Annotated in this window: 50 protein-coding genes, 1 pseudogene and 1 other annotated feature (1 of these 52 running past the window's edge); of the genes and pseudogenes, 3 read left to right on the top strand and 48 right to left on the bottom strand. The window is 50.1% G+C overall.

Going from position 1 to position 57,671, the window contains the following annotated elements:
• From M3650_RS00255 to lspA, 12 genes are all read right to left on the bottom strand, one after another.
• Nucleotides 1-753, bottom strand: the 5' portion of a protein-coding gene (locus M3650_RS00255) for an efflux RND transporter periplasmic adaptor subunit (protein ID WP_251571483.1). 351 nt of this gene lie to the left of the window's left edge; only the first 753 of its 1,104 coding nucleotides appear in the window; its start codon is at nt 751-753; the stop codon falls past the left edge of the window.
• Nucleotides 716-1,552 carry an ABC transporter ATP-binding protein gene (locus M3650_RS00250; protein WP_251571481.1) on the bottom strand — a complete coding sequence of 279 codons (837 nt, stop codon included), beginning with the start codon at nt 1,550-1,552 and terminating at the stop codon, nt 716-718. The genes M3650_RS00255 and M3650_RS00250 overlap by 38 nt, the downstream gene beginning before the upstream one ends.
• Before the next feature lie 397 nt (nt 1,553-1,949).
• Nucleotides 1,950-2,588, bottom strand: coding sequence for an orotate phosphoribosyltransferase (gene pyrE, locus M3650_RS00245; protein WP_285848208.1), 639 nt, complete (start codon nt 2,586-2,588; stop codon nt 1,950-1,952).
• A complete protein-coding gene (pyrF, locus tag M3650_RS00240) occupies nt 2,585-3,328 on the bottom strand; it encodes an orotidine-5'-phosphate decarboxylase (protein ID WP_251571479.1) in 744 nt (247 codons plus the stop codon). Before pyrF ends, pyrE begins: the two co-directional genes overlap by 4 nt.
• A 325-nt stretch (nt 3,329-3,653) precedes the next feature.
• Entirely contained in the window at nt 3,654-6,878 is a 3,225-nt protein-coding gene (gene carB, locus M3650_RS00235) for a carbamoyl-phosphate synthase large subunit (RefSeq protein ID WP_251571478.1), read from the bottom strand.
• Between the two features lies 1 nt (nt 6,879).
• Complete coding sequence (carA, locus tag M3650_RS00230) at nt 6,880-8,010, bottom strand: glutamine-hydrolyzing carbamoyl-phosphate synthase small subunit (protein WP_251571476.1); 1,131 nt, start codon at nt 8,008-8,010, stop codon at nt 6,880-6,882.
• 92 nt (nt 8,011-8,102) lie between these two features.
• Nucleotides 8,103-9,377 (bottom strand): dihydroorotase, encoded by a 1,275-nt coding sequence (locus tag M3650_RS00225; RefSeq protein WP_251571474.1) that lies wholly within the window; start codon nt 9,375-9,377, stop codon nt 8,103-8,105.
• Between the two features lie 101 nt (nt 9,378-9,478).
• Nucleotides 9,479-10,390, bottom strand: a complete 912-nt coding sequence (locus tag M3650_RS00220) for an aspartate carbamoyltransferase catalytic subunit (protein ID WP_251571472.1) — start codon at nt 10,388-10,390, stop codon at nt 9,479-9,481.
• A 5-nt stretch (nt 10,391-10,395) separates the two neighbouring features.
• Entirely contained in the window at nt 10,396-10,941 is a 546-nt protein-coding gene (gene pyrR / locus M3650_RS00215) for a bifunctional pyr operon transcriptional regulator/uracil phosphoribosyltransferase PyrR (protein ID WP_251571470.1), read from the bottom strand.
• 422 nt (nt 10,942-11,363) lie between these two features.
• Nucleotides 11,364-12,617, bottom strand: a complete 1,254-nt coding sequence (locus M3650_RS00210) for an LL-diaminopimelate aminotransferase (RefSeq protein ID WP_251571978.1) — start codon at nt 12,615-12,617, stop codon at nt 11,364-11,366.
• A 177-nt stretch (nt 12,618-12,794) separates the two neighbouring features.
• Nucleotides 12,795-13,757, bottom strand: coding sequence for an RluA family pseudouridine synthase (locus M3650_RS00205; protein ID WP_251571468.1), 963 nt, complete (start codon nt 13,755-13,757; stop codon nt 12,795-12,797).
• A 66-nt stretch (nt 13,758-13,823) separates the two neighbouring features.
• Complete coding sequence (gene lspA / locus M3650_RS00200; protein WP_251571466.1) at nt 13,824-14,330, bottom strand: signal peptidase II; 507 nt, start codon at nt 14,328-14,330, stop codon at nt 13,824-13,826.
• A gap of 182 nt (nt 14,331-14,512) precedes the next feature.
• Here lspA and M3650_RS00195 point away from each other — a divergent pair, with 182 nt between their 5' ends.
• Nucleotides 14,513-15,271 (top strand): TraR/DksA C4-type zinc finger protein, encoded by a 759-nt coding sequence (locus M3650_RS00195; RefSeq protein WP_251571464.1) that lies wholly within the window; start codon nt 14,513-14,515, stop codon nt 15,269-15,271.
• Here the strand turns inward: M3650_RS00195 and M3650_RS00190 are convergent.
• The 33 genes from M3650_RS00190 to M3650_RS00030 form a co-directional block, all read right to left on the bottom strand.
• Nucleotides 15,268-15,675: a DUF5665 domain-containing protein gene (locus M3650_RS00190; protein ID WP_251571462.1), complete on the bottom strand. Its 408-nt coding sequence runs from the start codon at nt 15,673-15,675 to the stop codon at nt 15,268-15,270. The genes M3650_RS00195 and M3650_RS00190 overlap by 4 nt on opposite strands.
• Before the next feature lie 312 nt (nt 15,676-15,987).
• Nucleotides 15,988-19,080 (bottom strand): isoleucine--tRNA ligase, encoded by a 3,093-nt coding sequence (gene ileS / locus M3650_RS00185; protein WP_251571459.1) that lies wholly within the window; start codon nt 19,078-19,080, stop codon nt 15,988-15,990.
• Between the two features lie 59 nt (nt 19,081-19,139).
• Nucleotides 19,140-19,428 (bottom strand) — a binding site (T-box leader).
• 130 nt (nt 19,429-19,558) lie between these two features.
• Nucleotides 19,559-20,041 (bottom strand): DivIVA domain-containing protein, encoded by a 483-nt coding sequence (locus tag M3650_RS00180; protein ID WP_251571457.1) that lies wholly within the window; start codon nt 20,039-20,041, stop codon nt 19,559-19,561.
• A gap of 95 nt (nt 20,042-20,136) precedes the next feature.
• The gene (locus M3650_RS00175) at nt 20,137-20,928 is read right to left on the bottom strand and encodes a YlmH family RNA-binding protein (RefSeq protein WP_251571455.1); all 792 of its coding nucleotides are present in this window, start codon (nt 20,926-20,928) and stop codon (nt 20,137-20,139) included.
• A 126-nt stretch (nt 20,929-21,054) separates the two neighbouring features.
• Nucleotides 21,055-21,324: a YggT family protein gene (locus tag M3650_RS00170; protein WP_019420628.1), complete on the bottom strand. Its 270-nt coding sequence runs from the start codon at nt 21,322-21,324 to the stop codon at nt 21,055-21,057.
• A gap of 7 nt (nt 21,325-21,331) precedes the next feature.
• Nucleotides 21,332-21,784: a cell division protein SepF gene (locus M3650_RS00165; protein ID WP_019420629.1), complete on the bottom strand. Its 453-nt coding sequence runs from the start codon at nt 21,782-21,784 to the stop codon at nt 21,332-21,334.
• Nucleotides 21,784-22,470 (bottom strand): YggS family pyridoxal phosphate-dependent enzyme, encoded by a 687-nt coding sequence (locus M3650_RS00160; RefSeq protein ID WP_019420630.1) that lies wholly within the window; start codon nt 22,468-22,470, stop codon nt 21,784-21,786. The genes M3650_RS00165 and M3650_RS00160 overlap by 1 nt, the downstream gene beginning before the upstream one ends.
• Nucleotides 22,470-23,327: a peptidoglycan editing factor PgeF gene (gene pgeF, locus M3650_RS00155; RefSeq protein ID WP_251571453.1), complete on the bottom strand. Its 858-nt coding sequence runs from the start codon at nt 23,325-23,327 to the stop codon at nt 22,470-22,472. The genes M3650_RS00160 and pgeF overlap by 1 nt, the downstream gene beginning before the upstream one ends.
• 47 nt (nt 23,328-23,374) lie before the next feature.
• Nucleotides 23,375-23,662 carry a YlmC/YmxH family sporulation protein gene (locus tag M3650_RS00150; RefSeq protein WP_019420632.1) on the bottom strand — a complete coding sequence of 96 codons (288 nt, stop codon included), beginning with the start codon at nt 23,660-23,662 and terminating at the stop codon, nt 23,375-23,377.
• A gap of 259 nt (nt 23,663-23,921) precedes the next feature.
• Nucleotides 23,922-24,704: an RNA polymerase sporulation sigma factor SigG gene (gene sigG / locus M3650_RS00145; RefSeq protein WP_251571451.1), complete on the bottom strand. Its 783-nt coding sequence runs from the start codon at nt 24,702-24,704 to the stop codon at nt 23,922-23,924.
• A gap of 128 nt (nt 24,705-24,832) precedes the next feature.
• Nucleotides 24,833-25,555, bottom strand: a complete 723-nt coding sequence (sigE, locus tag M3650_RS00140) for an RNA polymerase sporulation sigma factor SigE (RefSeq protein WP_251571450.1) — start codon at nt 25,553-25,555, stop codon at nt 24,833-24,835.
• Nucleotides 25,556-25,665: 110 nt separating this feature from the next.
• Nucleotides 25,666-26,658, bottom strand: coding sequence for a sigma-E processing peptidase SpoIIGA (gene spoIIGA, locus M3650_RS00135; protein WP_251571448.1), 993 nt, complete (start codon nt 26,656-26,658; stop codon nt 25,666-25,668).
• 205 nt (nt 26,659-26,863) lie between these two features.
• Nucleotides 26,864-27,988 (bottom strand): cell division protein FtsZ, encoded by a 1,125-nt coding sequence (gene ftsZ, locus M3650_RS00130; RefSeq protein WP_019420636.1) that lies wholly within the window; start codon nt 27,986-27,988, stop codon nt 26,864-26,866.
• A 94-nt stretch (nt 27,989-28,082) separates the two neighbouring features.
• Entirely contained in the window at nt 28,083-29,327 is a 1,245-nt protein-coding gene (ftsA, locus tag M3650_RS00125) for a cell division protein FtsA (RefSeq protein WP_233695340.1), read from the bottom strand.
• Nucleotides 29,328-29,594: 267 nt separating this feature from the next.
• Complete coding sequence (locus M3650_RS00120; protein WP_251571446.1) at nt 29,595-30,485, bottom strand: cell division protein FtsQ/DivIB; 891 nt, start codon at nt 30,483-30,485, stop codon at nt 29,595-29,597.
• A gap of 278 nt (nt 30,486-30,763) precedes the next feature.
• Nucleotides 30,764-32,047, bottom strand: a complete 1,284-nt coding sequence (murA, locus tag M3650_RS00115; RefSeq protein ID WP_251571444.1) for a UDP-N-acetylglucosamine 1-carboxyvinyltransferase — start codon at nt 32,045-32,047, stop codon at nt 30,764-30,766.
• A gap of 16 nt (nt 32,048-32,063) precedes the next feature.
• Nucleotides 32,064-32,972 (bottom strand): UDP-N-acetylmuramate dehydrogenase, encoded by a 909-nt coding sequence (gene murB, locus M3650_RS00110; protein WP_233695339.1) that lies wholly within the window; start codon nt 32,970-32,972, stop codon nt 32,064-32,066.
• A 216-nt stretch (nt 32,973-33,188) separates the two neighbouring features.
• Complete coding sequence (murG, locus tag M3650_RS00105) at nt 33,189-34,295, bottom strand: undecaprenyldiphospho-muramoylpentapeptide beta-N-acetylglucosaminyltransferase (RefSeq protein ID WP_251571976.1); 1,107 nt, start codon at nt 34,293-34,295, stop codon at nt 33,189-33,191.
• 5 nt (nt 34,296-34,300) lie between these two features.
• The gene (gene spoVE, locus M3650_RS00100) at nt 34,301-35,398 is read right to left on the bottom strand and encodes a stage V sporulation protein E (RefSeq protein WP_251571442.1); all 1,098 of its coding nucleotides are present in this window, start codon (nt 35,396-35,398) and stop codon (nt 34,301-34,303) included.
• A gap of 45 nt (nt 35,399-35,443) precedes the next feature.
• Nucleotides 35,444-36,865, bottom strand: a complete 1,422-nt coding sequence (gene murD, locus M3650_RS00095) for a UDP-N-acetylmuramoyl-L-alanine--D-glutamate ligase (RefSeq protein WP_251571439.1) — start codon at nt 36,863-36,865, stop codon at nt 35,444-35,446.
• 3 nt (nt 36,866-36,868) lie between these two features.
• Nucleotides 36,869-37,831, bottom strand: coding sequence for a phospho-N-acetylmuramoyl-pentapeptide-transferase (mraY, locus tag M3650_RS00090; protein ID WP_019420644.1), 963 nt, complete (start codon nt 37,829-37,831; stop codon nt 36,869-36,871).
• Nucleotides 37,832-37,858: 27 nt separating this feature from the next.
• Complete coding sequence (locus tag M3650_RS00085; protein ID WP_251571437.1) at nt 37,859-39,259, bottom strand: UDP-N-acetylmuramoyl-tripeptide--D-alanyl-D-alanine ligase; 1,401 nt, start codon at nt 39,257-39,259, stop codon at nt 37,859-37,861.
• Nucleotides 39,256-40,752, bottom strand: coding sequence for a UDP-N-acetylmuramoyl-L-alanyl-D-glutamate--2,6-diaminopimelate ligase (locus tag M3650_RS00080; protein WP_251571435.1), 1,497 nt, complete (start codon nt 40,750-40,752; stop codon nt 39,256-39,258). Before M3650_RS00080 ends, M3650_RS00085 begins: the two co-directional genes overlap by 4 nt.
• Nucleotides 40,753-40,754: 2 nt before the next feature.
• On the bottom strand, nt 40,755-42,683 hold the full coding sequence (locus tag M3650_RS00075; protein WP_251571974.1) for a stage V sporulation protein D: 1,929 nt from the start codon (nt 42,681-42,683) through the stop codon (nt 40,755-40,757).
• A gap of 69 nt (nt 42,684-42,752) precedes the next feature.
• On the bottom strand, nt 42,753-44,930 hold the full coding sequence (locus tag M3650_RS00070; RefSeq protein WP_251571433.1) for a penicillin-binding transpeptidase domain-containing protein: 2,178 nt from the start codon (nt 44,928-44,930) through the stop codon (nt 42,753-42,755).
• 13 nt (nt 44,931-44,943) lie between these two features.
• Complete coding sequence (gene ftsL, locus M3650_RS00065) at nt 44,944-45,330, bottom strand: cell division protein FtsL (protein WP_233695335.1); 387 nt, start codon at nt 45,328-45,330, stop codon at nt 44,944-44,946.
• A 15-nt stretch (nt 45,331-45,345) separates the two neighbouring features.
• The gene (gene rsmH / locus M3650_RS00060; protein ID WP_251571431.1) at nt 45,346-46,299 is read right to left on the bottom strand and encodes a 16S rRNA (cytosine(1402)-N(4))-methyltransferase RsmH; all 954 of its coding nucleotides are present in this window, start codon (nt 46,297-46,299) and stop codon (nt 45,346-45,348) included.
• 69 nt (nt 46,300-46,368) lie between these two features.
• Complete coding sequence (gene mraZ / locus M3650_RS00055) at nt 46,369-46,800, bottom strand: division/cell wall cluster transcriptional repressor MraZ (RefSeq protein WP_019420651.1); 432 nt, start codon at nt 46,798-46,800, stop codon at nt 46,369-46,371.
• 598 nt (nt 46,801-47,398) lie between these two features.
• A complete protein-coding gene (locus M3650_RS00050) occupies nt 47,399-48,670 on the bottom strand; it encodes an adenosylhomocysteinase (RefSeq protein WP_251571429.1) in 1,272 nt (423 codons plus the stop codon).
• 59 nt (nt 48,671-48,729) lie between these two features.
• On the bottom strand, nt 48,730-50,355 hold the full coding sequence (gene bshC / locus M3650_RS00045) for a bacillithiol biosynthesis cysteine-adding enzyme BshC (protein ID WP_251571427.1): 1,626 nt from the start codon (nt 50,353-50,355) through the stop codon (nt 48,730-48,732).
• Nucleotides 50,356-50,460: 105 nt separating this feature from the next.
• Nucleotides 50,461-50,847: a DUF3397 domain-containing protein gene (locus M3650_RS00040; protein ID WP_251571424.1), complete on the bottom strand. Its 387-nt coding sequence runs from the start codon at nt 50,845-50,847 to the stop codon at nt 50,461-50,463.
• A gap of 97 nt (nt 50,848-50,944) precedes the next feature.
• Complete coding sequence (locus M3650_RS00035) at nt 50,945-51,937, bottom strand: 2-dehydropantoate 2-reductase (protein WP_251571422.1); 993 nt, start codon at nt 51,935-51,937, stop codon at nt 50,945-50,947.
• Nucleotides 51,938-52,123: 186 nt separating this feature from the next.
• Entirely contained in the window at nt 52,124-52,768 is a 645-nt protein-coding gene (locus M3650_RS00030; protein ID WP_233695330.1) for an RsfA family transcriptional regulator, read from the bottom strand.
• Nucleotides 52,769-53,112: 344 nt separating this feature from the next.
• Here M3650_RS00030 and M3650_RS00025 point away from each other — a divergent pair, with 344 nt between their 5' ends.
• Complete coding sequence (locus M3650_RS00025; protein WP_019420658.1) at nt 53,113-53,349, top strand: DUF2626 domain-containing protein; 237 nt, start codon at nt 53,113-53,115, stop codon at nt 53,347-53,349.
• Between the two features lie 164 nt (nt 53,350-53,513).
• Here the strand turns inward: M3650_RS00025 and M3650_RS00020 are convergent, their stop codons facing one another.
• The gene (locus M3650_RS00020) at nt 53,514-54,494 is read right to left on the bottom strand and encodes an SAM-dependent methyltransferase (protein ID WP_019420659.1); all 981 of its coding nucleotides are present in this window, start codon (nt 54,492-54,494) and stop codon (nt 53,514-53,516) included.
• 344 nt (nt 54,495-54,838) lie between these two features.
• On the opposite strand from M3650_RS00020, the gene M3650_RS00015 reads away from it, so the two are divergent.
• Nucleotides 54,839-55,951 (top strand): hypothetical protein, encoded by a 1,113-nt coding sequence (locus M3650_RS00015; protein ID WP_251571420.1) that lies wholly within the window; start codon nt 54,839-54,841, stop codon nt 55,949-55,951.
• Between the two features lie 52 nt (nt 55,952-56,003).
• Here M3650_RS00015 and M3650_RS00010 read toward each other — a convergent pair whose 3' ends face one another.
• Nucleotides 56,004-57,398 (bottom strand): extracellular solute-binding protein, encoded by a 1,395-nt coding sequence (locus tag M3650_RS00010; RefSeq protein ID WP_251571418.1) that lies wholly within the window; start codon nt 57,396-57,398, stop codon nt 56,004-56,006.
• Between the two features lie 109 nt (nt 57,399-57,507).
• Nucleotides 57,508-57,671, bottom strand: a pseudogene (locus M3650_RS00005) (IS30 family transposase); the annotation flags it as partial.

Here is a 57,671-nt window from a genome sequence, read left to right as displayed (position 1 = left end):
TCCCTTCAATAAATTATCAACTGTATTGACGCTGACCTCTACTTCCATGCCCGGCGCTACTTTCTTCAAGTCGTCTTTCGACATCTGTGCCGCTACCGTTAGTAGAGACGTATTCGCAATCGTTGCTACTGGGTCATATTTCTTCGATGTCGCCCCCTTCTTCACGTTAAGGGACACAATGACTCCTGCAAACGGAGATGTAACCGTGCCTTTTGCAATATCGGTCTCCAAATCGGCAATCGCTTGGCGTTTCTCTTCATACAAAATTTGCGCCTCTTCGAATTGAACCGGGTCCATTTCATCCTTTTGGCGGAGCGTGCCCTTCAGTTCGACTTCATCCTTGCGCAGCGCTAACCGCTTCTGTCGCAAATCCTTCTGCATATCATCCACATCGAGCACAGCGATTGTTTGACCGGCTTTCACCGTATCGCCGTTCTTGACAAGAACGTCCTTGATCGGCTTGTTGTCCAAAGTAAAGAATACGGTCTCTTCCTGTTCGGACATAATCTTGCCTGATCCGCTAGCTGACGAAACCCAAGCTTTCTTAGTGACCTCATACTCCGGCTTCTTCGAAATCGTTGGCTCTGTAATGCTCGGGAGCACTTCCTCTTCTGCCTCGTCCGGCAGCAGCGAGCATGCTGAGGTGAGCAGCAGCGTGCCGCACATGAACGCCAGCATAGCGCGGCGCCAGTTCCGTTTCTGTAATACTCCTGTGTCAGGAGATGAATTTTCCGTCGACCATTTCATAAACATGATCAGCAACCTCCAAAATTGTAGGATCGTGGGTTGTCATGCAAATTGCAATGTTTTCAGTGTGTAAAATTTGTCGGAATACCCCCATGACCTGAGCACCCATCTGTGAGTCTAGTTCCGCCGTCGGCTCATCGGCCAACAGCAATAACGGCTTATGAGCAATAGCCTTCGCGATCGCAACACGCTGTTGTTCCCCTCCGGACATCTCGTACGGACGGTGTTTCATCCGTTTGCCAAGACCGACCAGTTCCAAGCAATGCTGAACGCGCGCTTTCCATAAATGGCGGGGAATGTTGGCCATGCGGAGCGATAGCTCTACATTTTCGTATGCAGATAAGAGCGGCATTAAGGCAAAAGCCTGAAAAATAAAGCCGATGTCGTTGCGCCGGGTAACGGTGCGCTTGTTGTCGCTCCAAGACGATAATGAATCTCCCCGGAAGAAAATTTCGCCTTTTGTAGGCAGATCAAGTCCGCCCAGCATGTTCAAGAGCGTCGTCTTCCCTGAACCTGAGCGGCCTTTTAACATAACCAATTGACCCGGACGAACTACCATGTCGATTCCCTTTAGCACATGTACCTTCTCGCTTCCGGCTTGAAAGGTTCGTTCCACGCCGCGAACGTCCAGTAGAAGCTCATCTGTCACGACAGGAACTGCGCGTGCGGGCCAAGCTGCAGATTGTCCATCTTCTTCTATGTATTCCGCCTCGTCTTGCGCATCTTTCTTCTTCTGCTTGTTCGCCGCGAGAACCGGGGTCGTCTCACCAGGATCTGTTTGTTTCCGTTTGCGAAGCCACTTCATTATCGTTTCCTTGCCCCTTTCTCTCGGACATGACGTCAAACTCTCCTAAAGTATAAACGATTGAATGGGGTGAAAAGTTACAAAGTTTGTAACGCTTTTTCCATATTTACAACAATATTTTTACCAATTTTCAGAAATCGAGCTTGTTTCACAATGTAAATAAATTCGACAGATGTCTGATATAGCAGTGTTTCTATACTCGGCCCGAGAGCAGATTTTCTATACGGGACAGCCTTTATCGGGGCCCTTCTAAAATGAGCGGCCGCGTGATGAGGTTGGTTCGATCGGAATAAGGAATGCATATTATGCTTTTTTTCGACAGAAAGCTTAAATTTCCCTTAATAGCGACAAAAAGACCTGATCGCGCAGTGCGATCAGATCTTTACATGGCGACAAGCTAGTTATTCCAGCTGGCAGGATCATGGCGCCAAGCCTTCAAGATATCCAAATCGGAGGCTTGGATGACGCCCAACTCAAGCGCCGTGTCGATCAGCGCCGAATAATTGGACAAGGTGCGCAGTAGAATGCCTGCTTCGGCAAAAGCCGACACGGCTTTGTCCAACTGATAGCTAAAGATGGCAAAGACTGCGAGCGGTTCGGCCCCGGCTTCCCTGACCGCAAGCGCAGCCTTCAGCGAGCTCCCGCCCGTTGAAATCAAATCTTCGATGACGACAACTTTTTGTCCGGGACGGATAATGCCTTCAATCTGATTTTGCTTCCCATGCCCCTTCGCTTTGTCCCGAATGTACGCCATTGGCAGTCCAAGCTTGTCTGCCACCCATGCAGCATGCGGTATACCGGCCGTAGCCGTCCCAGCAATGATCTCCGCATCCGGCGCGTATTCCTTAACCAAGGCTGCGAAGCCTTCCGCAATCGCAGCGCGAATGTCCGGATAGGACATCGTCAAGCGGTTGTCGCAATATATCGGCGATTTGATGCCGGAAGTCCAAGTGAACGGATCTTGCGGACGCAGCGCCACCGCTTGAATGTTCAATAAATGGCTTGCAATCGTTCGTTCCATGTTTGTCGTTGTCATAAGTTCACCAGCTCCTTTAAGATTGATTCCAATGCTGCACGCGGGTTCGGTGCCGCCGTAATGGGACGCCCGACGACAATGTAATCCGTGCCGCGGGCAAATGCTTCACCCGGTGTCATGACACGGGATTGGTCGCCCTTCTCGCTGCCTGCGGGCCGGATTCCCGGCGTAACCGTCTTGAAGTCGGCGCCGCAAGCCGCTTTAATGCGCGTCACTTCCTGTGGTGAAGCGACTACTCCGTCAAGCCCCGCTTCCCGCGTCAGCTTGGCATAGCGCACGACGGCTTCCTCTACTGACCCAGGGATGCCGATGTCATCGTTCATCACCTGCTGATTCGTACTCGTCAGCTGGGTAACGGCGATGACGACGGGACGCTGAAGCGATGCATCTTCCGCCAATGCAGCTTGTACGCCATCCATTGCTGCTCTCATCATGCTCGCACCACCGGCGGCATGGACGTTGAACATGTCGACGCCAAGCTTCGTCACGCTGTTCGCTCCACCTGTGACTGTGTTCGGAATATCGTGCATTTTGACGTCGAGGAACACTTTATATCCGTATTCCTTCAATTCACGGACGAATGCCGGACCAGCCGCGTAAAAAAGCTGCATTCCCACTTTCATGTAGCATGGAATGCCTTCGAGCTGCGTAATTAGCTGTCGAGCCGCGTCCGCATGCGGATAGTCGAGCGCTACCATTATACGACCAGCTGCGTCAGCAGCATTTATAGGTTGATTCATCGTAGATATCACTCTGCCTTCCCATTGTTACCTATATAAGAGGTTGTTCAAAAAGTTCGCTTTTGATCACGAAGTCACTCAGAAAGTAACTCGGCATCGAATCTTGCATTCACTCTCGAAGTCCTGCAACCTTCTCGTTGCTGAAAACCGACCTTTTTGAACACGCACTATAAAGGGTTTTTCAAGAAATCCCTCTTTCTGAACACGCATTTTAAGAGAGGAAGCTGTTCGATGTGACGGATGAGATGCATATTCACAATCCGAGGAGGCCTTCCGGCCTCCCCGTTCAACCTCTATGCAATTGTGCACTCTTCTCTAGCTCCGCTTAACTATGGTTATGGAAAGCTGGCATCGGGCGGGAGGAGAAATTAATCTGCTCCAGCATGCCGAGGAGCGCGCGCACGGTATCGAGCGAAGTCATGCAGACGACGCCGTTCTCTACCGCTTCTCGGCGGATGCGGAAGCCGTCGCGTTCCGGTGTCTTGCCCTTCGTGAGCGTATTGACGACAAAGTGAGCTTCGCCGTTGCGAATCAGGTCCAATATATTCGGCGAACCTTCGGTCAGCTTTTTCACCCGCGTGACGATAAGGCCTGCGTCTTCAAGCGCCGTTGCCGTACCGCCCGTCGCAATGATTTTGTAGCCCAAGCTGACGAAGCCGCGCATAAGCTCAACCGCTTCTTCCTTGTCCTTATCCGCTACTGTACAAATAATGGCGCCCGTTGCCGGAATCTTCATGCCAGACCCGATCAGGCCTTTGTACAAAGCCTTCGCATATTGAACGTCACGGCCCATGACTTCGCCGGTCGACTTCATTTCCGGTCCGAGCGTCGGCTCGACACGGCGCAGCTTCGCGAAGGAGAATACCGGCACTTTTACCGACACATGGTCATCTTCCGGCCACAGGCCTTCTTGATAACCCAGCTCAGACAGCTTAGCTCCCATAATAAGCTTCGTTGCCACGTTCGCCATCGGAATGTTCGTTACTTTGCTCAAGAATGGCACTGTACGGGACGAACGCGGGTTCACTTCAATAACGTACACTTGCTCTTTATAGATGACGAACTGGATGTTAATCAGCCCGACCGTTTTCAATTCTTTCGCAATCCGAATTGTAATATCGACGACCTGCTGCTTCAATTCAGCTGATAGGTGCTGCGGCGGATAGACCGCAATCGAGTCGCCGGAGTGAACACCAGCGCGTTCCACGTGCTCCATAATGCCTGGGATAAGCACGGTTTCGCCGTCGCAAATTGCATCGACTTCCACTTCTTTTCCTAGCATGTAGCGGTCGATTAGAACCGGATGATCCGGATTTATTTTCACTGCTTGCTCCATATAATTCAAGAGTTCGTTATCCGAGTAGACGATTTCCATAGCGCGTCCGCCGAGAACGTAGGATGGGCGGACGAGCACTGGATAACCAAGGCCCTGCGCCGTTCCTACCGCTTGGTCAACTGAAGTCACCGTGCTGCCCTTCGGTTGCGCGATGTGCAGGCGAGACAGCAGCGCTTCGAACTTCTTGCGGTCTTCCGCCTCATCGATGCTTTCCAGACTGGAGCCCAGAATGCGCACACCCTCTTTGGCAAGCGGCGCCGCCAAGTTAATTGCCGTCTGTCCACCGAATTGAACGATGACGCCAATCGGCTTCTCCTGCTCGATGACATTCATGACGTCTTCGAAGAAGAGCGGCTCGAAGTACAAGCGGTCGGATGTGTTGAAGTCGGTCGATACCGTTTCCGGGTTGTTGTTAATGATGACCGCTTCGTAACCAGCGTCTTGAATCGCCCATACCGCATGTACGGTCGAGTAGTCGAATTCGATACCTTGACCGATGCGGATTGGGCCGGAACCAAGCACGATAACTTTTTCTTTAGTGGATTCAATCACTTCATTTTCGGTCTCGTAGGTCGAATAGTAGTATGGCGTCGTCGCTTCGAATTCCGCCGCACATGTATCAACCATTTTATATACCGGCTCAAAGCCTTGCTGCTTGCGGAATTGACGCACTTCTTCTTCCTTCGTGTACGCCCCGCCCGGATGCACTTCACTGCGCAGCTCTGCAATGGCGCGGTCGGTGAAGCCCATGCGCTTCGCTTCATAGAGCGTCTCTGTCGACAGCGTCTCGTCAGCGCGGATAGCGTCTTCGAATTTGACCATAACCTCAATCTTGTCGAGGAACCACCAATCGATCTTCGTCAATTCCTGCAGCTGCTGCAGTGAATAGCCGCGGCGGTACGCTTCGGCGAGCAAGAACAAGCGCTCGTCATCCGGCGCCTTCAAGCGCGCTTGCAGCGTTGCTTCGTCAAGCTGTTCCGCATCTTTCAAGTACAGGCGGTGCGTACCGATTTCGAGCGAACGAATCGCTTTGTGCATCGACTCTTCGAACGTGCGGCCGATAGCCATCACTTCGCCCGTCGCTTTCATTTGTGTGCCGAGCTTACGGTTCGCTTGCATAAATTTATCGAACGGCCAACGTGGAATCTTCGATACGATGTAGTCGAGCGTCGGCTCAAAGCAGGCATACGTTTGTCCTGTTACCGGGTTCACAAGTTCGTCCAGTGTGTAACCAATCGCAATTTTGGCCGCCATCTTCGCAATTGGATAGCCTGTCGCTTTCGATGCGAGGGCCGATGACCGGCTCACACGCGGATTCACTTCGATGACATAGTATTGATAGCTGAACGGGTCGAGCGCGAACTGTACGTTACATCCGCCTTCAATATTCAAGGCGCGAATAATTTTGAGCGACGCGGAGCGCAGCATTTGGTACTCGCGGTCAGACAGCGTTTGGCTTGGAGCGACGACAATGCTGTCACCCGTATGAACGCCGACCGGGTCAAAATTCTCCATGTTGCATACGACAATACAGTTGTCATTTGCATCGCGCATCACTTCGTATTCCACTTCTTTCATACCAGCAATGCTCTTCTCAATCAAGCATTGTCCAATTGGGCTGTAGCGAATACCGGACGCTACCGTCTCAAGCAGTTCCTCTTCATTGTCGCAAATACCGCCGCCTGTACCGCCAAGCGTATAAGCCGGACGAACAATAATCGGATAGCCAATCTCATTCGCGAAATCAACGGCCTCCTGCACCGAGTTCACAATCGTGCTCTGCGGTACCGGCTGCTCCAGTTCACGCATAAGCTCACGGAACAAGTCGCGGTCTTCCGCACGTTCAATCGCATCAAGCTGCGTTCCTAGCAAGCGCACATTTTCCTGCTCCAGCACACCAGCGCGTGCTAATTCGACCGCCATGTTCAACCCTGTCTGACCGCCTAGTGTCGGCAACAAGCCATCTGGACGCTCTTGACGTATAATTTGCGTGACGAATTCGAGCGTAATCGGTTCGATGTACACCTTATCCGCCATGTTCGTATCTGTCATAATCGTAGCCGGGTTGCTGTTAATGAGAACAACTTCCATGCCTTCTTCTTTCAATGCTTGGCAGGCTTGCGTTCCCGCATAGTCGAATTCCGCTGCCTGACCGATGACAATCGGACCCGAACCGATGACAAGAATTTTCTTGAGGTCTTTATTTTTAGGCATATTATAGTTCCCCTTTCAGCTGTGCTACGAGCTCCGCTTGGCGCGAAACTTGTGGTTGGTTATGTTTGTGCTCACGAATCATTTCTATAAAATCATCGAACAAATAGCTGCTGTCATACGGCCCCGGAGCAGCCTCCGGATGGTATTGCACCGAAAACGCAGGCATATTCGCATGCTTCAAGCCTTCGATTGTCTTGTCGTTGTTGTTGATGTGCGTCACGACCAAGTCTGTACCTTGAACCGACTCTTCTACTACCGTGTAGCCATGGTTCTGAGATGTAATATAGCAACGGTTCGTCGTCAATTCTTTAACCGGGTGGTTGCCGCCGCGATGACCGAACTTCAGCTTGCCCGTATCCGCGCCGCAAGCAAGCGCGAAGAGCTGATGTCCCAAACAGATGCCGAAGATAGGAATCTCTCCGAGCAGCTCCTGAATCATGTTCACAGCGTGAGGCACATCCTTCGGGTCCCCAGGCCCGTTCGACAATTGGATGCCGTCTGGACGGAGGCGGCGAATTTCTTCTGCCGTCGTATCGTGTGGCACGACGACGACATCGCAGCCGCGCTTCGTTAATTCGCGCAAAATACCGCTCTTCGCTCCGAAGTCAACCAGCACAATCCGTTCTTTATCGCCAGGACTGGAGAACAATTGCTTCGTCGAGGTGCGAGCCACTTGGTCACGCATTAATTCAGTGACGCCAAGCATTTCCTTCAGCTCATCTACCGGCTGGCTGCCTGTGGTCAGAATCCCCTTCATCGTTCCGAAGTGGCGCAGCTTGCGCGTCAGCATGCGTGTGTCAATACCGCTAATGCCGACGATGCCGTACTCTTTCAGCAGGCGGTCCACCGTATATTCCGCACGCCAATTGCTAGGCGTAACTTCGTGACGGCGCACGACAAAGCCATGCACGTAAGGGCGAATCGCCTCGAAGTCATCACGCGTAATGCCGTAATTCCCGATAAGCGGGTATGTCATAGTCACGATTTGTCCGCAGTAAGACGGGTCGGACAGCACCTCTTGATAACCTGTAATCCCAGTATTGAATACGACCTCTCCGGCAGATTCACCATCCGCCCCGAACGCAGCGCCTGTAAATAGGGTACCGTCTTCCAACAACAATCTTGCTTGCATGTTCGTCACTCCTCGCTCTCTCTGTCTCTTGTCCTTACAGGACGATTCTATCAGCTATCCGAAATCATCTATGTTTGTTTCCGTTCTATCGGTTATTTGCTCCAGACAACCCGTCCATCTACCAGCGTCATCACCGGCCAGCCTTTCAGCTTCCAGCCGGTAAACGGCGTGTTGCGGCCCTTCGTTAAAAAGGTGCTCGGGTCCACTTCATATTCGGTCTCCAAGTCTATGACCGTTAAGTCTGCCGGCGCGCCTTCCTCCAAGCGGCCTGTCGGTAAACCGAAGACTTTGGCTGGATCGGCCGTCATCCGCTTCACCAGCAAGTCTAGCGGCCACTTGCCCGTGGCGACGAATTTCGTGTACAGCAGCGGGAACGCCGTTTCCAATCCGACGATGCCGAATGGAGCCAAGTCCATTCCTTTTGCCTTCTCTTCTTCACTATGCGGCGCATGGTCGGTTACGAGTATATCGATAGTTCCGTCTTCGAGCGCTTCGATGCATGCTGCAACGTCTCGCGGGGTACGAAGCGGCGGATTCATCTTCCAATTTGCATCCATCCCCGGAATATCTTCATCAGACAGCAGCAGGTGATGCGGGCATACCTCGGCAGTTACCCGAATGCCGAACTGCTTCGCTTGACGGATAAGGCGAATCGACTGCTCCGTACTGACGTGACACACATGGTAGTGCACGCCTGTCGCTTCCGAGAGCAAAATATCGCGACCGACATGAATCGCTTCCGATTCGTTCGGAATTCCCTTCAGTCCGTGCTTGCGGGCGAACTCACCGTCTGTCACCGCAGCTCCTGTGACTAGCGAATCATCTTCGCAGTGTGCAATAACCGGCATGTCGAGCTCTTTGGCCCATTTCATCGCGTCCTTCATCATCTGAGCGTTTTGCACGCCGACACCATCATCCGTGAACCCAATTACACCAGCTTGCTTCAGAGCTACGAAATCCGTCAGCTCACGTCCGAGCTCGTTCTTCGTAATGGAACCGTAAGGCAGTACCTTTACTGTGCCTTCCTGTTCCGCCTTTTCTAATATAAGCTGCACCGTTTCCGGAGTATCGATGACCGGACGCGTATTCGGCATACAGGCGATTGTGGTGAATCCACCCTTCGCCGCCGAGCGTGTTCCTGTCGCTATCGTTTCTTTATGTTCAAACCCAGGTTCACGCAGATGAACGTGCATGTCGATAAAACCAGGCGATACGAACTTTCCAGCAGCATCTTGAACTTCGGCATGTGCAGGAATTGGCTCCTCCGTATCCGTCAACCTGCAGATGACCCCGTCCTCAATCCAAATGTGTGCGGATTTCAATTTTCCTTCATTAGTAAGCACCGTTGCGTTTGTAATAACTAGCATCGATTATTGTCTCCTCTCATCATGCGTGCTGTTCCGTTCTCTATCGGATATTGACTTCCCTCTACATGAAGAAGTTTGGTTGTTCAGAACTCTCACTATAATTAAGTCATGGCCCGTTCTAGAACCGCCATTCGTATAGGCACACCATTTGCCATTTGGTCGAAAATACGCGACTGTTCACATTCGACGACACTGTCGTCAATTTCGACGTTGCGGTTAACCGGGGCAGGATGCATGATAATGGCATGTGGTTTCATCTGTGCAACGCGTTCAAGTGTTAGCCCGTAACCGGACCGGTATTGCTCCGCCGAGTTCAACATATTCGATTCGTGCCGTTCCAATTGAACTCGCAGCATCATGACGACATCGGCTTGCAGCGCCTCATTCATGGTGACATATGGCACATCCAAATCATGTGTGCGCATATTGTCTGGAGCGCAGAAGCTGACCTGTGCCCCGAACTTGCGCAGCGCCCATAGATTGGAGCGTGCAACACGACTGTGCTCGACGTCTCCGACTATCGCTACGTTAAGGCCGCTCAACTGTCCGAAATGCTTTCTTATTGTATATATATCGAGCAGAGCCTGAGTCGGATGCTCGTTGATACCGTCCCCTGCATTGACTAGCGGCATTTTGACGCGCTCCGCAATTTGTTCCAAGAGACCTACCGGCTTTAGGCGAATCACTCCTGCATCCATCCCCATTGATTCCAACGTGCGAACCGTGTCATAGATGGATTCGCCTTTCTCTACGCTGGAAGCCGCAGCCGTGAAGTTAATCACTTCTGCACCAAGCCGCTTCTCGGCCACTTCGAACGAACAGCGGGTGCGGGTGCTGTTCTCGAAGAACATGTTTGCAACAAATTTATGTCGGAGAACATCGTTCACCTTAATGGGCTGCTGCTCCCAGTAAGCGGCGCGATCCAGAATCGATTCAATCTCTTGCTTGCTAAGATCCTTGAGTCCGAGCAAGCTGCGTTCCTTCACCGTACGGTCCATTTGTACCATTGTCATTGCTGCTACCCCCTGTGGTGTACGATTTTCACTTCATCGATACCATCGATTTCTGCAAGTGCCACTTCAATTTCTTCTATTCGCGAGGTCGGTACGTTCTTGCCGACGTAGTCCGGTCGTATCGGCAGTTCACGATGTCCTCGGTCTGCCAGTACCGCCAGCTGTATCATTTGCGGCCGGCCTTGGTCCATCAGGGCATCCATCGCCGCTCGAATCGTGCGGCCGGTATACAGCACGTCATCGCATAAAATCACTTTTGTATCTTGTATCGGGAAAGGTTCGCTTATGGCTGCCATTTCCCGCTCTTCTTTTTTCTTGTCATCCCGATACGGCGTAATGTCCAGTTCGACGACCTGGATGCTCGTATTCTCGATGAGCTGTATTCGTTCCGCGATTCGCCGTGCAATGTATATGCCCCTTGTTCGAATTCCGACCAGCACACAATTCTCAATCCCTTTGTTGCGTTCCAGAATTTCGTGGGCAATTCGGGTAAGCGCTCGCCGAATCCCCGCTTCATCCATAATAATGTTGAAGTCTGCCGTACTACTCATTTGGGTGATTACTCCTTCCGTTATAAGTCCCATATTGCAAAGGCCGTTTTCTTATGTGCAACCTCAAGATTCGATATCGAATCTTGAAATGCTTCGTGATCAAAAGTGGACTTTTTGAACAACCTCTTTAAGTGTTTGCGGTTAATCGCACAAAAAAACTCCTTGCCCGCAGGCAAGGAGTTGTATGCTTCATAAGTGAGCATGAAAGGATACGGCGTGACCAGGGCGTGAGAAGACCTTCCGCAGCTTCAATCACTTCCCACTCTCTGGTAGTTAGTGATTGCACTTGAAGACCTTCACCCTTCACGAGTCCTTTCTCGCAATGAGCGTTACCTTGCCAGCCTCTCGGGACTGATTTAAAGGTTCAATATTCATTTAACAGGATTATCCCACTTCCCCTGCATCCTGTCAAGCAGAGTAAATTAAAAAATATATTCCACATCTGTCAGTCTACGCTTCAACTCCGCAATGACACGGCGTTCATCCGCTTCACCATCAGCTTGGAACGTAACCGAGAACCGAATAAAGCAGCCCGCCTCATCCCAAGGAACCGTGGAAATCAACTTCTCCCGGATCAGATATTGGGAAAAATCTTCTGCCGTTGCAAACTGGGGTCCGTTCTGTATCGATTTTGGCGCCTCCACATATAGGAAGAAAGATCCTTTCGGCTTCTCGGCACGGAATCCCGCCTCATTCAAAGCCGATACGAGCAGGTCGTGACGGCGTGAATATTTGTTCGCAATCTTTTCTGTAATTTCCGGATGCGAAAGCCCATATGCCGCTGCCTTCTGAATGGCGATAAACTGTCCCGAATCGTTGTTGTCCTTCACATCGCCAAATGCTTTGATGATAAGCGGATTACCCGCAATAAAGCCAATGCGCCAGCCCGTCATATTATAAGACTTCGACAGGGAGTGAAGCTCAACGCCCACCTCTTTTGCACCAGGTACGCTCATGAAACTGAATGGCTTGGCCCCATCGAACGTCAATGCGGCATAGGGTGCATCGTGAACGATAATGACTTCATGACGCTTCGCCCACGCGATCGCTTTCTCGAAAAATTCGATCGTGGCCGCCGCACCTGTCGGATTGTTCGGATAGTTCAAATAAAGCAGCTTGGCTCGGCGGCAGATGTCCAGCGGAATCCGATCCAAATCGGGCAGAAATCGCTGTTCCTTCGTCAACGGAATGTTATATACTTCTCCACCCAAATACTTCGTATGCGTGCCCATCACTGGATATCCCGGAACCGTCATAATGGTTACGTCTCCCGGATTGATGAAGCAGGACGGAAGCATAGCCAGCGCTGGCTTCGTGCCGATGGAATGAAGCACTTCCGTCTCGGGATCAATGTCCTGCACCCCGAACACAGTGCGCAAATATTCAACCGCCGCCATTTTAAATTCAGAAATTCCATTATCGGCATAGCCGCGGTTCTCCGGCTTTCCTGCTTCTTCAGCCAGCATCGCCACAATGCCAGCATCGGCCATCTCGTCCGGCTCGCCTACTCCCATATCAATCAATTCAATTTCGGGATACGCTTGTTTAGCGGCTGCTTTCGCACGTTTTATTTTTTCGAATTTGTAAATGTTCGTGTCTTTGCCGTAATTTGCTCCACCAATGCGCTCTGCAAAGGTGTGTTGAATATATGTGTTCTGATAACGCTGTATTGTCATCGTCATTGCAGCTCCTTCTCTCAATGATTCGATCATCCTTGTTGCTATAACTATGCTGGAATTCGTCATTGAAAGGAATGGAGCATTCATTTAACAATTTGCATTAATTACACGACTACTAAACATACAATTCCAATATATAACGAATGGAGATGAGGGTTCTTTGCATGATTATGCCTATCTATTTCGAATCGATTGCAGCAGCATTTCCATATCCTCAGGCAGAGGAGCTGTAAATTCAAGCGTCTCACCGGAAGTCGGATGAACGAATCCGAGCGTGGCCGCATGCAATGCCTGGCCATCCATCGACAATCCCCGCGTACCGCGGCTGTACATCGGATCACCTACGAGCGGATGACCGATAAACTTCATATGGACGCGTATTTGATGCGTTCGTCCCGTCTCGAGCTGCAGCTCAACAAACGTCGCATCCCCGAATCTCTCCAGCACTTTAAAGTGCGTCACCGCATGCTTGCTGTTGCGTTCCGTGACCGTGTACATTTTGCGATCATAGGAATCACGTCCGATTGGCGCGTCGACTGTGCCTTGATCATGCGGAACGTTGCCATGCACCAATGCCATATATTTGCGCGTGACCGAATGCTCTTTCAATTGAGCCGCAAGATGAACATGCGCGCGGTCATTCTTTGCCGCCATCAATAATCCTGAAGTGTCTTTATCGATCCGATGCACGATGCCTGGCCGCAGTTCTCCGTTAATGCCGGACAAGTCTTTGCAGTGGTACATGAGCGCATTGACTACCGTGCCGGAAGTATGTCCCGGCGCTGGATGCACAACCATGCCGCGCGGTTTGTTAATAACGATGACATCGGCATCCTCATAATAAATATCAAGCGGAATCGGTTCCGAGATAATATCGACGGGAGCCGGGTCCGGCATCTTCAGCTCGATCGTATCGCCTTCAACTACTTTATAATTTGGCTTTACCGCCTGTCCATTCACTTGAATCGCATGATCACGAATCCACAACTGCACTTGGGAACGCGATATTTCTTCTTCTATGGAGTCGGTAATATATTTATCGATCCGTTCTTTAGCATGCTCAGCTTCCACTGTCCATATGAAGACCTCCCGATCCTCATTGTCGGCGTGACCAGCATCATGTTGTATATTACTCATTGCATTTATCCTTCCATATGTTGTTGCTGAAAAGGGCATTTCGAACACGCATCTTATGTGTCTGCTCTAGCGATTGTTGGCCGTGGGATCATCTTGTCCATGTGCCTTTTCAAGCTCCTTCTCATGCTTTACCGTTAGTAAAGCATCAAGTAGAACGAAGCCAACTCCGACACAAATCCCCGTATCCGCAATATTAAAGATGGGGAAGGTGTAGGAACCGAAGTTGAACTGCAGAAAATCGACAACCTCTCCCGTCAGAAGGCGGTCAAGGAAATTTCCAACGGCTCCCCCTAAGATGAGACTTAGTCCCAGCGGTAAAATGACGCCCTTTTGATGTTTAATCTTCTGCATGTACCAAATAATCCCTGCCACAACGATTATCGTCACGATAACAAAAAACCAGCGCTTATTTTCCAGAATGCTGAACGCGGCGCCTGTGTTGCGATGCGACGTAATGAGAAAGAAATTTCCGATAACCGAAATTTGTTCATATAATTCTAGCTTTGTAGCAATTATCCACTTTGTGCCCTGATCAATCAAAAAAACGATTAGAGCAATGATATAGTACCACACGGCCCTACTGTCACCTCATTTTCGTATGTATTTCTTTCCTAAGACCACGCTCATTGTATCATAGGTTGAAAAATGCCGTCCAATCCAACCCAACCTCTGTGGCATTTACCATGAAGTTTTTTGCCTAAAACGCACATTCTATACGTAAGCGTTACGTCAACCCGAAAGGAGTCTTGCGAACGATGCCTCAACTGACCGCAGACCAATTAGCAAGCTTACGGCAAAGCTTAATCGATACGAAGGCCAACCTTGAGCAGCGCATGAAGCAGGGAGAGCATTATGGTTTGTCCCATTCATTGCGTGAAAATACAGGCGAGCTGTCGACTATCGACAACCATCCCGCCGATGTGGCGACAGAAATGTATGAACGCGGCAAAGATATCGCGCTGAATGAACATCATGAAATATTGCTTGAACGGATTGAGACCGCATTGGGTATGATGACAAAAGGCACGTACGGCATTTGTGTCGTATGCGAAGAACATATTCCTTACGAGCGACTTGAAGCAGTACCTTCGACAATGTATTGCGTAGAACATTGCCCAGAGACATTCGTATCGGATCGGCGTCCAGTAGAAGAGCAATTTTTGACTCCTCCCTTTGGCCGTACCAGCCTTGATGAGCTTGATACACAGAACGGCTTCGACGGTGAAGATGCTTGGCAAATCGTTGAAGCATGGGGCACTTCGGATTCACCAGCGATGCATGAAGAACGCAATGCAGACGACTATGATCACCTGACGATCGAAGCTTCCGAAGAATTGGACGGCAGCGTCGAAGCGTTCGAAAGCTTCGTTGCCACTGATATTACTGGGCGTCATGTATCAATCGTCCGCAATCACCAATACCGTCAGTATATGGAAAGTGGTGAAGGCATCCCTTTACTTGAAGAGGATGAGCATATCGATTTAACCGACCATGCGGAACCGGATTTGCACTAATAAAACTTCGTGTCCAGCTGTCGTTGAACGATACGTACAATATCTGCAATGAAATCGCCGATGATTGGCAGGTTAAGCGCCCCGAGATATTGCAATATATATACAATGATTGCGGTAACTATCGTGAAGCCGATAGCGATCCCGACCCCCCGTGCGGTGCCTCCCATAAGATTGACCCATATTAAGCGGCGAGGATTCAATTGAAGTTCCGTATATTCATAAATACGGGACTTCTCCATTTGCTGCGCCATAAGAACGGTATAGTCGTGTATCGTCTTCATCATCTTGCGTTCTTCTTCATCATTGTCCGGAATTGCAGCTGGGAACTCGGTCGTGATGGGCTCTCGTTTTTCTTGCTCCTGTTCCTTCTTATCTTTATTTTTTCTTTGCCTTGACATTGACATGCCTCCTCACTAAGGCCAAACGGTGAAAAAAGAAAACCCTCTATCGAGGCCATTCCAAGATAAGCGACCACGTATAGGTTTTATCACCATAAGGATGGTTGATTGTGTTTCATAGAACTTAAACTTTCCTTAATGGTAAAAAGAGCGCGACCTGATGCTGGATAAATTCCCTGCAAGGTCAACGCTCTCCTCTCATATTTCCACGCTACAAGCGGTATTCATCTTAGTGTTCCCTTGGAAGTGATGCTCATTCCCGTGCCCGCCAATCGATATAAGAAATTGTTTAAAAAGTCCCCTTTTTAAACGTGTTCTTTAAGAAATATGCACGCGGATTGTCTTCTGTCCCAAATCGATCGTTTCCATCATATCGTCCGTACCAAAGGATAAGGAAGCGACAAGAACATTGTCACGCAGCGTCGATTCGAACGCTTGAATAGCCGCTTTCAATTCATCATCCACATCCAATACGATGTCAACGCGTTTCTCAATTGGCAAATCAAGCTTTTTACGCGTATCTTGAATACCGCGGACGACTTCACGCACCCAGCCTTCTTGTTCGAGCTCTGGCGTGATGTCTGTGTTGAGCGCGACCGTCATTTGATAGCCAGATGCGGATGCGAAGCCCGACTTCGCCTGCTTCTCAATGAGCAGCTCATCGCGAGTAATGATTAATGTCTCGCCATCGGCACTAGTGAAGCTCCATTCACCTTGTTCGACGATTTGACGCGTGTCTTCCGCTGTCATTGCTTTCAAGCTGGCTTGCAGCGGCCCGACGTTCTTCCCGTACTTTTTCCCCGCTACTTTCAAGTTCAGCTTCAAGGCGAAATCAACAAAGCCATTGTCGCTTGTCTCAATGCGAATATCTTTCACATTGATTTCGTCCTTAATAACCTCGTCATAGCCAGCCAGATCGAACTGTCGATCCATAGAAATAATGAGCTCAGACAGCGGTTGGCGTGTCTTAATGCTCGTTTCGTTGCGGACGTTGCGGGCAAGCTCAACGATTTGACGCGCTGTCTCCATGTCACGCTCAAGCTCCGCATCTACCATAGCTTCATTTGCTTGCGGATATTCGGCTAAATGGACGCTTTGGCATTCGCCGCCCAGATTCGTGTACATATCTTCAGCCACCATCGGAGCGTATGGCGCAATCAGCTTCGCAAGAGTTACCAGCACCGTGCGAAGCGTCTGGTATGCCGACAGTTTGTCTTCCGTCATCTCGCTGCCCCAGAAGCGGTCGCGGGAGCGACGGATGTACCAGTTGCTCAGCTCATCTACGTATACTTCGATCGCCTTCGCCGGATTTAAGAAATCGTTCGCTTGCAATCCCTTGATTACCGTTGCCATTAACGTATGCAAGCGGGACAGAATCCACCGATCCAGCTTGTTAGCGGACGGACGATCCTCATACGCTTTCGGATCATACTGATCGATGGTCGCATACAACGCATAAAAAGCATGTGTATTTACGAGCGTATCGATTACTTTAGACTTCGCCTCGGCTACAATCTGCTTGGAGAAGCGCTTCGAGTTCCATGGCGCGCTGTCAGATAACAACGCCCAGCGGAAGGCATCGGTTCCATATTCGTTGATGATTTCCCAAGGATCGATAACGTTGCCTTTGGATTTAGACATTTTTTGCCCGTTCTCATCCAAAATATGCCCGGTAGCAATGACTGCTTTATACGGCGCTTTGCCATTGTACAATGTCGAGACAGCCAGCAAGCTGAAGAACCAGCCGCGAGTTTGGTCGATTCCTTCACAAATCATATCTGCCGGATATAGCTCATTGAAGCTCTTCTCGTCGCCGAATGGATAATGATGCTGCGCAAACGGCATCGAGCCGCTGTCGAACCAGACATCAATGACTTCCGAAGTGCGTTCCATCTCGCCGTGGTCGCAATGCGGACAGTTGAGCTTCACTTCGTCTACATAAGGCTTATGGAGCTCCAAGTCTGGCGCAATCGGCACAGTCGCACGTTCACGCAAATCTTGGTGGCTGTGCGGCGCATACTCGCCTTTACAGGAGTTGCACACCCACACGTTAAGCGGCGTTCCCCAATAGCGATTGCGGCTGATGTTCCAATCGACGAGGTCTTCCAGGAAGTTGCCGAAGCGTCCTTCGCGAATATGGGACGGATACCAGTCCACCTTATTGTTATTTTCAATTAATTGATCTTTAACCGCTGTCGTCTTGATGAACCATGATTCGGTCGCATAATAGAGAAGCGGTGTCTTGCAGCGCCAGCAGAATGGATAGCTGTGCTCGTATTTTTCTTTGCTGTACAACGTTCCTCGCTCGGACAACGTCTTCACGATGTCGATATCACAATCTTTTACGAACCGGCCCGCGAAGTCGCTCACTTCGTCCATGTAGCGGCCTTGTGTGTCGACTACGCTGACGAAGCTAATCCCGTTCTCGCGGCAGCTCTTATAGTCATCTTCCCCGTGAGCAGGAGCCATATGAACGATCCCCGTACCGCTTGAATCCGTTACGAAGCCTGCGGATACGATGAGATGGCCTTTTTCCGGTTTGATGAATGTAAACGGCGCGTCATATGTTCTGCCGATGAATTCGGAACCTTTATGCTCCGACAGAACGGTGTATGATCCATTCATCACGTCCTCGGCCAAGTTCTTCGCAACAATATAGACAGCATCGTCTTGCTGAACGCGCACATAGTCCATATCCGGGTTCATCGCCAGCGCTGCGTGCGCAGGCAGTGTCCAAGGCGTAGTCGTCCATGCCAACACATATTCACCGGTATCATGCAATTTGAACTTTACGGTCGCGGACAGATCCTTGACCGTTTCATACCCTTGCGCCACTTCGTGCGAGCTCAGAGTCGTCTGGCAGCATGGGCAGTACGGGCTGACACGATGGCCGCGGTACAAAAGCCCTTTGTTATGAATCGTGGACAAAATGTGCCATACGCTCTCAATGTACTTGTTATCAAGCGTAATATATGGATCGTCAAGATTCGTCCAGTAGCCGATCGCTTCAGTTAGCTCGCGCCACTGCTTTTCATATTCGAAGACGCTGTTCTTACATTTCTTGACGAACGCTTCCACGCCATAGTTCTCGATTTCCTGCTTGCCAGAGATACCCAATTGCTTCTCCACGCCAAGCTCGACAGGCAGACCGTGCGTATCCCAGCCAGCCTTGCGCACGACGCGGTAGCCCGCCATCGTCTTATAGCGGCAAATGAAGTCTTTCATTACGCGTCCAAGCACATGACCGATATGAGGCGCACCATTCGCCGTTGGCGGTCCTTCATAGAATACGAAGTTCGGTTTACCTTCCCGCTGTTCAATTGATTTTTCAAACGTATGCTCTTGGTTCCATTTTGCTAATACGCGAAGTTCCCGCTCGCGGGCGCGTTCTTTGACATCTACTTTTCTCATGATATCTCTTCCTTTCTCCATACCGTAATCAGTTTGCAATAAAAAAAACCCCATCCCAATAAAGGGACGAGGTTATCTCGCGTTACCACCCTTGTTCCGCCCATCGAAGTGAGTTGTCCCTCACTTTATTGCACGGCACTCTGATCGTGTATTGTATATACACGCCCTCGATAACGGTAGGGTTCCGGTTAAGCTTCAGGTTAGAACGTATGCATACGCAACGGCTTCTAAGGTTCAGCCTAACTTCTCCGGGATGATGTCCACTCACGGCTTGTTCATCGGTTCACAGCATCTCCGACTCTCTGGAGAACAAGGTGCGTGACGGCGCGTTCCCGTCATTGAATTGCTGTTATGTTGCGGTCAGACTGAATCATCGACATTGTGGCGCTGATTCAGAACTTGCCCGAAAGGTTACTTATCGAATAATACATAGTTATAGCGCGTTTTGGCACAAATGTCAAACACGACTTGAGGAGGATTAATACAATTCTTTTACTTCGGCACGTTCAAGCGCTTCCCAACCATCTTGACTGAGAAGCTCCAGTTGCGCTTCCACCAGCGTACGGAAACGGGCGCGGTAAATGGAAGCTTGCTTCTTCAGCTCTTCCACTTCCATTGCAATTTTACGGGATTTCGTCAGCGCATCGTTAACGATGCGGTCCGCATTTTTCTCCGCTTCTTTAATGATGAGCTGCGCTTCTTTCTTTGCATTGCTCTTCACTTCGTCAGCCGCTTCTTGGGCCACAATGATCGTCTTGCTCAACGTTTCTTCCAAGTTCGCAAAGTGATTGAGCTTATCCTGCAAGCCTGCGGCATGGCTCTGCATTTCCTTGTTCTCGCGGATAGCCGCCTCATAATCTTTAATGATTTGGTCTAGAAATTCGTTAACCTCGTCCTCATCGTAACCGCGCAGCTTACGGCCAAATTCTTTGTTATGTATGTCCAGTGGTGTCAATGGCATGATGTGCACCTCCTCAAAATTACGAACCCTAGAGCGTATCCTTTTTTTCGACAAATTCATGCAGAAATCCTGCATACTCCCGTTCCCAAATGTTCCTAACGGGCATACGTTCCCACCGTAATCCGCATGCGGCCTTTCTTCGTCATCCCTTCCATGTCGATGACCTTAAAGCGTCCAAAGCCCTGCAGCGACACAACATCGCCTACTCCAAGTTGAGCGGACGGATTCTCTTCTACTTTCCAATTAACCTTGCAGCGCCCCGCTTTAATGGGAGCAACAATTTTCGTGCGGCTCAGTCTGAATACATCGCTTGCGATGCCATCCAGACGAAGCGACGCGACACTGAGCTGCATCACATTCAGTTCCACATTAGTGGTCCGCAAGTCGGAAAGCGGCAGCACTTCCGTAAACACATTGACCCGATGCACTTGACGAAGGTGCGTATCGAGAAAAGACGCTATCTCCTCGGTTATTAGCACATGGCAACGGTCCTCACTGATGTGAATGTCACCTATTTTGTCCCGCTTTATTCCTAAACCAAGCACTGCACCCAAAAAATCGCCATGTTCGAGCTCGTCCCATTTCCGATCAGAGGATGTGATCTCCATGACGGATATCCCCATCTCTTCTCCATCGACATAGACATAATCGGGGGCGATTAGCGCCCGCTTGCGCTCGGCCTGTTCATACCCGCCGTCAAGCCGAAGCTGTACGTCTGGTTGACGATTGACAAGCGTGGCTACGATGAAGGCTTGCCGCGGATCCATAAAATCAGTGCGCCGTACTTCATGTTCTTGCGCAGCGCGCGTCGCCCACTCCCATGCACGATCGACAAACGCGCGTTCATCGGGATGGAAGTGAGCGTATACACTTTCGTTGGCTGTCATTGCTATTCGCCGCCCTTTACAAGCTCTGCTCCAGCTTAGCTGACACGCCCTCCCTGTCCAAGGACATGCCGTAGCTGTCAGAGAAATAAGGCAAGAATACATCTGCAATATATTCTTCCTTATTCATTAGAAAATATATTGAACGACCGCAAATAAGCCCATGTAAACGAAGTGGAGCGTAAACAAAGCTACGATCGGGGAGATGTCAAGCATACCGCCAATCGGCGGAATAATGCGCCGGAACGGGGCTAAATAAGGTTCGACGATCTTACCTATTATTTCACCCACGAAGCTTTCGCGTACGTTAGGCACCCAAGACATCAAAATATAAATAATAATGAGCCATCTGTATATCTGATATAAATAGCCCAAGTACGTTAACACCTGGATTTCCAAATTCAGGTCACCTCATTTGATTGTAGTCAAACTCTTCTGCGAACATCTCAGTGATCGAACCTTGAATTTCAATATGCTCCGGCGTACAAATAAATATATTTCCGCCAATCTTCGATATATTTCCGCTCAAGGCGTATACGGTTCCGCTTAAGAAGTCGATAATGCGCAAGGCTTGGTCGTTGCGCACACGCTGCAAATTAACAACGACCGAGCGCCGTGAACGCAGATGATCAGCGATCTCTTGCGCTTCATCGTAAGACCGGGGTTCATAGAGCACCACTTTAGCCGCTTTTTGTGAATGGATGCTCACAATGTTGGCTCCCTTCGATGAAGACTTGCGTTGGTCGAATACCGGTGCTTCCAGCTCGTGCTCTTCGGCGTCCGCCACCTTTTCACGTTCGATGATCTCTTCTTCTTCTTGCAGTCCGAGAAAATTCATAAAACGGTTCATTACACCCATTATGCTTCCCCTTCCTTCCCTACCAGGATGGAACCAAGCCGAACCCATGTTGCTCCTTCTTCGATGGCAATCTCGAAATCATTGGACATTCCCATAGATAAATGCGGTAACGATTCGGGCATTGTCGCCTCCAGTTCATCACGCAGCAGCCTTAAGCCACGAAAGACGGGTCTCGTCTCTTCCGGTTGCAGTTCGTAAGGGGCCATTGTCATTAATCCAACCGGCTCGAGATGAGGAAACGCACGCAATTGTTCCAGGAACGATGACACCTGCTCTGGAGGCAATCCTTGCTTCGTATCTTCACCAGAGATATTTACCTGTATTAAGCAGCGCACGCGTTCTTCCAGTGAAGCAGCGCGCTTCTCGATGGCCTGTGCCAGAGAAAAGCGGTCCAAGGAATGGACGTAGGTGAACTTTCCCACAACGTCCTTCGCTTTGTTGCTTTGCAATGATCCGATAAAATGCCACGTTGCTTCCGCGCCGAAAGCTTTCCATTTCGCTTCCGCATCCTGCCAACGATTCTCGCCGATATGTGGCAAGCCAGCGTGAATCGCCTCTCCTGTAGCTTCAAGCGAGACATACTTCGTTACAGCTATCACTTGAACTTCGTCTCGCTCACGGCCACTGCGATCGCATGCGGCTTGTATGCGTTGTTCTACAGCTTGTATTCGCTGCTGCAGCGTCATCATGTCATCCTCCAACCAATCCAACTCATCATACGTCCGGTTGCTCCCCCTTCCATGCGATGGGAGAAGAACATATCAGTATGGCAACCGGTACACAAACTAGTACATTCGATATTTGTTGTCAAAATTCCTGCTTGGTTCAACAATTGTCGATTCAGTTCTCGCAAATCCAGCATGGCATGTCCTGGCGTCGTGGGACGAATGATCGTGTCCGCATGCGCCATCGCCTCCGGACAAGCCGTTAACACGCTATTTACCTCTGACAGCACGCGCTCGTCCACCTCATAACAGCAAGGTCCGATGGATGGACCTATCGCTACACGAATGTGTTCAAGTTGACATTGGTAATTCGCCATCATCGTATGTATCGTCGCCGGTCCGATTTTGCTTACCGTCCCTTTCCACCCTGCGTGAGCAAGTCCGACAACATGCTGCACTGGATCAAGGAACAAGAGCGGGACACAATCGGCATAGAACGATGTCAGCATAACCCCTGTTACATCAGTAACCAGGGCATCCGCATTTTGAATCGCATCATCCCGATTCAATCTCCCTCTGCCGCGTTCGTCCGACGTTACGATATGCACGCGGTTGCCATGCACCTGTTCCGCGCATGTCCACGCATCGAACGGCATACCGCTGGCCTCAGCGACACGCAGACGATTCATTATTACATGTTTTTCATCGTCTTGAACATGGAGCGCGCAGTTTAATGTACCGCAGTCACCTTCGCTGACCCCTCCACTTCGTGTCGTGAAGCCGGCAGTCAATGCCGGATATGCATCCGTCCAGCCTTTTAGTTCAAGCAGCACAGGCCCGTCATCATGTTTCTTTCGCTGAAGCACAAAAGGTTCCATCAATGTTCACCTCAACGTACAGTGTACCATAAACAGCCCTTGTAAGCCTATGCTTTGTGCTGAAACGACGTGTCCTCATACTCCTCGGTTCGTATCGTCTTTGTCTCTTCCATTTTGACAAGCACAACGTCGGCCCCAATTTTGACGATATTGCGCCATGGGATAACCAGCTCCGTGCCTCCACCGAACATGCCAAGGAACTTGCTGTAATTGGGCACGACAATGGAATCGATGCGGCCCTGCTTCAAATCGAGTTCTACATCGCTAACTTGCCCTAGCTTTTTCCCGTCTACAATATTGATGACATCCTTCGTTTGGAAATCGGATATTTTCATAAGTATTCACCACGACACATTGGATTTGACCTTTCTTTACAGAGGTTGTTCATAAAGTCCTCTTTTGAATGCGCACCTATATACCTTAAGTATATGTATCCTTCGGGCAAAATGTCCTTTTCCCGCGATTAACATTTCCGAGGAGTGAATTGGATGCGACACATTTGTCTCGCTCCCCCTACGCCCAAGGATGTCCTTAAACGTTAAAAAAGCCGACGCTTCTAAGCGGTCGGCTGTAAGCATAACTTAACATGAAGGGTTAAGTTTGAACATGCTTCTGCATTTGATTAATAGCGGATTTTTCAAGTCGTGATACTTGAGCTTGGGATATTCCAATCTCATCCGCAACCTCCATCTGAGTCTTTCCTTCAAAAAAACGCATTGATAAAATCATCTTCTCGCGCTCATTCAATTTACGCATCGCCTCTCGAAGCACAATCTCTTCGATCCAAGACACGTCTTTGTTCTTATCGTCGCTTATTTGATCCATCACATAGATTGGATCGCCGCCATCGTGATAAATCGGTTCAAACAGCGAGACGGGGTCTTGAATGGCGTCAAGCGCAAATACGACGTCTTCCTTGGGAACGTTTAAAGCCTCTGAGATTTCATTGATCGTCGGCTCCCGAGAATTCTGATTCGTCAAGGAATCACGAACTTGCAACGCCTTGTACGCGATATCCCGTAAGCTGCGAGACACCCGGATCGGATTGTTGTCCCGCAAATACCGGCGAATTTCACCTATAATCATCGGGACCGCGTAGGTTGAGAATTTGACGTTCTGCCCTAGGTCAAAGTTGTCGATGGCTTTCATCAATCCGATGCAGCCGACTTGAAATAAATCATCAACAAACTCTCCGCGATTATTAAAGCGTTGGATGACGCTAAGGACAAGGCGCAAGTTACCGTTGACTAACTTTTCTCGAGCCGAACGGTCGTTTCGTTCCTGCAGAGACACGAACAATTCTCTCATTTCGGCGTTAGTGAGCACGGGTAACTTCGATGTATCGACACCGCAAATTTCGACTTTGTTTCGGGTCATTCGTGACTACCTCCCAGGGAGAAACATTAATGTACATTATCTCCCCGGGGATCATTTTTATTCCTGCATCCTATTCGCATTCCGACATAGAATGGCAAAAAACAGCGGTGCTCATGGAGATTTTCAGGCTACACCATTTTATTAAATTCCTTGCGTAAACGCTTAATAATCCGCTTCTCCAGCCGGGAGATGTAAGACTGGGAAATACCCAACAAATCAGCAACGTCCTTCTGCGTCTTCTCTTCCCCATCCGCCAGACCGAATCGCAGCTCCATGATCATGCGTTCTCTTTCACTCAGCTTATCGAGCGCTTTGTGGAGCAGCTTGCGATCCACCTGCTCTTCAATATTTTTGTAAATCGTATCATTTTCTGTGCCCAGCACGTCGGACAACAACAGCTCGTTCCCGTCCCAGTCGATATTGAGCGGTTCATCAAAGGATACTTCCGTTCTCGTCTTGTTGTTGCGGCGCAAATACATTAAAATCTCGTTCTCGATACAGCGTGATGCATACGTGGCCAGCTTAATTTTTTTCTCCGGATCGAACGTATTGACCGCCTTAATCAACCCGATAGCGCCGATAGATACCAAGTCTTCGATATGAATGCCCGTGTTCTCGAACTTTCTTGCAATGTACACGACGAGCCGCAAGTTGCGCTCGATAAGCATCGCCCGTATCGCCGTCTCTCCCGAAGATAGCTTGGAAAGTAAATATTCTTCCTCTTCTCGCGTCAGAGGCGGCGGAAGTGCCTCGCTTCCGCCGATATAATAGATTTCGTCGCGCTTTAGTCCGACCCAGAACAACAGCCTATAATAATAGAGTTGCATCATTAGTTTCCATTTCAACCGCATCGCCAATCCTCCTATAAACGTTGTGATGAAAGGGCAATATAGACTGCAGCACGTCCTATGTAACGATGATGATAAAACATTCGAAGCAATGTCAGGCTCGATTCGATATGTTAGGAAGCGCGCGTAGCCGCTTCTGGAGTCTCCGAATGTAGCGAATAGGATGCTGCTGCTGCGGATTCCATCACACCGGGATGGATAATCGCCTGAAACGCACCTTCGTGGGATAACGTTCCTCCGTCCAGCCCAATAATCACTTTCGTACAGACGTACTTTTCGGTATCGGAAGTTACTTGAATGAAGTCCGGCTTTAATCCAATCATCCACTGCATCCCTTGGTTTACTCCACGATAAGGGATGATGCGCAGCCTGGACTCATCAAACGGCCATTTCCCATCCGAATGGCCTATTGATTGCAGCATATCGAGCGGCTGCTCCTGCTTCAGCCGTGCGAGCCATTCTCCGGGCAAGGCTCCCTCCCATAGGCATGACTCCGTAATAATGACTGGCGCACCGCTCAATGGATCATTCAGATGATTTCCCGTATCCACCAGACCTGTGCAGCTGCGCTTAATTTCACCAATTTGAATATCCACCTGAACCAACTGTCTTGCCACTTGCTGCTGACGTTTGCCTTGCTTCCACACCGTACGAAATAAAGCGTAGGAAGCCAGCAACGCCACGACTAAGAAGCCTGCACCCATTTGCAGATCTGCACCGCCGCTCTTCCACATTTCGCGGGCCTCGCGAAAGAGCGACCATCCTCTAGCATCTTGAAATAAATATTGCAAGCCGATGGCACCGCCGGCCAATACAAATGCTGAGAAATAAAAAGTCGCGAACGTTTTAACAAAAAAACCGATGTTGCGAAATCCAAATGCGATGAGCAGCATAACTATAGAAAAAAGTATTTTTCCCACATACGTATAAAGAATCGGGTACGACGGTATGAATAACACAGCAGCATAAGCCGTCCCCACACCCGTCGCCGCAGCAACCTTCCATTTTGAGAAGGAGAACCCTCGCATCCAAGCTGTCGTGCGGAGCAAGGTCCAATCCAAAATGATGTTCAGACCAAATATAAGATCAGCATAGATGACGGTCAATGTGCTTCCCCCCTTCATAAGCCGCCAACTATTGGGAAGTTATTAATTAGTATAAAGAGACCCTTATCCGAAGTCTGTCTAAAGGTGGGCGAGGAAAGACACTTTTTTTGTCGAGGGTTACCAGATGATAGCTTTCATGGATGAGGAACGACAAAAGCGTTTGCCTGTAGTAGGCAAACGCTTTATCAATCGCTTGATCGTTACATTAATCGTTGTTGGTATTACGAGGCCGATTGCGCAAAAATGTTGGAATATCCAACTGATCTCCTGCCGGCTGATTTCCGAATGGACGAAGAGCAGAGTCAGAACGTGAATCATTGCCTTCGTTGCCGCTCGCAGCAGACGGCGGACGACGCCCTGGAATGGCAGGCGCAGGCTTATGCTCAAATCCAGTTGCGATGACCGTAACCTTAATATCATCCTTCATATTCTCATCAATGATTGCACCGAAAATCATATTCACTTCTGGATCAGAAGCTGCTGTTACAATCTCGGCTGCTTCATTGACTTCATACAAAGAAAGATTCGAACCGCCCGTAATGTTCATAATAACACCGCGCGCCCCATCGATAGACGTCTCGAGAAGCGGGCTCATAATTGCCTTGCGTGCCGCTTCCGCTGCGCGACTCTCGCCATTGGCAACACCGATACCCATCAGCGCAGATCCGCGTTCAGTCATAATCGTCTTCACGTCGGCAAAGTCCAAGTTAATAAGACCTGGTACCGCAATTAAATCGGAAATGCCCTGCACAGCCTGATGAAGCACGTTATCCGCCGCACGGAAAGCTTCTAGCATCGGTGTCTTCTTGTCTACAATCTCTAGCAAACGGTCATTGGGAATGACGATAAGCGTGTCGACTTTCTCTTTCAGAGATTCAATCCCCATCTCTGATTGTGTAAAGCGTTTACGACCTTCGAATGTAAACGGACGAGTGACAACGCCGACAGTTAAAGCGCCGCATTCTTTGGCGATTTCGGCAATAACCGGTGCTGCGCCGGTACCTGTTCCGCCGCCCATTCCGGCTGTAACGAATACCATATCGGCGCCTTTCAACGTATTGCTTATTAACTCGCGTGATTCCTCAGCAGCTTTCTTCCCTACATCCGGATTCGCTCCAGCGCCCAAGCCTCGAGTCAGCTTATCCCCAATCTGCAGCTTATGCTCGGACTTTGCAAAATGCAGCGCCTGCGCATCTGTATTTACCGTAATAAATTCAACGCCCTGGACACCGTTATCTATCATGCGGTTAACCGCGTTACTGCCGCCGCCGCCGACGCCGATAACTTTAATTTGGGCTAATTGTTCCATCTCAAATTCAAATTCCAACATCAGTTCTCCATCTCCCCTTCATTGTGCATGGATGGCATGAAGTCAACTTTTTATTAAAGATCCGTGTTCAAAAAGAACGCTTTTTGAACAACCTCTAGATGAATTCACTAAACATATTTTTCAACCGTTCAATTAAGCCCGGCTTGTTCGATGATTCAACTGGAGTTGGCTTCCGTGCTGTCGCTTTCTTAGTGCCACCCGCACTGCGTGGACGAACGGAGCGCAACACATGATGCAATACCCCAACACCACTGACAAATCCCGGATCGCGCACTCCGATAAAGTCAGGCACGGCAATGCGTACGGACGTTTGCAACTCGGCTTGCGCCGCATGCAATACCCCTGGCATCGATACAGTGCCGCCGGATAGAATGTACCCACCAGGCAATTCCGTGAAACCTAGACGCTTCACTTCATTTTTGACAAGATGGAATATTTCCTGTACGCGCGGTTCAATGATGTTGGCCAAAAATACTTGATTAAACTCTTTTTCTACGTTACTGCCGATACGGGTTACTTTGAAGACTTGGTCTTCCACTGCATCGTCAATCCAAGCGCAGCCGAATTTCAGCTTCACTTTCTCCGCATGGTCTGACATCGTGCGCAAACCGTAAGCAATATCGTTCGTGACGAAGTCACCGCCGATAGGCAAAGTTGTTGTGGCTGTAAGCGTCCCGTCGCGGAAGATCGCAATCGTCGTCGCTCCGGCGCCTACATCTACAAGCACCGATCCCATCGTTTTTTCGTCTTTGGATAAAGCCAGCTGTCCGCCGGCCAGTGACATCAGCACTAAATCTTTGACATGCAAGCCCGCTTTCTCCACACATCTTAGTAAATTATGTATTGCGGTCTTCGCACCCGTGATAATCGTTGCATCGACTTCCAGACGTACTCCAATCATGCCGCGCGGATCGTGAATATCTTCCAATCCGTCAACAACGTATTGCTTTGCGACCACGTCGATAATCTCGCGTTCTGGAGGCAAAGCGATAACTTCTGCCGCTTTGAGCACACGCTCAATATCCTCTTCGCCGATTTCACGGTCTTCGTTCGAGACCGCGACAACTCCATGGCTCGATTGCAAGCCGATATGATTGCCCGATATGCCTACGTATACTTCCGTAATTTCAATGCCGACCATTCGCTCCGCATGCTCAATAGCATTGCGAATTGATTGGACGGTCTGATCAATATCTACAATCGCACCTTTGCGAATACCTTCTGAGTCAGCAGATCCAACGCCGATGATTTGCAGCGTTCCGTTGTTAATTTCTCCGATGATAGCACGCACTTTGGATGTACCGATGTCCAAACTCACAATGATGTCATTGCTGCTCAACCCGTGGCACCTCCCACTTCCAAGTCAATTGGTATGTTTGTATCCCCGGACACTTTGTATGTATTCAACAAAGTTTAGTCATTCCCTCTTTTTTCTACAAATTTTTTAGTGATAAGTCCTTCCATATGTAAAGTACGCTATAAATGAAGTGGGCTTTTCTTTACATAAAAACTTAAAGAAAAAAGAAGGAGATCGCGGGAAATACCATAAGCTTTATTCTAGCATTTTTTCCGTTTATTGAGTAGAGTTTTTTTCTTTCTCCAGATTTTACTCATCTTGACTGTCTTTATCGGCATCAGACTCTGTTAGCCTCTCAGTCTCGATATCATTTGCTTCTTGACTATCTCTATCTTTGCCTATACCAGTTGCATCTTCGCCCTCTGAATCTAACTCGACATCTTCTTCGGAAGCAGGCAGGCTGGAATATGGGATGTACGAATCGGCCTTCAACATCGTAATGCGGCCTGGTTCCTGCGTCTCCACGACTCCGCTCAAGTAGGCAATCTTATCATGCAAAAAAGTGACGCTCGTTACAACCTCAAATCCTGAACGGGTATACAGCTTAATGCGATCCGGGTAAGAGGACGACGGAAAGAAGCGAATCTCGGAAATATCGGCCAGAAGCCCTTTCGGTATGTTAGCCAACTCTTTGCTCAGCTTGGACTTCATCTCTTGTTGTCCATCCCACTGTGTAAGCATTGGCTTCTCGAGTACCGTCTTCAGCTGTTCGTCAAGCTTGACGACCGAACCGTTCTCAAGACATGCTTGCATCATTCCGTCAGCAGTCAATTCATAGGCAACTGCAGCATATTCATGAACATGCACTTCAACTAAACCAGGAAATTGCTTGTCGACCTGCACTGATTTCACAAACGGATACTTGGCTTGAATGCGTTCGGCAACGGTCGAGCTGCTTGTCCCAAAGAAGGGCTCTCCCGGCCTCAGGCCGCTCGTCTCGGTTAGATTCGCTTGCGTTACGAAATGCTCTCCAATCCAGCGCACTTGTGATATTTTGCTGATGGGCGAACGGAAGAACAACACTCCGAGCAGGACGATAAATAAGACAAATAAAAGCCAAATCAGTTTTGTTGCTTTCCGCTTCTTCTTCTGCGGCTTGTCTGGCAGCGGGGGAATCGTTCTTGCTTGCAATGGGTTCATCCCCTTCTTCATCAACAGTAAACATATAATAATACGTGTTCAGCAAGACCACTTTTCGGTACCGAGAAGAGAAGTACAAGTTTTCGCAAGAAAACTTCATCGTAAGCATAAGCTCTTCAAGAGTGAATGCAAGATTCGATGCCGAATCGCATCTTCGGATACTTCGTGATCAAATGGAGGCCTTTTGAATACCTCTCTTATACTAATATATACAGTAGTGCAAATACTCGCAATCCCCTCCGTAATAGGAGGGGACCCGATGATTGCATGATTGCCGTTTATCCATTTGCAAAATCCAACTTCGGAACTGGTGTATAGCGTTCAATCTTTGCACCGAGCCGGCTGAATATATGCTCGATGCGATCGTAGCCCCGGTCGATGTGATGCACCTGCTCCAAGATTGTGCGCCCTTGTGCCGCCAATCCCGCGATGACGAGCGCGGCTCCGGCACGCAAATCCGTTGCTTCCACCGTAGCGCCATACAGCGACTGAACACCTCTGACAAAAGCAGAGCTCAAGTCTACGCGAATATCCGCCCCCATGCGGGACAGTTCATCCACATGCCTGAAGCGACCTTCGAATACGGTCTCCTTCATGACGCTGACGCCATCAGCAAGCGATAGAAGGACCATCAGCTGAGACTGTAAATCCGTAGGGAACGCCGGATACGGCGATGTAACGGTTCGCTCCACCGCTTTTGGCCTCCCGATGCTGGTCACATTAATTATACCATCACTCGTAGCAATCTGAACACCAGCCCTGCGCAGGATATGAATTAATGCCGTTAAATGTTCTGCATGGGCGTTGGTGAGCGTCACCGCACCGCGTGTCGCCGCGGCCGCAATCATTAGCGTGCCCGCGACGATGCGATCAGGTATGATTTCGTATTGACACCCGCGGAGCTGCTTCACCCCGGTCACGATTATCGTATCCGAGCCCGCACCGGTAATATTAGCGCCCATTCGGTTAAGGAACCGCTGCAGATCAACAATTTCCGGCTCCCGCGCAGTATTCGTAATTACCGTCGTCCCTTTAGCTAGCACCGCCGCCATCATAATATTTTCGGTAGCGCCCACGCTAGGAAAATCCAAATGAATTTCGGCGCCTTCCAATTGCTCCGCGCGGCATGTAATGCGATTGCCGCATTGCTCTAATTCGGCACCAAGCGCTTGCAGCCCGCGCAAATGCAAATCAATCTTACGTTCGCCAATGGCACAACCGCCAGGCTGATAAATATGAACCTCTTTAAAACGCGCAAGCAGCGGCCCCATTAAGAAGATAGAGGAGCGCATCTGGCGCATCAAATCTTCCGGCACGTGGGCCGAGTGAGCACCTGCAGAATCCATAGTGACCGTATAGCCGTCCTGAACGGCTCGGCAACCTAGTCGGCGCAAAATGTTCAGCATTACTTCAATATCGAGTAATTGCGGGACATTATCGAGCTTCACGGTACCGTCGGCCAGGATCGCGGCTGCTAAAATCGGTAAAGCGGCATTTTTCGCTCCATGGATACGAATGGTTCCTGATAGAGGCTTTCCACCCTCAATCACCAATTTGTCCAATGTATCACCTCCGAGATTACCGCTCACCCACCACCAACACTTCCGGCACCAACTCGACACCATAACGGTCCTTTATCGTTAGTTGGATACGCTCCATCAGGGTGAGCACGTCTGACGCTGTTGCTTGCCCGGTGTTTACAATGAAATTGGCGTGTTGCGTGGAAACTTCGGCCCCGCCGATGCGCAATCCCTTCAACCCCGCTTCTTCAATGAGCCGGGCAGAATAATCTCCCGGGGGATTGCGGAATACGCTGCCTGCGCATGCCGATGTCAGCGGTTGCGTACGCCGCCGGCGATCCTTATACGATGCATTCAAGGCTTTGAGTTCTTGTCGATCTCCGGGCGTGAGCCGGAACGTCGCCTCCAATACGATGCCCCGTTTCTCATGCAGCACAGAATGGCGGTAAGCAAACTGCATCTCTTCCGCACCGTAACGCACCAATTCCCCTGTGTCCAGTACAATCTCAGCAGAATCTAATATTCGTGACACGTCAGACCCATGTGCCCCCGCATTCATGTATACGGCCCCGCCGACCGTTCCAGGAATGCCTCCTGCATATTCGAGCCCTGCCAGGCCCAAATTGCTCGAGGTTACCGACAATTTAATAAACGAATAACCTGCTCCAGCATGAATCAAGTGTTCTTCCTGACGGACATAATCAAGTGCCAATCCTGTATGAATGACAACTCCGCGCACTCCTTTATCGGATATAAGCATATTCGAGCCGCGGCCAACCGTCATCCATGGCACTTGCAAGTCATGCAGAAGCTTGACAGTTTGAATCAATTGCTCCTTACCGGCCGGTTCGACGAGCACATCCGCCGGACCTCCGATTTTCCACGTTGTATACGGCGCAAGCGGCTCATTACATTTGTATTTTCCTAAGTTCTGTTCGGTGTATCGGGAAATAAATTGCTGCAGCATATGATGAACCTCCTTTACCTCTCCAACTGTCACATACATTGAAATCATGCTGTCGTTCGTTCAAAGCAGCGGCGTAGGGAGACTGTCACGATGTATAGAGTATCTTATGTCAGTGTGACACGTTGTGTGACAGTAGCCCACGCTGAAGGAACAATGCATCATTCCACAATGTGTCTCGCGATGACATCGTCATCAAGCAAAAAAAGCGGGCAAGCTCTACTTGCCCGTCAATCGTTCGAGTTCAGTTACGACTCGTGCCGCCGCATCCGGCTGTCCAGCCGACTTGGCACACGAAGACATATGACTGCGTTTCTTCTCGTCTGTCATCAAAGTCTTTATTTGAGCAAACAACGCTTCGGTTGTAAGCTGTTTCTCCGTTATCATGAAGGCGGCACCGACCTCTTGCAAGGAGCGCGCATTCGCTTCTTGATGGTTGTTCGTCACGTTCGGTGACGGAATCAATATGGACGGGATGCCGAGTGCCGTCAATTCCGCCAGCGACGAAGCACCTGCCCGGCTTACAGCAAGCGTGGTAGCGGCCAACACTTCTGGCATATTGCCAATGTAAGGAAGAACATGCAAATGATTGCGTACGGCTTCGCTTGCTTGCAGTACCGATTTGCGGGTCGATTCATAGTAATTTTGTCCGGTCACATATACGAAATGAACACCAGGCAGTTGTTTGAGCATCGGCACCATGCCGATCATCGCATTATTAATGGCTTGCGCCCCCCGGCTTCCTCCTACGACCAGCACGATTCGGCTGTCTATAGGCAAGCCAAGCGACGCGAAGCCGCGCTCCCGATTCGCTTCGACGACAGCCGTCGCGCGCGGATTGCCGCAGTACACCACGTTCTTCGCCTTGTTGAAGTGGGAAGTGGATTGCTCGTAGCTGACGGCAACCGAATTAACATAACGGCTTAGAAATGAATTGGTCAACCCCGGGATGACGTTCTGTTCATGGACGACGGTTGGAATGCCGAGCTTAGACGCGGCATAGACAACCGGGCCGCATACATAGCCTCCGGTGCCAATGACGACGTCAGGCTTAAATTCCTTCAGCATCGCTTTCGCTTTCGTAACGCCGCGGATAAACCGCATTACGGTCTTTACATTATCAATGGAAAGCTTGCGCCGAAAGCCAGTAATATCGATAGTAGCAAAAGGAAGGCCTTCCTCCGGTACGAGTCGGCTTTCCAAGCCTCTCTCTGTTCCAATATATAAAAAAGTGCAGTCGGGAAATCTCTTTTCACATTCCCGCGCGATGGCGACAGCCGGATAAATATGTCCGCCCGTTCCGCCGCCGCTAAGCACGACGCGCATATCGTTCACCTCGCATAACGTGATATGTTGAGCAGGATGCCAAGCGCGGTTAGCATCAAGGTCAGAGAAGAACCGCCGTAACTGATTAACGGCAGGGTAATGCCCGTGACCGGCATTAAACCGATGACGACGCCGATATTGATAATGACCTGAACCGCGACAATGCCGACGATGCCTGCGGCAAGCAGACTGCCGAACGTATCGGGAGCGGTCATAGCAGCTCTCATGCCGCGCCATACCAGAATTAAGAAGAGCAGCAATACGGCTACGCCGCCAATAAAGCCAAGCTCTTCAGCCAAAATGGAAAAAATAAAGTCTGTCTGCGGCTCGGGAACGTAATTGTACTTCTGCCTGCTCGCTCCGAGACCAAGTCCGATGAGCCCTCCCGGTCCAATCGCATATAGCGATTGAATTGCCTGATAACCGGCGCCTAACGGATCCTGCCACGGATCGAGAAAGGCGGTAATGCGCTGCAAGCGGTACGGGGCCGCAAGCACAAGTCCTACGAACCCGGCGACGCCTACGAGCACGAGCGACATCAGATGCTTGATTCTTGCTCCTGCAGTAAAAATGACGAGCAGGGAGGCTCCTACCATGACGGTGCCCGTTCCGAGATCCGGCTGCAGCATAATCATGGCGAACGCCGCTCCCATAATACCGAGTGGAGGCAGCAGTCCTTGCGTGAACAGCGTAATTCGCGACTGTTCCTCTGACAGCATCTTGGCAAGAAAAATAACCATGGCCAGCTTCATGAACTCGGACGGCTGAATACCGAAGGAGCCGATGCCTAGCCAGCTTCGCGCTCCGCCCCGCACATTGCCGATACCGGGAATGAGTACGATGACGAGCAGAGCAAAGCAGATGATAAGTCCTATTTTAGCGTATCGTTTCCACACATGATAGTCTGTGTTCATCGTAAAGAACATGGCAACCAAACCGAGAACGGCAAACAGCAATTGTCGTTTGACAAAATAAAAAGAATCCCCGTAATCGTGATACGCCACCACGGCGCCTGCGCTATATACCATGACAATACCAATCGCTAGAAGCGATAGAACTGAAACGATGAGCCACAAATCGGGCGCAGTTCGTGCTTTGACCATGCGGTACACCTCATTGGACAATGTAGGGGCTTGAACACCCCCCTACTACAGACTATGCACCGCCGCTTTAAACATTCTTCCCCGTTCCTCATACGATGGGAACATATCCCAACTTGCACATGCCGGAGACAGCAGCACGATATCGCCCGCCCCCGCATAACGCTGCGCGAGTTGGACCGCCTCGTTGATTGCAGCGGCTGCATTATCCATATTGTCGACGACTGCGATGTCGGATAAACCCGCTTCTGCCGCAACATGCTCCATAACTTGTCTCGTCTGTCCCATCGTGACGACAGCTTTGACACGCTCGCGCATGACGGGAATCAATTCGTGAAAGTCTAATCCGCGATCAAGCCCGCCCGCAATGAGCACGATATTGCCTTCAAACGCTTCGAGCGCCATCAGTGTCGCTTTCGTGTTCGTCGCTTTGGAATTGTTATAGTAGACGACTCCATTGTCATTGCGAACGAATTCGAGACGATGCTCAACCCCGTTGAACGCTCGCAAAGGCTCGGCCAATGAGTCAGGGGAAGCGCCCGCTGCAATCGCAATGGCACATGCAGCCAGAGCGTTGTCGACGTTGTATCTTCCTGGCAGGCCGATCTCCTGCACCCGCACGATTGGATGTGACATTCCCTGCTCGTCGACATACACCAGATGACGGGATTCGTCATTCTCCGTCACGTCAGTGAACGGCGGATCGACAAATACGCCGCAATCGACGCGCTTATTTGAAGATACCCACCATTTGCGGGCTTGGATCCGCGAGGCGAGCGAGCGGCATGTTTCATCGTCTGCATTCAGCACGGCGACATCTTGCTCTGTCATATTTTCAAATAAGCGCGCTTTGGAGTTCACATAATCCTCCATCGTTCCATGATAGTCCAGATGCGTTTCCGCTACATTTAACAAGCTGGCGACTCGCGGACGGAACTGATCGGTTCCTTTCAGTTGAAAGCTGCTTAATTCCACGACGAGGATATCGCCTTCTTCGACCTCCTCTGCAGCTTGGCAGAGCGGCGTTCCGATGTTGCCGGCCACCACCGGCTTCAGTCCTGCCGCAACCAGCATGTTGCCGACCCAAGTCGTCGTTGTCGTCTTACCATTGCTCCCTGTAATTCCGACAATTGGCGCCGGACTTAGACGGTAGGCAACCTCAACCTCGGTGACGATCTCGATGCCTAGCGCTGTCGCCTTCGCTACAGGCGGAGCAGAATACGGGATTCCCGGATTCTTAACGACCAAAGCAACCTGTTCATCAATCAGTTCATCGGGATGATGCCCGCATACAACACAAATGCCCAAAGCTTCTAATTCTGAAGCTTCGGGGCACATGTGGCGTTCCTTCTTATCATTTACGGTGACTAGCGCACCGCGGTCATGAAATACCTTTGCCACGCGTACGCCGCTCTTGGCCAAGCCAAGCACGACGACACGTTGTCCCTGATATGATTCTGGATGGTTCATCCGTTACAACCCCTTGTTGATCCATAATCCAAGTCCAGCCAGCACGATTCCGACAAGCCAGAATGTGATGACAACGCGCCATTCAGACCAGCCGCACAACTCGAAATGATGATGAATCGGACTCATTTTAAATACACGTTTGCCGCGCGTCTTGAACGACACGACTTGAATGATGACGGACAGCATCTCGATGACGAATATCCCGCCGATGATGATAATGAGCAATTCTGTCTTCGTCAAGATGGCGATAGCCGCGATAGCTCCTCCGATTCCTAGTGAACCAGTGTCCCCCATGAACACTTTGGCCGGATGCGCATTGAAGACGAGGAATCCGAGCACAGCCCCTACCATCGCCGCCGCACTGACCGCAGCAGATATTTCCGATGATTGCATCGCAATCAACGCGAATGCGGAGAAAGCGATGGCGCTCGTTCCGGACAACAGGCCGTCTAGCCCATCCGTGAAATTCACCGCGTTGCTAACGGCAAGCATCATTAAAATAATGAACAGATAATAAAACCAGCCGAAATCAAGTCCAAGCGCAGTGCCCGGAATGGAAATAACCGTGCTGTGACCTGATTGCCATAATAAAAAACAAATAAGTCCAGCGCAAAACAACTGACCGATTAGCTTCTGTCTTGCCGTTAAGCCAAGAGAACGGCGAAAGACAATTTTTATATAGTCGTCAAGAAATCCGACCAGCCCAAAGCCTAACGTAGCGATAAGCAATACGTAGAAGTCGGTATCCATAACCGAAAATTTCAAAAATGCAAGCGTAAACGCTAGTAAAATTATCATTCCGCCCATCGTCGGTGTTCCCGTTTTTTTCAAATGGGCTTTCGGACCGTCGTCACGCACCTGTTGACCAAACTTCAGCCTGCGCAGAAGCGGAATCGTTAACGGGCCCAATATGACGGCTAGGATAAAAGATACACCGATTGTCATTAACATCAATTTGAAGTCCAATCCCTACACCTCCCGTTACCACACCAACTAATGCTCGACATTTATCCATTCATTAACAACTTCTTCTAGTTTCATTCCTCGCGAGGCTTTGACGAGAACGATATCGCCCGCGGCTGCATGCTTCACGAGACATGCCTTCAACGCTTCCTTATCGTCAAATGAATAAACGGCCTCAGCAGGGAAATGTTGCAGGGCGCCGTTCGCGATTTCCTGCCCAAGTGCCCCATATGTGAGCAAAAGATCGATACTGCCTGGTGCGATCGAAGCGCCTACCTCATAGTGAAGCTGTACTTCCTGCGTTCCAAGTTCCAGCATATCGCCCAGAATGGCAATCCGCTTGCCTCCCTTTAGCTCAGCCAGCACGGACAGTGCGGCTAACGTGGCTGTGGGACTTGCGTTATAAGCGTCGTTCAATATGGTCCAGCCGTCCGCCGTGACGGTCCGCTCAAAGCGCATGCCGCTAACTTGCGCAACTGCTAAACCGTGCGCGATCTGCTCTTCATGAAGTCCGAAATGACGGCCGATCGCAATTGCGGCTAACGCATTAATGACATTATGCCGTCCTAGCAACGGAAGCTTATAAGACGTCATGCCACTTCCATCTGACAAAGCGACGGTGAATAGCGTACTGTCATGAAGCATCGTTACCTGTTCTGGTCGTATATCGCAGCGGCTGCTCGTGCCAAAGCGCAAAAGATGCATCCGTTCGGGATGCCTCGTCTCCGGTTCGGACAGGACGAGGTCGATTAGCGGCTCGTCGCCATGGCATATGAGCACGCCGTCCTCCTGCAGTCCGCTTAAGATTTCTAGTTTCGCACGCGCAATTTCTTCACGTGAACCGAGCTGCAGCAAATGCGCTTCACCAATATTCGTAATGACAGCTGCATCCGGCTGGGCGATATTCGAGAGAAGCTCGATCTCACGGCGGCCGCTCATGCCCATTTCAAGCACGGCAATGTCCGTATCTTGCGGCATGGACAGTACGGTTAGCGGAAGTCCAATATGGTTGTTAAAGTTGCCATCCGTCTTATGTACCTTGAAGCGCTCAGATAAGACAGATGCGATTAAATCTTTCGTTGTCGTCTTGCCATTGCTGCCTGTCACAGCAACTACCTTCGCGTTCAGCTTGGATAGATAAGCGGAAGCGAGCCGCTGCAGCGCTGCATACGTATCATCTACGATAACAGCGGCCGCAGGCGGGTTCGGTTGATCGGCTTGCCACAAAGTAGCCGCAGCCCCGCCCTTGAGCGCTTGCTCCACATAGATGTGGCCGTCGAACCGTTCGCCCCGGAGCGGTACGAACAAGGCACCGGGCCTGATGCTGCGTGAATTGGTGCTAACCCCTTTGATGATGTGCTCCCCGCAGGCAGGAACCGGCAAGGTTCCACCGCATAGGGATGCTACTTCTTGCAATGTCGTTTCTATCACTGAAATTTTCCCCTTATCGCTTCTTTTGCCACCAAGCGATCATCGAAGTCAAACGTTTCTTTTCCGATGATTTGATAAGTCTCGTGGCCTTTCCCCGCAATCAATACTACATCGTGCGGGCTTGCCATTTCAATAGCTTTAGCGATGGCTGTACGCCGATCTACGATACATTCGTAGCGGCTTGAGTCCACGCTCATTTCTTTCAGGCCTGCCTCAATGTCAACCAAAATGAGGGCAGGATCCTCTGTGCGCGGATTATCCGAGGTAACAAAGCAGTAATCGGCATAACGCGCCGCAATTTTCCCCATCAGCGGACGCTTCGTCCGGTCCCGATCCCCGCCGCAGCCGAACACGCATAAGACGCGGCCTTCCGCGAATTCCTTCACCGTCTGCAGCACATTTTCCAGTCCGTCTGGCGAATGCGCATAGTCTACGATAACAGTGAAAGGCTGACCCGCTTCGACAGACTCAACGCGTCCGTCCACGCCAGCCACTTCCTGCAGGCTGTCACGGATTGCTTCCAGCTCGATACCCTCGATAAGCCCGACCGCAATCGCTGCAAGCGCGTTGCATACGTTGAATGTTCCAACCATGCGCAGCTGTACGTCAGCAGATCCCCGGAACGTATGCACCTTGAAGCTCGTTCCCTTCGCTGTAATGCGAATCGCTTCTGCGCGGACATCCGCCTGCTCTGACAGCCCATACGTAATCGTCTCCGCCACAGTCAGCTCGGCAAAATGCGCTGAAGCCGCATCGTCTGCATTCAAGACCGCATAGGAGCGCTCTTCTTCCTTATCCGTGAACGAGTTGCCTAGACGTGAGAACAAGAGACCCTTCGCATCGCGATAGGCTTCCATCGTCTCGTGATAGTCCAAATGGTCCTGTGTCAGGTTCGTGAATACGGCCGTGCGGAAACGGCAGCCTTGGACGCGTCCTTGCACGAGTGCATGCGAGGACACCTCCATGGCAACCGCCTCCACGCCCTCATCGACCATGTTTCTGAGCGCATGCTGCAGTTCGAGTGCGTTAGGTGTCGTGCCCGACATCGGCAGCACGTGGTTCGCGTAGCGCATTTGAATCGTGCCAATGACGCCTGTCTTGCGCTTCGCATCCGTCAATATTTTTTCAATCAAATAAGTGATGGTCGTCTTTCCGTTCGTTCCCGTTACACCTATCAAGTTCAACTTTTTGCTGGGCGATTGATAGAAGGCATCAGACAGGACTGCGAGTGCATGACGCGCATTTTTCACGATGAGCTGAGGTACCGGCATAGCCAGCTCCCGCTCGACCACGAGGGCGGCCGCACCCGCTGCCACCGCACGCTCCGCATAGCGGTGTCCATCATCGACGGTTCCTGATATGCAGAAGAACAGGTCGCCCTGCTGCACACGGCGAGAATCCACTGCCAATCCTGTACATACCGTTTCTTCGTCCCCTTTGCATTTCGCTGTCAGCATCCGTGCAGATGCTTCAGACAATCGCAACTGTTGCATGTTTATTCCTCCGTCTCTTGTCCCATGTAAATGCGAATCGTCGATCCGCGCTCCACCCGGGTTCCCGGCTTAGGCGCTTGATGAATGACCGTCGGGCCCGTGCCGGATTTCGCTAATTGAAAATTCATATTCATATCTTCGTAAATATCGGATAACGTCTTGCCCATCAGATTCGGCACCGCAACAATTGGCGTTTCATCGTATCTATATTTGCGCGTCACCTGTTTCTCACGCGCCTCCACTCCCATATAATGGAGCGCATCCTCCATAATACGTTTGACGATTGGCGCTGCCACAAGTCCTCCGAATTGGATGCCTTGCGGATCATCGACCGCCGTATAAATGACGATCTTCGGATCGTCTGCCGGCGCAAATCCGATGAATGATACGATGTGCTCGTCTGGTGAATATCTGCCGTTCACGACCTTCTGTGCAGTACCGGTCTTCCCGCCTACGCGGTAGCCATCGATGAAGGCATTCCTCCCTGTGCCTTGCGCCACGACATGCTCCAACGCGTCACGCACCTTAGCAGACGTTTCCGGCGAAATGACTTGACGCACGATCTCCGGCTTCACTTCATCGACAACCATCCCCGTTTCCGGATGATGAAAGGACTTGGCGATGTGAGGACGGTACAATTTCCCGCCGTTTATCGCAGCCGATACCGCGGCAATTTGCTGAATCGGCGTAACGGATACCCCTTGTCCGAAGGCTGTCGTAGCCAGCTCCACCGGTCCGACGCGATTCAATTTGAACAGAATCCCGCTTGCTTCCCCGCTCAAATCAATCCCCGTCTTCTGCCCGAATCCGAAGTTGCGTATGTAGTCGAATAACGACTCTTTTCCCAAACGTTGACCCAGCGCGACGAACCCGGGGTTGCAGGAGTTTTCCACCACTTCGAGGAAGGTCTGGCTGCCGTGCCCGCCCTTCTTCCAGCAGCGGAGTCTGGCGCCTCCCACTTCAATGCGGCCGGGATCGAAGAAATGCTCGTTGTACAAATTCACCTTGCCCTCTTCGAGCGCCGCTGCGAGCGTAATTATTTTAAAGGTCGATCCAGGTTCATACATCATCCAAATCGGCAAATTGCGGTTATACACCTCAACAGGATACTCTTGGTATTTTCCCGGGTCGTAATTCGGACGGCTCGCCATCGCCAATATCTCACCCGATTTCGGGTCCATGGCGATCGAGACGATCTGCTTCGGCTTCAAATCAAGCATCGCCTGATCAAGTTCCCGCTCCATTATTGTCTGTATCTGCTTGTCAATCGTCAATTGCAAATTTAATCCATCTTGCGGTTGGACGTATTTTTCTGATGAGTTCGGCATCTGTCTTCCTGCCGCATCTGCCAGAAAAGAGACGTTCCCCGCAATGCCGTTCAGAGCGGTGTTGTATCTCTGTTCAATGCCTGTCAAGCCTTGATTATAGCCGCCTGTAAAGCCTAGTATGTGGGAAGCGAAATCACCAAACGGATAATACCTCTTGTTATCTTCTGCAACGACGATGCCCGGCAAGCTGAGATCACGCACTTTTTGTGCCGTTTCGAGCGATATTTTGCGGCCTCCCGGCTTAATATATACCGAAGATTGCCGTTTCGTAATGATTCGCTCCACATCTTCCGATTTGATGCCTAACACGGATGCCAACTGAGCTGCCGTGCTCTTCGCATCTTTAATCTGCGCCGGAACCGCCATAATCGTAGGGGAGCTAATATTATAGGCTAATCGCTCACCGTTGCGGTCCCATATTTCGCCGCGCTTCGATGTGACGGGAATGTTTCTCCTCCACAGCTCCTCCGCCTGCGCTGACAGCTCTCCGCCTTCCCAGAGCTGAACATAGGCCAGACGCACAATGAGAGCGATAAAGCCAAGTGAAACTAATCCTATCCCGATAATAAGCCGCTTGCGGACCGTTACGCCTGATACTTTCACGGTATCCCCTCCTTTGTCCGACATTGGTTCATAACCAACCTATTCGGGACAACCAGGGGATAGAACAAGCTACGTTCTTTTAGGTGCCAATTTAATTTCAACCATACGCTGCCCGTTCTCCGTCGACGTCTTCTGTTCCGTTACGTATCCTTCTCCATCGATCCGAACCTTCCAATTCAACAGCGATGTAATTTCCATAACGTCACGCAGCGACTTGCCTTTTAGATTCGGCAGTGGAAGCTTCTCCGGCTCATCGGTGAGCAAATAAATACGCTGCCCGGTAGCAAGCGGCTCGCCTGGGGCAGGATATTGCCTTTTTACGACACTGCCGGCACCTACCGTCTCGAAGACAATTCCATCTTCCCCCAATTTTCGCTTTGCATCATACGGCTTTAAGCCTTGAATATTTGGCGCCTTAATAATAGGCACAGGGCCTTTCTTGCTGCCATTGTCTTTCATTTCATGCGATGTCGGCACGCCCATATAGCGGAGCGATTGACTCGCAATCTTCTTGAACATGAACGGAGCTACGAAGCCGCCGCCTTCCCAGTAATCTTGCGGATCATCGACAACGATAAGCACGGCAATGCGCGGATCTTCCACCGGAGCATAGCCGACGAACGATACGACCGCACGCTGCGAATCGTATTCGCCATTGATGACCTTCAAGGCGGTACCGGTCTTTCCGGCTACGCGGTACCCCTCAATATAGGCGTTTTTACCTGTACCTATTTTCTGATCGGCTACAACCTGCTCCAAATATTCACTAACTTGCTTCGCCACGTCCGGTTTAATGACTTGCCTTACGATCTCGGGCTCCCGTTCCGTCACCTTCCCAGTCACCAGATCTTCCGTCCTGCGCACGAGATGCGGCTTCATCAGCTTGCCTCCGTTCGCGACGGCGGATACGGCCATAATCTGTTGAATCGGCGTCACCAGAACTTTACCGTGACCGTATGATGCCGCTGCCACGTCGGCAGGATATTGGAATTGAATCTGCCCGCTATTTTCCCACGGAAGCTCAATCCCCGTCGGCTTGCCGAATCCAAACTTTTCAATATATGACTTCATTCTTTCTTCTTGCAACTGTTCAAAGCCCAACTTGACGAAAGCGACGTTACTGGAACGCTTCAACCCTTCCAAATAACTAATCGTCCCCCATCCGACACGATTAACGTCGTGAATCTTTCGTCCGCCGGCGCGAATGCTCCCGGACTCAAAGTACGCATTCGGGTCAAATATACCTTCCTCCACAGCGGCCGCCAACGTAACGATTTTAAAGGTCGAGCCCGGCTCGTACCGTGCTTGGATGGCAGGATTATAGAAGTTACGGATGTTACTCGCTTCCCAATACTTGTTCGGATTGAAATCCGGCATATTTGCCAGGCCTAATATATCACCTGTCTTCGGATCAGCCGCAATGACGGTCATGCTGTGCGGACTATATCTATTATATACCTCTCGCATTTCATCCTCGATATATTGCTGGATCGTGCGATCGATCGTCAGATAGATGTTCTGCCCATCCTTCTCTGGCTTGTATACTTCTGAAGCGGTCGGCAGCTTGTTACCAATCCGGTCTTTTTCATACTGAATGACGCCTGGCGTCCCTTTTAATTGTTCGTCAAACGTTTCCTCTATGCCGCCGATAGGATCGCCTTGTTTATCCGTATAGCCAAGCACGTGCGATGCGAGTTTGTTCTTGGCATAGAAACGCTTTACCTCTGGCATCAAATAGAGACCGACGTCCTTTAATCCGGTCTCCTCTTTTAGCTCGCTAACAAATTGGCGAAGCTGCTCCGCCGTTTCTTCTTCAACCTTCCAGCCTTCACTGCGGACCTCGCGATTAATATAATATTCACCGGTATCTTGCTTGCTGCGCACCAAATTGTACAGCTCGTTTTCCGGTTTTTTCAGCACTTTATGCAGTTCATCCACGATTAGCCGCTCTACGTCGATGTTTTTCTCTACAAGCTTGTTTGAAGTCCTCAGCTCTTGAATGACTCTGGGACCGACCGCCACCGTATAGGCCGGGGCATCCATGACCAGCACTTCACCCTTCTGATCATAGACGGTGCCGCGGGTCGGCGCCAATTCGCGTTTGACCGACCACGATGCCTTCGCCTCGTTCATCCAGAACTCCTGATTCCACACTTGATACCAGAACAATCGCCCTACGATGACAACAAAAAAGAGGGTGAATAAACCCCCGATCGCCAACGTGCGCAACTTGATTCGTTTGACCATCTTCATCCCTCGTTTATTCGTTCCCTGCTTGTTTGTATACTTCTATTTCCAGAGGCTGCTCTGGTGTGATGAGTCCGTTTTCCTTGGCAAATTGCTCAATTCGTTTCCAGTCTGACAACTTCTCTATTTCTACACGCAATACCGATGCTTCATTCTGAAGAGCCACGGTCGTCCGCTTCATCTCTTGCACTTGCAGATTCGTGTTGTAAATATGTGCGTAGCGCGAGATGATAAAAAAAGCGATCGTCGCACAGAGCAAGACGGTTAATAAATATAGCAGCTTCTCGCGTGTAGGAAGCGCAGCTTTGCGAGTTACCGTCTTTTTCGTCTGACGATACTTTGGTGTCCGTTGTTGCTGTCGTTCCGGGCGTACTGCCAAATTGCCACGCACATATGCCATCTTCTGCTTTCCCCCTTATATCATTTTTTCAGCAACGCGCAATTTTGCTGAACGCGAACGCGGATTGAGTGTCAACTCCTCTTCACCAGGAACAATCGGCTTACGCTTTATAAATGTCAAGATTTCGGTTTTGCCACATGCGCACATCGGCAAATCAGGCGGGCATTGGCATTTCCCGACATAGCTGTTCATAATCCGTTTGCATATTCGATCTTCGAGCGAATGGAAAGTAATTACGGCAACTCTGCCCTCCCGCTTCAAGCAGCGAACCGCTTGATGCAGCGCATCCTCGAAAGCGCCAAGCTCGTCATTCACCGCGATTCTAAGCGCTTGAAAGCTTCGCTTGGCAGGGTGTCCCCCCGTACGCCTTGCTGCTGCCGGAATTCCAGCCTTCACAAGCTCTGCTAATTCTCCGGTTGTCTCGATCGGATGCTTCGCCCTTGCCGTGACCATTTCCCGGGCAATGCGCCGTGCGAATTTCTCTTCGCCGTACTCAAACAGAATGCGGGCAATGTCCGCTTCCGGCCACTCGTTAACGATTTCGTGTGCAGTCAATTCCGCATTTTGATCCATCCGCATATCAAGCGGCGCATCATGATTGTAGCTGAATCCGCGTTCCCCTTCGTCAAGCTGCGGAGAAGACACACCCAAGTCGAACAAGATGCCGTCCACAAGCGGAACACCGTCACACTGCGGGACATCCGCTTCCAGCAGAGCTTCTTCTAAATGCCGGAAGTTCTTCTTGATTAACGTCACCCGATCCATGTACGGAGCAAGACGGGATTTGGCGTTCTCAAGCGCCCAATCATCTTGATCCAGCGCGATAAGACGCCCCGACTCGGTAAGCATAGAAGCGATTCGTTCGCTATGTCCCGCACCACCCAAGGTACAGTCGACATATATTCCGTCAGGACGAATATGCAAACCTTCGACCGACTCCTCTTTTAGCACGGTAATATGATGAAACAACGCAAATTCCTCCTAGTATATCGGTTTCCATCTAAGCTGGCTATCGGTGGCGCATCATAAAATGTACACCTAGAAATTAAAGTCCACCAACGTTTCGGCAATTTCATTAAACGTAGATTCCGACTGTAATACATATTGTTCCCAAGCGTCTTTACTCCAAATCTCCACTCGGTTCTGTACACCAATGACCATACATTCTTTATCGAGATGCGCGTATTGGCGCAAATGGTTGGGGATGTTGATGCGGCCTTGCTTGTCCCATTCACATTCGGTAGCTCCGGAGAAGAAAAAACGGGTGAACGCACGTGCATCGGCCTTCATCAGAGGCAATGCCTTCAGCTTCTGCTCAAGCAAGCCCCATTCATCCATAGGATAGACAAACAAACATTGATCCAAGCCTCGTGTCAACACAAAGTTGGAGCCTAAGGAATCGCGCAGTTTGGCAGGAATGATCATGCGGCCTTTGTCATCGATGCTATGTTGATATTCGCCCATAAACATCTGCCACCACTCCTCCCCCTAAATTCACCACTGCGCTCCACTTTCCTCCACAACGTTTGTATACTTCGCCATGAACATAAAAAATCCTGCTAATTAGCAGGATTTTTATATTAGTTGATTATGGGTTATTTGGATCTTCCCTTGCCTTTCGATGATTTGTTTCATCGTTTGCTTCGTCTATTTCCTTCTTGACAAGCGCTGCATCCGTAAGCGAGGACATTGGTTGATGTGCGAGGAACGTTCTATCTTTCTTCTTGCCCTTGTTCTGTCTTCGCACAATTAGTCAGATAGGCACCCCGACAAGTAAGCCGGCACAGGCGAACGGCAGAATGGCTACAAGCGCCAGCACAAACGTTATAGGAAATAAGAAGACTGGCTTGCTCCAGCAATCGCGCGAAACAGCTTTCTCATTGAAGGTGGGTTCATCCCTGCAGCCCACTATTCCAACAATTCAGAAAATGAGCACGATACCGCTTCAATACCAAGCTATTCATTACGCAATCTGAAGCATTGGGAGAGTGGATAAAAGATGCCGCCACCAGCTTCATGGCTGATGACGGCATTCTTCTATATACGTATTCCTGATCTCTTAGGATGCTTAATGCTCTTGCCAGCTGTCGAGGTAGGAAGCTTGCTCAGCGGTCAGCTTGTCAATGGAAATGCCAAGCGACTCCAGCTTGAAGCGAGCTACCTGCTCATCCAGTTCATAAGGCACATTGACCACTGCCTTGCCGATGCGCTCGTATTGCTCGTTCACATACTTCAATGACATCGCTTGCAGCGCAAATGTCATGTCCATAATCTCAGCCGGATGCCCGTCGCCTGCGGCCAAGTTGACCAAGCGGCCTTCCGCGAGCACATAAATGCTGCGTCCATCCTTCAGCTTGTATTCTTGAATGTTCTTGCGAACCGTGCGCACGCCTTGCGAACGTGCTTCCAATTCCGGCTTGTTCACCTCGATATCAAAGTGACCGGCATTGGACAGAATAGCGCCATTCTTCATCACATCGTAATGTTCGCCGCGGATGACGTCACGATTCCCCGTCACGGTGACGAAGATATCTCCGATGCGGGCCGCTTCGCTCATCGGCAGCACTGTGAAGCCATCCATATAGGCTTCCACACCTTTAATCGCGTCGATTTCCGTCACGACGACGTTCGCACCAAGGCCCTTCGCACGCATCGCCACGCCTTTACCGCACCAGCCGTATCCGACTACTACGATGGTCTTGCCTGCAACAACCAAGTTCGTCGTGCGGTTAATGCCGTCCCAGACGGATTGACCCGTTCCGTAACGATTGTCGAACAAATATTTGCAGAACGCATCGTTTACCGCAACCATCGGGAATTGAAGCGTACCGTCTTTCTCCATCGCTTTCAAACGCAGAATGCCTGTCGTCGTCTCCTCCGCACCGCCGCGCACTTGGTCTCTCAAGTCAGGTCGCTCCGAGTGAAGGATCGAAATCAAATCGCCGCCGTCATCGATGATTAGATCCGGCTTCGTCTCCAGCGTCTGAATAAGCAACTGCTTATACTCTTCTGGTTCCGGATCATACTTTGCAAATACCGTAATTCCTTCTTCCACAAGCGCCGCACATACGTCATCTTGCGTAGACAACGGATTGCTGCCAGTTATCGTCACCTGTGCGCCCCCGGCTTGAACCACTTTGGCAAGATAAGCCGTCTTCGCTTCCAAGTGCAGCGAAATGGCCACCTTCAAGCCTTTGAATGGCTGCTCAGCTTCAAATTGTTCGCGAATGCGATTCAATACAGGCATATGCGCCTGCACCCAATCAATCTTTAAATGACCTTCCGGAGCTAAAGCGATATCACGGATAACACTGTTGTTTACAGCATTTGCGTTATTCATCGGTACGTTCATCCTCCCACATCATAATTAGTTGGCATTCCTCACCTTACTGACGTGTTCTAAAGCGTAATTAGGCGATGCTCGCCTTTCCATACGACCGGTGCATCCATCACCGGCTTGAACCAACCTTCCCCGTAACGACAGGCATACATGATCATATTCAAAACTCTCTCTTGCGGTTTATTATTCGGGTGCAGCGTCACCTTCAGCCGTTCCCATTGCCGCAGGCCAGATTCATGCTGCTTCTGCAATGCGTCCTTTGCCCGATGATGGAGGAAATCAATCTGCTCCAACACCTTGGCATGATTCGTCTCGCCGAGACGGCCTAGAGCAGGCAGCGCATCATTCAGGACACTCAGCATGTCGCGATAACGCGCATCTACATCATGGCGCAGCTCGCCGAAGCGATCATCCAGATGAAGTTCATCCTGCGACTTCAACCACAATTCCTTCTTCTCTTCATAATGATGGATGACATCCTCTGCCGTCAAATCATATTTGACAAGCAGCTTCTGGAGCGTGCCTTCCATACACGTGAAGCTCATTCTCGGCCAAACAAGCGGCATCCGCATGCCAAGCGTCCGAAACGCTTGCTTCGTCTGCGCCCAGTAAGCAATCTCACCAGGGCCAAGCACCGTTGCCAGTACCGGAAATAAAAATTCTTGCATTAAAGGGCGTGTCAAGACATTGTTGCTAAGTTCCTGCGGGCAAGCCCCCGCTTTATTCAGCAACTCCGCTTTGCTCCATGAGAACGTATGATGCCGATCGACAAAGCTGCCGTTCTCTTTGTGGAGCAGTTGACGCTCTCCTTCATGAATGACAAATAAGTTCGCACTGTGTTCAGAACGCTCCGCTTGTGGTGTATAGCCCATTGTGCGCAGATCTTGCTCGCTCTTGGCATAGGCTTCCTCCAAGCTATCGTTCTCCTCGATGATGGCTTGGAACATCGGAGCTTCCAGCTTCCGGATGGCCGGATCGGCTGAATCGATCAGCACAAGCCCGTACTCCCCAAACAGCCGCCCTATCATGTGAGCAAAAGCGTCTGAGAGCGTGGAAGACTTCGCCATTTGCCGAAGCTCCTCCATCAGTGCTGGTTTGAATTCGGTAGACGGCATCAACTCCTCTACTTCCGCCAGCACGGACTCCCATGCGGACACTTCAAGCTTCACGTGGCTGACCGGGGCTCGCAATTCGTGAGGTTTCCCGATACGAATCCGCTGCACTGCCGGCTCCTGATTCAATACATAAGTATGATTGACTTCATCGAAGTCATGGTCCTCTCCGGCAATCCAAAATACCGGAACGACCGGACGTCCTAGTCTGGCTTCTGCTTCCTGCGCCATACGAATAATGGATACCGCTTTATATATAACTAGCAGCGGTCCTGTCAGCAAGCCTCCCTGCTGGCCTCCCACGACGACGAGTGCCTCGCTCTGCACCAATCGATCAATGGCGTCCATCACGGCCGGGCAGTTGTTCATCTGTTGATTGTATCGGCGCAGCACCTGTGCCAGTTCGGAGCGATCCGCTCTCAGATGCTCAGCTCCGTCCAGCCATTCGGCCCTTTTCTCCACATCTTCATCCGGATGAAACTCGTATAGTGATTGTATAACGGACGATTGATGTTCGATATAATGAGCTGCCAACGGTTGTTGAACCGGAATGTGCAACAATGGCCATGTCATGTGAGCCGCCTCCCTCTCTCTATCGTCTCGATTGTACACAATGCGGCTTCCATCCGTCAAAGCAGGTTATGCAATGAAATTCGTCAATATATGTATCATGCCGTGCTACACGCTTGCCAAATATACAATAATGCCAATAAAGAGCAGTACTATGTACAAAAAACTTAAAATAAAAAATGAAATTCTCCAAATCATGCGCACAAGTTTGCGTATATCGATTTGTCCGGTCTTGCGGTGCTGCAGCCCCCCAAAGAGCCCTGCAGCAATTAATATGATAAACAATATCCAATAGAACCCGGACTTCGAATCTAAAATTGTATTATAAAGTCCGCCGACCGAAGCAATGAGAAATGCGGTCGTAACATCCATCGCCAGCATAAAGGCTTTCTTTTTCGGGCTAATCCAGAATGAACCGATAAACCAAGCTATAATAAACGGAAAAAAAGGAAGAATCGAAAACAGGACAAAACCATCTGACAATAACTTCAACATTGTCGTTAAGGCTCACTCCTTTCGGGTAATAGTGCGTGTTCAAGAGATCACTTTCAAAGGGAACTTTTTGAACAGCCTCTAATAGGTGACTTGGCTGTTAGGACTGGCTTGCCTGGATGAGACGGTACACCATTACATGTGCAGGTGTATCAACTGAATGCACTTCCCCGAGCCGGATGATCGCTCCCGTAATGGCGTCGCATTCCGTTTTGCGGCCCTCTAGTATATCCTGCAGCATGGAGGAAGTATTATTAGCTGTCATGCGGCAAATGGTTACGACGCGCTCCCAATCCGTCTCCACGTCCACTTTCAACTTCGCCGCTTCATAGACGGCAACCACTTCATAAAACAGCTCCTTCATTATAGAAATGCGTTCCTCGGTAGCGAGCAGTTGCCCATTCTTCACTCGCAGCAGCGCGGTCAACGGATTAATAACTGCGTTGACAAGCAGCTTTTGATAGATCATTTCTTCGATGTTGTTCGACACAAACGCCTGAAATCCTGCATTTTCTAGCAAGTTCTTTGTCGGTAAACATAAAAAATCAAGTGGAAGATGTTTCTTATTATTCGATGGGATGGCCGGACCGATCCATGTCGAGCCTACCCCTGTATGAACGACTTCATTCCACGACTGCCTGCGGGCCGCCTCCGTCGTCACAGCAAGCCCCATTGCATCGACAGGCCACGCGCCAGATAAGGCTTCCGCATGCCCTACACCGTTCTGAAAACAAATAAGCGCCGCATCTGTCGCGCGCGGCATCTTGCGCAAGGACTCGAGCAGCATCGGCTGAATATGTGTTTGCTTAACGAACAGCCATATGAGGCGAACCTTCTCATCAGCTGCATGTAGAATAGAATAAGCTTCTTCCAGAGGGTAAGCCTCCAACCCGGATACATGCAAGGTTTGTCCTTGATGGTCGGTATATATGATGCCCTCTGCTTGAATGGCCCGAGCTTGCTCTGCCGTCCGAGTCCATAGACGAACCCCGCTGAGCTGTACCTCTCCCATGGACCATCTAGAACGGCTGGCGTGGAGACGGGCCGCACACAGCATCCCGAGCGACCCTGCGCCGATAATATCGATACGCATCCCTATCTCTCCTTGTGCTTTTTTTCTCTAATCCCTTAGTTATAACAGACAGACTCGAAAAAAACAAAAAAAGCGCCAAGTGAGAGGTTCTTCTCTCGCCAGGTGCTTTCCTTGCCGCTGCTGTTATCATCTAGAAGCTATTCGGGGTTGTTCAAAAAATCCCCTTTTGATCACGAAGCATAATGCTTATTCAATGCGCTCCAAGTTCCCGTTCGCATCCATGCGAAAACGCGTCTTCGTGTCCTCTTCTTCTTCGCTCAAGATGGCTAATCGACGGGCTCGGTCCATAATTTGTATAAGCGCTTTATAATCATCATTTACAGTACGGTAATCGGTCTGCACAGCATTCACTTGTCTGGAAAGCTGTTCATTCTCTTGCCGCAGGCGATTGCACTGCTCCTCTTTGTCTTGCAATTCTTTCTCCATATGCTTCATGTGGCGAGATATATCTTGATAGTTATTTCGCCATTGACGCAAGTAACGAATGACCATATCCATAGAAAGGGAGTCTTCTGTAATCATCTCTGATTTTAACGCAACTTCTTCCCCTTCATTCAGCACAATAGATGCCACCTGTGCACCTAAAGGCTGCTTTTTCAAAAAGTTTCGTTTTTGTCGCTGCGCCTTCGCCAATTGAATCGCGGCTTCATATTTTTTACGCACACAACTGTTCCACCGGAATCCGCAAGCTGCCGACGTACGGCCAATCTTTTCTCCGACCTCCTCAAACGCAGCCAGCTGCGTGCTGCCCTCTCGGATATGCCGTAATGTTACTTCCGCCAAAATTAAATCATCGTCCGCTGTCCATGCATCTTGTCTAATTGCTGTCATGCTATAACCTCCTAACGACATCGCTCATCATATTCGTTGTATACAGCCCCCCTTTCCGACCAACAATAACAAAGTGTTGAAACGAGGAAGGACCGACGGTAATAAACCGCTTATTCCATCTCTATGCCCATGGTAGAGTTCATAGAATCTATCGGATATTAAAATGTATATCCATTTTTCCTAGGAAACATACGTGCGTGTGTCCATGCGTTATATCACATTTCTATGGCGCTCACATAAAAGATTTTCCAATTCGCCACGTTTAACAGTTTACACAAAGTACCATCAGGGCTATAATGTCATTAGAAAAAGTTGGTCCGATCGTAACGAGAGGGGGATGAATCGTGGCACGGATGTATCGCGTACTCGGCTTCTGGACATTAGTTATCGGTCTGATGGCGTTTGCTGGAGATATGATTGAAATGGCATTGTTGTTCTTCATGCAGACCGCCTTCTTCGTGTTGTTAGGTTATTTGAAATTGTCAGAGCGTACATATATACTCCTGTTCTGGGCGTACATGATTGTATGCTTTAGCGGTTTTTCGTACTGGACCGTCTTTATCATGGGCAAGCCATTCTAGGCTGCCCTGACCTGTTCTGACGAATTGACCGTAATGACGTAATGCTTTACGGAAGCGGTTACGAACAACAACGGCCGAAACCCTTAGGGTTTCGGCCGTTCTCTATTTTTCAAACGATGCATAGCTGGTCAATCATCATTGCAGGCGCCACCGGTCAATTGCCGTTAGGTGGCACGGGACAAGAGCAAAACGTGAAACCGTTCGCTCATTTGATCGCTTAACAACAGTTGCCGTATCGCCCGATTCCGGCGCGATTCCGGGCTGAACGGATCGAGGCTGCAATGATTCTGCAATTCATTCAACAACCCTTGTTCCAACAAGAACGCTTTCTGGGTTGAATACCCTGTAATCCATGCATTTGCTTGCTTGGCAACACGCTGGCATATTTCGAAATCAACCATAGACGTCATGTCCTGTTCTCCGATATGAATCCATGGGTTATCGTGCGCTTGGTGGCGGTGATAGCACATCAGTGTCCCTTCCATCCGGTGGGCAGCCGTTAGTTCGTTCGTATCGTCACCGTAATCAATGAACACGAACTCCGCCTCTTGTGCCTGGTGCAGCACGTTGCTTAACCAGATGGACATGGCCATACCCGCGTCGAAGATCTGGTTATCCGATAGTTCGACATGATGACGCTCCAACCAGTCAATGACCTCGGAAGCCGCTGTCATCCACCGTGGCATGAACTGTTCTTTCTCGGCATCCCATGTGACGAAGCACTGTTCATATCGTCCGTCACGGTGACGAACCCGCTCCACGGGAAAGGCGTCAAGCAATTCATTTGCGATAAAGAAGATCCGGCGTTGCGCCGCTTCCTGGCGAAACGTCTCCTCGTCCCACCAAAGCACCGAGATGTGCTCGCTCTCCATGAGCTGCCTTGACACCCGCTGATGATACGGGCTCATTTCAATAACCGCGTGCTGATAGCCTTCGAAGCGGTCAAGCCGCAAGCGCTGATGGATTTGTGATGCGAGGCGCCCCGTGCCTGCACCCCATTCTACAATCGTAATCGTGCTGGGATCCCAGCCTCGTTCATTCGCGCGCCGCTGTATATATACGGCCAGCATGTCACCCATTATCGTGCCGATATTCGAGCTTGTGTAGAAGTCTCCGTCCCGGCCAATCTTGGGGCGGTCCGACATATAATAGCCCTCCGTTGAGTGGTATAAACATATCTCCATAAACCTTGAGAAAGGGATGGCTTTACAGGAAGAAAGCTCGATTTGGCTAATTAAGTATTGAATGAGAACGGAGTTAGGCTGATAATGAAACATGCAGTCCTTCCTTTCTGCTCTGTTAGAGGTTGTTTAGAAAGCCCTCTTTCGAACACGAACCGTTAAAATTTGTCCAACGATATTGACCTATCATCCATTCGTCCATACATAGCTTTGCATGACGATTATTGCGATAGTATGTAAACAGGTCATGTCCAACTACATCCCAACATACGATAATGTTGTGCAAACCGTTTAAAGGGGGTACCCTGATGCAACAAGTTAAGCGTGTGCACCGCGCACTTATTACGCTGCTAATCATTCTATTTATCGTTTCCTTGGTCCCCGGTGCGACACGCGCAGAGCCAACAATGCCAGCGGCATGGAACAAGCAGCCGTCCGAAGAGGAGAAGCAATTGCTCCAGCAGAGCTTGTCCATCACCGAGCTCGACAAAGAAATTGAGCGGATTTCGGCACGAGAATCCGAAGCGGCCGCCAGCCGCAAGCAGATAGAGTCCGAGATTCTGAAGCAGGAAGCGGCTTTTGGGAACAAACGAGAGCAAGCGGGACGTGTCCTGCGCGCTTATTATATCGGTGAACGCGACATGATGCTGCAAGCTATCATGTCTGCGGATGAACTTGATGATTTGTTCATGTTGCTTGATTATTTTCAACTACTTTTTTATTCGGACCAAGAAATATTGGAGGAATACTCCAATCAGCTGACCAAACTGAATCAACTGCGGCGTAGTTTGGCTCAAACCGAACACGAGCTTACTGAGGTGCGTAAGCGGTTAGTCGATCAGCGCGCGCGCTTAATTACACTGCGGGAGAAATTCGATACGAATCTGGCTGACAGCAGCGACCCGCAAGCGATGAGCCGACTCATTCAAGAATTCACAACGTATTGGAAGAATGTCGGGCTCTTCGAAGTTAGACACTATTTCCGCGCACTAGCCGACGCGATGCAGAAGCTCCCCGATTTCGTGCAAAAAAGCGGGAGTATTAGCATGAACGGCAAAACCTATACGATAACGATACAAGAGGAGCAGCTCAATCAATTTCTACGAGAGCAGGATCCGATATTCGAACAGTTCTTCTTCCGGTTCAAAGAAGGCGTCATTGCGGCAGAAGGAGAGCGTTCCGGCCTAAGCGTCCATATTGAAGGCCGCTATACATTGGAAGCAGAGCCCGAGAACAGAATTCTGTTTCATGTGGATCAAATGCTGTTCAACGGGTTAGAACTTCCAGATACAACGCGTCAAGATTTGGAGCAAGAGTTTGATCTCGGGTTCTATCCACAGAAGCTCGTTTCTTTCTTAGAAGCAACTGACGTCGCCATTACTGATAAACAAATCACAGTACAATTAACGGTCAAATGGTAGAGCAAACAAAGAATCAGCAGATCATTTATCCATTGTCTGCTGATTCTTCTTTCTATTTCTTCGGCCAAGCCTGATTTAATTGGGCTTTAGTCAAATCCGCATCCATCCACCGCCGAACGGAGGCCATCCAGGACTCCAACGGTCCTGCCTTCTGAATTAGATTGATTTCGTTGACATCATAGGGCAGGAAAGGCTGGGGCAGCCACTGAAGGATGTCCTTCCACGGCTCCATGTAGGCTTGTTCGTGCACAGGAAGTACGGATAACGTATCATACCAATCATGCTGGACAGATAGACGCGTCATGTAATCAATCCAACGCCTTGCTTCGGCTTCGTTAGGTGAATGTGCAGCGATAACGTAACTGCGGCTGGCCACCCATAGCCCCGCCGGCAGCTTGACTTCTCCCGGCGGCTCAATGACGAGCGGATCGCTTACTTCCAATACGGCTTCTGAGTATGGGACGATGGCAAAGCCGATTTCTCCGGATTTCAGCAAATCCCATGTCTCACTGCCGCTAGCTTCCTTCTTCCATGCTTTAAAGTGGGTGAGGTACGGTTCTAGCTCTGACACATGTTGACTCCATGTTACAGCTGTCGCCCCCGCTCCGTTTACCGTACGCGTGGTGACCCAGTCTTTCTGTCCGTCCGGTGATGGATTGGACTCGGGCATGAGAAGGCCAAGACGCCACAGCATGGATAGCAGCGCATAATCATCCTGCTCATGCCAAGCAAACCATGTTGCCGGCAGTTGATCGGTGGGAGGTGTCTCATCCGACGGTACTGCAGTCTGGTCCTCCTTCTTCGGCTCTCCGCCGCCTAACGCGCCAGAACCCTGCTGACCAACCGATGGTAAAGAAGTCTCCTTCGATGCAAACAACTGCTTCCAGTCCTCCCATTTCGATGGAAGCGGCGTTCCGAACTTGAGCTTGTCTTTATTCCATACCAACACATACGGATCCAACTGTGCGGGCTCTGCCCATGTATATCCGTTCCACTTAATCCTATCATTCAACCAAGCTGGAGATGCTTCACTGCCATTGGAAGGTGGATCCATCGGGAGCAGCCACCCTTTTTGGGCATACCATTCGACTGAGTTGCTGTCCGTCAATATTATATCCGCGCTGTCTTGCATTTGCAGCTCACGCGGCCATTGTTCTGATGCTTGTTCATCATTTGCGTTCACAAGTTCAACGAAGATGCCCGTTTCATCTATAAACGTCTGGTTCAATTTGCGCATCTGAATGAAAGACATCGGCGATAAGTGAACAGCGACTTTCAACTGCTTCCATGTTTCATTCTTCTTCGACTGTGGAGGATGCTTGGCAACCTCGTTCAGTGATGGCTCCGATTCCGTGAACGTTGGAACGCTGCCGCTGAACTGAGAGAGTAAGAGTAACGAAATGACGATCATCAATACAGCTACTAGCGTCTTTTTCAGGTTCGGCATCGCTCTCTCCTTCCCATTATCAGATCATTCCAAATCAATATTCCTATTGTAGCACTCAAGTCCGATCCTTGTCCCCTAAGCAAAGCAAATCTTTTTAAGTGACGGATTGTCAAGCCAAGTGCGACAGTTCACTCACGAATGATTCATACGCCGTTTTCCACCCAAGACATTTTCTTGGTCGATTATTAATCAATTCTATTGCATGTGAAAGTTCTTCCTCTGTGACCCTAGCAAAGTCATGTCCCTTGGGAAAGAACTCTCTGAGGAGCCCAT

The sequence above is a fragment of the Paenibacillus sp. MER TA 81-3 genome, assembly GCF_023713585.1.
Taxonomy (GTDB): Bacteria; Bacillota; Bacilli; order Paenibacillales; family Paenibacillaceae; genus Paenibacillus_B; species Paenibacillus_B profundus.
Note: the sequence above shows the minus strand (reverse complement) of the source record. Positions and strands in the feature narration are given on the sequence as shown.

What these genes read in the sequence shown, in the direction of transcription:
- M3650_RS00250 (WP_251571481.1), bottom strand. Translation starts at nt 1,552, where the DNA reads ATGAAGTGGCTTCGCAAACGGAAACAAACAGATCCTGGTGAGACGACC.
- pyrE (WP_285848208.1), bottom strand. Translation starts at nt 2,588, where the DNA reads ATGACAACGACAAACATGGAACGAACGATTGCAAGCCATTTATTGAAC.
- pyrF (WP_251571479.1), bottom strand. Translation starts at nt 3,328, where the DNA reads ATGAATCAACCTATAAATGCTGCTGACGCAGCTGGTCGTATAATGGTA.
- carB (WP_251571478.1), bottom strand. Translation starts at nt 6,878, where the DNA reads ATGCCTAAAAATAAAGACCTCAAGAAAATTCTTGTCATCGGTTCGGGT.
- carA (WP_251571476.1), bottom strand. Translation starts at nt 8,010, where the DNA reads ATGCAAGCAAGATTGTTGTTGGAAGACGGTACCCTATTTACAGGCGCT.
- M3650_RS00225 (WP_251571474.1), bottom strand. Translation starts at nt 9,377, where the DNA reads ATGCTAGTTATTACAAACGCAACGGTGCTTACTAATGAAGGAAAATTG.
- M3650_RS00220 (WP_251571472.1), bottom strand. Translation starts at nt 10,390, where the DNA reads ATGACAATGGTACAAATGGACCGTACGGTGAAGGAACGCAGCTTGCTC.
- pyrR (WP_251571470.1), bottom strand. Translation starts at nt 10,941, where the DNA reads ATGAGTAGTACGGCAGACTTCAACATTATTATGGATGAAGCGGGGATT.
- M3650_RS00210 (WP_251571978.1), bottom strand. Translation starts at nt 12,617, where the DNA reads ATGACAATACAGCGTTATCAGAACACATATATTCAACACACCTTTGCA.
- M3650_RS00205 (WP_251571468.1), bottom strand. Translation starts at nt 13,757, where the DNA reads ATGAGTAATATACAACATGATGCTGGTCACGCCGACAATGAGGATCGG.
- M3650_RS00195 (WP_251571464.1), top strand. Translation starts at nt 14,513, where the DNA reads ATGCCTCAACTGACCGCAGACCAATTAGCAAGCTTACGGCAAAGCTTA.
- M3650_RS00190 (WP_251571462.1), bottom strand. Translation starts at nt 15,675, where the DNA reads ATGTCAATGTCAAGGCAAAGAAAAAATAAAGATAAGAAGGAACAGGAG.
- ileS (WP_251571459.1), bottom strand. Translation starts at nt 19,080, where the DNA reads ATGAGAAAAGTAGATGTCAAAGAACGCGCCCGCGAGCGGGAACTTCGC.
- M3650_RS00180 (WP_251571457.1), bottom strand. Translation starts at nt 20,041, where the DNA reads ATGCCATTGACACCACTGGACATACATAACAAAGAATTTGGCCGTAAG.
- M3650_RS00175 (WP_251571455.1), bottom strand. Translation starts at nt 20,928, where the DNA reads ATGACAGCCAACGAAAGTGTATACGCTCACTTCCATCCCGATGAACGC.
- M3650_RS00165 (WP_019420629.1), bottom strand. Translation starts at nt 21,784, where the DNA reads ATGGGTGTAATGAACCGTTTTATGAATTTTCTCGGACTGCAAGAAGAA.
- M3650_RS00160 (WP_019420630.1), bottom strand. Translation starts at nt 22,470, where the DNA reads ATGACGCTGCAGCAGCGAATACAAGCTGTAGAACAACGCATACAAGCC.
- pgeF (WP_251571453.1), bottom strand. Translation starts at nt 23,327, where the DNA reads ATGGAACCTTTTGTGCTTCAGCGAAAGAAACATGATGACGGGCCTGTG.
- M3650_RS00150 (WP_019420632.1), bottom strand. Translation starts at nt 23,662, where the DNA reads ATGAAAATATCCGATTTCCAAACGAAGGATGTCATCAATATTGTAGAC.
- sigG (WP_251571451.1), bottom strand. Translation starts at nt 24,704, where the DNA reads ATGACCCGAAACAAAGTCGAAATTTGCGGTGTCGATACATCGAAGTTA.
- sigE (WP_251571450.1), bottom strand. Translation starts at nt 25,555, where the DNA reads ATGCGGTTGAAATGGAAACTAATGATGCAACTCTATTATTATAGGCTG.
- ftsZ (WP_019420636.1), bottom strand. Translation starts at nt 27,988, where the DNA reads ATGTTGGAATTTGAATTTGAGATGGAACAATTAGCCCAAATTAAAGTT.
- M3650_RS00120 (WP_251571446.1), bottom strand. Translation starts at nt 30,485, where the DNA reads ATGAACCCATTGCAAGCAAGAACGATTCCCCCGCTGCCAGACAAGCCG.
- murB (WP_233695339.1), bottom strand. Translation starts at nt 32,972, where the DNA reads ATGCTGCAGCAATTTATTTCCCGATACACCGAACAGAACTTAGGAAAA.
- murG (WP_251571976.1), bottom strand. Translation starts at nt 34,295, where the DNA reads ATGCGCGTCGTGCTTAGCGGCGGCGGAACGGGCGGACATATTTATCCG.
- spoVE (WP_251571442.1), bottom strand. Translation starts at nt 35,398, where the DNA reads ATGGTCAAAGCACGAACTGCGCCCGATTTGTGGCTCATCGTTTCAGTT.
- murD (WP_251571439.1), bottom strand. Translation starts at nt 36,865, where the DNA reads ATGAACCATCCAGAATCATATCAGGGACAACGTGTCGTCGTGCTTGGC.
- M3650_RS00080 (WP_251571435.1), bottom strand. Translation starts at nt 40,752, where the DNA reads ATGCAACAGTTGCGATTGTCTGAAGCATCTGCACGGATGCTGACAGCG.
- M3650_RS00070 (WP_251571433.1), bottom strand. Translation starts at nt 44,930, where the DNA reads ATGGTCAAACGAATCAAGTTGCGCACGTTGGCGATCGGGGGTTTATTC.
- ftsL (WP_233695335.1), bottom strand. Translation starts at nt 45,330, where the DNA reads ATGGCATATGTGCGTGGCAATTTGGCAGTACGCCCGGAACGACAGCAA.
- mraZ (WP_019420651.1), bottom strand. Translation starts at nt 46,800, where the DNA reads ATGTTTATGGGCGAATATCAACATAGCATCGATGACAAAGGCCGCATG.
- M3650_RS00050 (WP_251571429.1), bottom strand. Translation starts at nt 48,670, where the DNA reads ATGAATAACGCAAATGCTGTAAACAACAGTGTTATCCGTGATATCGCT.
- bshC (WP_251571427.1), bottom strand. Translation starts at nt 50,355, where the DNA reads ATGACATGGCCATTGTTGCACATTCCGGTTCAACAACCGTTGGCAGCT.
- M3650_RS00040 (WP_251571424.1), bottom strand. Translation starts at nt 50,847, where the DNA reads ATGTTGAAGTTATTGTCAGATGGTTTTGTCCTGTTTTCGATTCTTCCT.
- M3650_RS00035 (WP_251571422.1), bottom strand. Translation starts at nt 51,937, where the DNA reads ATGCGTATCGATATTATCGGCGCAGGGTCGCTCGGGATGCTGTGTGCG.
- M3650_RS00030 (WP_233695330.1), bottom strand. Translation starts at nt 52,768, where the DNA reads ATGACAGCAATTAGACAAGATGCATGGACAGCGGACGATGATTTAATT.
- M3650_RS00020 (WP_019420659.1), bottom strand. Translation starts at nt 54,494, where the DNA reads ATGTCGGACCGCCCCAAGATTGGCCGGGACGGAGACTTCTACACAAGC.
- M3650_RS00015 (WP_251571420.1), top strand. Translation starts at nt 54,839, where the DNA reads ATGCAACAAGTTAAGCGTGTGCACCGCGCACTTATTACGCTGCTAATC.
- M3650_RS00010 (WP_251571418.1), bottom strand. Translation starts at nt 57,398, where the DNA reads ATGCCGAACCTGAAAAAGACGCTAGTAGCTGTATTGATGATCGTCATT.